The following is a 54,418-nucleotide window of genomic DNA, read 5'->3' as shown; positions in this document are numbered from 1 at the left end:
AGCCGCCACCACCGCCCCATCCACCGCCGCCACCCCTGCCGGAGCGGCCGCTTCCCAGCAGGGTGAACAGCAGCGTGACGACTCCCGCTCCTGCGGCGACGAGCAGACTGGCCGTCACCACATAGGCGGCAATGCCGGCGCCTGCCCCCGCCAGCACGGAGGCCAGCGGCCGGCCCAGTACCGAGCGCAGGATGGGACCGACCACGGCCACGCCGAAGAAGAAGAACAGCATCAGGTCTTCCATGTCGAAGCCCCTGTCCGGGCTTTTGGAAGACTGGGGGCTGGAGGAGGGCGCCGGCAATTGCTCGCCCGCAATGCGCGCTGCCACCTGGTCCAGCGCAGCGGTGATGCCGCCCGCATAGTCCCCCTGGCGAAAGCGCGGTGCCATCTGCTGGTCGATGATGCGCGCGGCTGCCAGGTCGGGGATCGCGCCTTCCAGCGCGCGGGCCACTTCCATGCGCATGCGTCTGTCGTTCTTGGCAATCACCACCAACAGGCCGTCGCCCACGTCGCGGCGGCCGATCTTCCAGTCACTGGCCACGCGCCAGGCATAGGCGGCAATGTCCTCGGGCGCGGTGGTGGCCACCATCAGCACGACGACCTGCGAGCCCGACTTCTGTTCGATGCCACGCAGCCTGTCTTCAATGGCGCGTGCCTCATCGGCCGACAGCGTGCCCGTCTGGTCGATGAGCCGCGCCGAGAGGGCCGGCACGGGCTGCGGCGCCTGCGCCAGCGTGCTCTCGGGCAGCAGCAGCATGGTCAGGGCAAGGGCGCAAAGCATGCGCCACAGTGGCACCAGGGACATGGTCACGGCTTACTTGTTGCCGAAGTCCACCGTGGGCGGACGGGAGATTTCGGCCTCGTTCTGCACGCTGAAGCTGGGCTTGGGTTCGTAGCTGAAGACCTTGGCCGTCAGATTGGTCGGAAAGCTGCGCGCCAGCACGTTGTAGGACTGCACGGCCTGGATGTACTGGTTGCGCGCCACGGTGATGCGGTTCTCCGTGCCCTCCAGCGTCACGCGCAGGTCGCGGAAGCCCTGGTTGGCCTGCAGCTGGGGATAGCGCTCGGCCACCACCATCAGCCGCGACAGGGCACTGGACAGCTCGCCCTGCGCCTGCTGGAACTTGTTGAAGGCCTCGGGGTTGTTGACCAGCTCGGGCGTGGCCTGGATGGAGGTGGCCTTCGCGCGTGCCTCCACTACCTTGGTCAGGGTTTCCTGCTCGAAATTGGCCTCGCCCTTGACCGAGGCCACGATGTTGGGCACCAGGTCGGCACGGCGCTGGTACTGGTTGAGCACCTCGCTCCAGGCCGACTTGGTCTGTTCGTCAAGACGCTGGAAGTCGTTGTAGCCGCAGCCGGTCAATGCCAGGACGGTGGCAAGCGTGGCGAGTAGACGTTTCATAAGATGGCAACCTGAAAGCGACAATGGAAAACAGTATCGCGCACGATGCATGCGCAATGCTGGCGATTGTGCTGCGCGCCCGGCCTGCTGCCCTGTAGGGCAAAGGCCATTGCGCAGCGGTGTGGCAAGGACTGCTAACAGGGCTTTTATGCACGAATTCACGGCGGCGCGCTGGTTGCCCGGGGGCCATGCCCAGACCATCTGGCCGGCACTGTTCGCGCGCCGCTGGCCGGCGGGCCAGGCGGCGCCCGCCTGGCGCTGGGAGCGCTGGGATACCCCGGATGGCGACTTCATCGATGTCGCCTTCGGCGGTGCTCCCACCCTGCCTGCCGATGCGCCATGGCTGGTGCTTTTCCATGGCCTTGAAGGCTCGGCGAACAGCCACTATGCCCAGGCCATGGCCTGGGTGGCCGCGCAGCGTGGCTGGCACATGGCCGTGCCGCACTTTCGCGGCTGCAGCGGCGAGGTCAACCGGGGCCCGCGCGCCTATCACTCGGGCGATGTGCAGGAGGTGGACTGGATACTGCGCCGCCTGCGCGCACGGTCTTCCCGCCCGCTCCATGTGGTGGGTGTTTCCCTGGGCGGCAATGCGCTTGCGCGCTGGGCCGGTCTGCAGGCAGACAAGGCCGCCGAGGTGGTCCAGGCCCTTGCGGCGGTGAGTGCGCCGCTGGATCTGGCGGCTGGCGGCATGGCGCTGGGGCAGGGTCTGAACCGCTGGATCTACACACGCATGTTCCTGCGCACGCTGGTGCCCAAGGCGCGGGTCAAATGGGCGCAATTTCCCGGGCTCTTCGACCGCGATGCCGCGGTGCGCGCGCGCGATCTGAAGGAGTTCGATGACGCGTTCACGGCACCCGTGCATGGCTTTCTCGATGCGCACGACTATTGGCGCCGGGCGGCAGCCAAGCCTGTGCTGGGCAGCATTGCCGTGCCTGCGCTGCTGCTCAATGCGCTGGACGATCCTTTTGTCCCTGCATGCAGCCTGCCAGGGCCAGGCGAGGTCGGCCCACGGGTTACGCTGTGGCAACCGCCGCATGGCGGTCATGTGGGTTTTGCACAGGGACATTGGCCAGGGCATGTACTGGGCATGCCGCAGGCCGTCACGCAGTGGCTGGCAGACAGCGAACAAGGATGAATGCAATGGACGATATCGTGAAGCAGGCCATGGCCAAATGGCCCCATGTGCCCGCCTGCAGCGGCTGGCTGGGGCTGGACGATCGCGGGCGCTGGTATCTGCGCGATGAAGAGGCTCAGGCCTGCGGCGCTTTCGACAGCGGCATCCCGGGAGCCAAGGGCGCGGAGGTGCGCAACGAAAAGCTGGCGGACTTCATCGCCCGCAACTATCTTGCCGAGCCTGATGGTCGGTGGTTTTTCCAGAATGGTCCCCAGCGCGTGTATGTGGAACTGGAAAGCACACCCTGGATATGGCGGCTGCGCTGGGATGGCGAGCGCCTGCAGGTGCACAGCCACACAGGGGCAGAGCTGCAGGCCGCAGACATCAAGGAGGTTTTGATGGATGAGACAGGGCGCCTGTATCTGGCCATGCCCTCCGGCCTGGGCCTGGTCCATACGCAGGACATGGTCGATGCCGCTGCCGCGCTGGACGCCGGCATGCTGCCTGCCTGTGAAGAGGTGCCGGCACAGACGTTGCCGCAACGCTACGGTTTTGTGCGCAGTCCGGCCCGGGCATGAAAAAACCGGCCGAAGCCGGTTGGTGCCAGGCATCCTGGGCCTTGCTCAGTTGGCGGGTGCCGCTGCAGCTTCTGCTGCAGCGCCTTCTGCGGCCGGGGCCTTGGGCTCTTCAAACTTGCCACCTGCGGCATTGGCCATGTAGACCACGCCACGGGCAATTTCGGTGTCGTTGAAATCGCCGCCGCCTTGAGGCGCCATCGCTCCCTTGCCCTTGAGGGCCGAGTGCACCAGACCTTCTAGACCTTGTGCCAGGCGCGGGCCCCAGGCCGCGGCATCCGCGAACTTGGGAGCACCTGCGGCACCTGTGGCATGGCAGGCCGCGCATTGGCCCTTGAAGACTTCTTCACCCGAGCGCAGCGGGCGATTGGCATCCCGGATTTCCACGAGGCCGATTTTCTGCAGCCGCTGGGCCTTGGCCATTTCGGTCTGGGAAGCGCCGGCGCCGGCCTTGTCGGCCGAGCTCACATATTGCACGAGGCCGATGATCACGAACACCGGAACCACGAACGAGAAAAACACCGCCATCAGCAGCTGCTTGGGGTTCTTGATCGGGCCCGTATGGGCTTCTTCGGTGTGGGTTGCGCTCATGAAGTCCTCTTGTGTTGTGGGGGCGTGAGTCAACAACAAATTATATCGACGGGCCTCTTGCAGACACTGCGCGCAGACCCGGGTTGACCTGGGGCGCACATATGCCATGAGATGGATCAAGCAAATGGCAAATGCTTTCCGCGCGCCATGAAAAAGAGGTGTTCACCTTGCGGAGAACACCTCTGTGCGGTTGGCGCGGCAGATACCGGCCTTGGGTCTTACTGCGCGGGCGCGGGAGCCGGCGTGGCTGCCGCTGCTGTCGCCGTCCTGTCGGTCCAGCCGCCGCCAAGCGCCTTGTACAGCTCGATCTGGTTGAGCAGCTGCGCCAGACGCACGCTCACGGTGGACTGCTCCAGCGCGAACAGGGTGCGCTGTGCATCCAGCAGGTCCAGGTAGCTGGCCACGCCGTTGCTGTATCGCAGGTCGGACAGCTTCAGGCGTGCCTGCTCGGCTTCGAGCTGGGCACGCTGGGCCATGATCTGGTCACGCAGCGTGCCCTGGCTGTCCAGTGCGTCGGAGACCTCGCGGAAGGCGCTCTGGATAGACTTCTCGTACTGGGCAATGGCCACTTCGCGCTCGACCTTGGCCGCAGCCAGATTGGCCGAATTGCGGCCCGCATCGAAGATGGGCAGGAGGGCAGATGGCGCGAGGGTGAAGCCCCAGCTGCCGCTCTTGAACAGGCCCGACAGCTCGTTGCTGGCCGTGCCGAACTGCCCTGTCAGCGTGATGCGCGGGAAGAAGGCGGCACGCGCGGCACCGATGTTGGCGTTGGTGCTGATCAGCTGCTGCTCGGCCTGGCGAATGTCGGGCCGCTGCGTCAGCAGATCCGACGGGAGGCCGGCAGGCACGGCGGGCAGGTCGGCCGTGTCGCGCAGTCCCTGGCTGGAGCCCAGGCTGGCGAGCACGTCCGCTGGCAGGGACTGGCCCAGCAGCAGCACCAGGGCGTTCTCGTCCAGGGCGCGCTGGCGCTGCTGCTGCGCCAGCGTGGCGCGCGCAGCCTCGGTCAGCGAGACGGCCTGGCGGTAGTCCAGCTCGGACGCCACGCCCGTGTCGAAGCGCAGCTTGGTCAGCTTGATCGACTCTTCACGGGTCTGCAGCGTGTCGCGCGAAATCTTCAGCAGTTGCTCGTCGGCCAGCAGCGTGTACCAGCCGCTGGCCACAGCGGCCACCAGGCTGGTCTGCGCGGCGCGGCGAGCTTCCTCGGTCGCCAGGTACTGTGCCAGGGCCGCTTCCTTCAGGCTGCCGATGCGGCCGAAGAAGTCCAGCTCCCAGGAAGTGACGGCCAGGCCGACCTGGTAGCTGTTGACGTACTTGGTGCCCGAGCCCGTGGTGTTCGGGGCGCGGCTGGCGTTGACGCCGGCACCCACCGTCGGGAACTGGTCCGCGCGCGTGATCCGGTACTGGGCCTGGGCACGCTCGATGTTGAGCGCGGCCACGCGCAGGTCACGGTTGTTGTCCAGCGCGGTGCGAACCAGCTGCTGCAGGCGTGCGTCCTGGAAGAAATCCTGCCAGGGCAGCTGCGCTGCAGCCGTGCCGCCTTCCGCCGCAGCGGTGGCGTTCGCGCGGGTGTACTGCGCCGCGACCGGAGCGGCAGGGCGCTCGTAGGTGGGGATGAGCGAGCATCCCGCCAGGAGCACGGCGGTGGCGATGGCCACCGGGGTACTGCGATTAATCATGGCTCAAGGCCTCCTTGCCGGCCGGTGTGGACGGCGGGTTGTGCGTTTTGATCTTGCCCTTGAACAGCTTGCGCACCACGACGAAGAAGGTGGGCACGAACAGCACGGCCAGCACGGTGCCGGTGATCATGCCGCCGAGCACGCCGGTGCCGATGGCACGCTGGCTGGCCGAGCTCGCGCCCGTGGCGATCACCAGAGGCACCACGCCCAGGCCGAAGGCCAGCGAGGTCATGATGATGGGGCGGAACCGCAGGTGGGCGGCTTCCAGCGCAGCCTCGATCAGTCCCTTGCCTTCGGCCTGCAGGTCCTTGGCGAACTCCACGATCAAGATCGCGTTCTTCGCCGACAGGCCGATCACCGTCACCAGTCCGATCTGGAAGTACACGTCGTTGGAGTAGTTGCGCAGCAAGGTGGCAAGCACCACGCCCAGCAGACCCAGCGGCACGACCAGAATCACCGACAGCGGAATCGACCAGCTCTCATACAGAGCAGCCAGGCACAGGAACACGGCCAGGATGGCGAAGGCGTACAGGAAGATGGCTTGCGAACCCGCCAGCTTTTCCTCACGCGACTGGCCGGTCCACTCGAAGCCGAAGCCTTCGGGCAGCTTGGCAGCCAGCTTTTCCATCTCGTCCATGGCATCGCCCGAGCTGAAGCCCGGTGCGGCCGAGCCTTCGATACGCACGGCTGGGTAGCCGTTGTAGCGCACCGTCTGCTGGGCGCCCTTGACCCACTTGGTGGTCGCGAACGTGGACAGCGGCACCGGATCGCCCTTGGCATTGCGCGCGTTCAGGCGCAGCAGGTCGTCGGGCTGCATGCGGGCCGGAGCATCGGCCTGCACGATCACGCGCTGCAGACGACCCTGGTTGGGGAAGTCATTGACGTAGGACGAGCCCAGCGCCGTGGACAGCGCGGCATTGATCGAGGTGAAGTCCACGCCCAGGGCGTTGGCCTTGTCGCGGTCGATCTCGATGCGCAGCTGGGGCGCGTCCTCCAGACCATCGGGACGCACGCCAGCCAGCACCTTGCTCTGCCCGGCCATGCCCAGCATCATGTTGCGGGCATTGATCAGCGCATCGTGTCCGTGGCCGGCACGGTCCTGCAGGCGGAACGAGAAGCCCACGGCGTTGCCCAGTTCGGGAATGGGCGGCGGGTTCACGGCGAACACGAAGGCATCGCGGATGCCCGACGTCATGCCCATGATGCGGCCCGTCATGGCGTCCACCGTGGAGTTCGCTCCCTTGCGCTCGGACCAGTCCTTGAGCGGCACGAAGGCGAGGGCGGCATTCTGGCCCTGGCCGGAGAAGCTGAAGCCCAGCACGCTGACCATGTTGGCCACTTCGGGCTGCGGCAGCACGGCTTCTTCCACCTGCTTCATCACCTCCAGCGTGCGCTCCTTGGCGGCGCCAGGGGGCAGTTGCACGTTGACGATGAAGTAGCCCTGGTCCTCGGTCGGCAGGAACGAGGTCGGCAGGCCACGGAACACCACCACGGCGCCCGCGATCACGGCCAGGTACACGCCGATCATCAGCACCGAGCGCTTGAGCAGTCGGGCCACCCAGCCTTCATAGGACTTGGCCGAGCGTGCGAACGTGCGGTTGAACCAGCCGAAGAAGCCTTTCTTCTCGTGGTGGTGACCGGCTTCCACGGGCTTGAGCAGCGTTGCGCACAGGGCCGGCGTCAGCGTCAGCGCCATGAAGGCCGAGAAGCTGATGGAGGCGACCATCACGATGGAGAACTGCCGGTAGATATTGCCGGTGGACCCCGCGAAGAAGGCCAGCGGTATGAACACCGCGATCAGCACCAGCGTAATGCCCACGATGGCGCCCGAGATCTGGCCCATGGCCTTGATCGCGGCTTCGCGCGGCGGCAGGCCTTCCTCGCTCATGATGCGCTCGACGTTCTCCACCACCACGATGGCGTCATCCACCACGATGCCGATGACCAGCACCATGCCGAACATGGCCAGCACGTTGATCGAGAAGCCCACGGCCTGCATGACCGCGAAGGTGCCCAGCAGTGCAATGGGCACCACGATGGTCGGGATCAGCGTGTAGCGCCAGTTCTGCAGGAACAGGTACATCACGAGGAACACCAGCACGATGGCTTCCAGCAGCGTGTGGGCGACCTTCTCGATGGAGATGCTCACGAACTTGGAGCTGTCGTAGGGAATGGAGTACTTCACGCCCTTGGGGAAGAACTTCTGCAGCTCTTCCATGCGCGCATGCACGGCCTTGGCCGTGGCCAGCGCATTGCCGCTGGGCGTCAGCTGGACGCCGATACCCACGGCATCCTTGCCGTTCAGGCGGGCGGAGGTCGCGTAGGCCTGGCCGCCGATCTCGATGGTGGCCACGTCCTTGAGGCGCACGGTGGAGCCATCGGGATTGGCGCGCAGCACGATGTTCTCGAACTGGCCGATCGAAGACAGCTGGCCCATCACCGTCACCGTGGCGGCGATCTTCTGGCCCGTGATGTTGGGCAGGTCGCCAATGGCGCCGCTGGCCACCTGGGCGTTCTGGCTGCGGATGGCGGCCGTCACGTCCTCGGCCGAGAGCTTGTAGCCCTGCAGCTTGGCGGGATCGAACCAGATGCGCATCGCCTTTTCGGTACCGAACAGCTGTGCCTGGCCCACGCCGGCCACACGCTGGATTTCGGGAACGATGTTGCGCGAGGCGTAGTCACCCAGGGCCACCGTGTCATAGGCCTTGGCGTCCTCGGACGACAGCATGATGAACAGCAGGAAGTTGGACGACGCCTTGTCCACGCGCACGCCCTGCTGCGTCACGGACGCAGGCAGGCGCGGTGTGGCGCGCGACAGGCGGTTTTGCACGTCCACCTGCGCCAGGTCCACGTTGGTGCCGGCCTCGAAGCTGATGGTGATGCTGCCCGTGCCATCGGCCTGGGCCACCGACTCCATGTAGACCAGACCGGGCGAGCCGTTCATCTCGCGCTCAATCACGGACAGCACGCTGTCTTCGAGCACCTTGGCGGACGCGCCTGGATAGGCGGTGTTGATGACGATGGCCGGAGGAGCCACCTTGGGGTATTGAGCGATCGGAAGCTTGGTCAGCGCGATACCACCGAGGACGATGATGAATAGCGCGACGACCCATGCAAAGATCGGTCTGTCAATAAAGAACTTGGCCATTGCTGAGCCCCTTGATTACTTCTTGTCTGCCTGGTCCGCAGGCTTGGCATCGGCTGCGGCTTGCGGGGCTGGCGCTGCCGCGCCGGCCGGCTTCTGGGCACCTGCGGCCTCGGGCTGCCAGGGCACGGGCTTGACCGGTGTGCCGGGCGGCAGCATCTGCAGCTTCTGGAAGCCGTCGACCATGACCTTCTCACCCGCCTGCAGGCCTTCGCTCACCAGCCACTGGTTGTTCTGGGCCGTGGTCACCTTCACCTGCCGCTTGGTGATCTTGCCGTCGTCGCTGACCACGCTCACGGTGTCGCCGGTCTCGGTGCGCGTCACCGCCTGCTGGGGCACGGCAATGGCGTTGGACGCCTGGGCCTGCTCCATGCGCACGCGCACATACATGCCGGGCAGCAGCAATCCCTTGGGATTGGGCACCTCGGCACGCAGCGTGACCTGGCCCGTGGAGCTGTCCACGGTCAGGTCGGTGAACAGCAGCTTGCCCTTGAGCTCATAGGCCGTGCCGTCGTCCAGGCGCACCTCGACGCTGGCAGCCTCGGCGCCATCGGCCTTCTTGAGCTTGCCCTGCTCCATCGCGCGGCGCAGCCGGAAGGCCTCGCTGGACGACTGGGTGAAGTTCACATAGACAGGATTGATCTGCTGGACCACGGCCAGCGGAGTCGCCTCGCCCTGGCCGACCAGCGCACCTTCGGTCACCAGCGACTGGCCGATGCGGCCGGAGATGGGGGCCGTGACGTTGGTGTAGCCCAGATTGATCTCGGCCGTGCGCACCGACGCCTTGCCGGCCGCCACATCGGCCTGGGCCTGCTTGTAGGCTGCCTCGGCGTTGACGAAATCCTGCTTGCTGATGGCGTTGGCGGCAACCAGCGGACGGTAGCGTTCCAGCTGCGCCAGTGCCTGCGCCTGGTTGGCTTCGGCGCGGGCCTGCGTGGCCTTGGCGCTTTGCAGCGTGGCCTGGTAGGGTGCGGGATCGATGCGGTACAGCACCTGGCCGGCCTTCACATCGCTGCCTTCCCGGAACAGTCGTTCCTGCACGATGCCGGCGCTGCGGGCGCGGATCTGGGCCACGCGGCGCGCATCCACGCGACCAGGGAGTTCGGTCACAAGGCCCACGTCGGCGGGGGTGGCGACCACCACGCCCACCGGCACGGCGGGCATCTGCTGCTGCGCGGCAGCTTGTTCTTCGGGCTTTTTCCCGCAGGCCGCCATGGCCATTGCGGCAGTGACGGCCAGGGCCACGGTGGTGAGGCGCAGACTGCTGTAAGGGGACGGAGCGGCTGACACATTGCTGCGTGTGCTGGGCATGATGGGTCCTTGTGCTGAATCAAATAACGATGTTGACGTTCCGGTCAGCGCTATCCGGAACGCCCGTGTCCACGGGCAAGTCGCGGATTATACATACATACATGAATGTATAATGACCGCTGTTGCTGCAAGGCGGCGCGAAGCATGGCGTAGCGTGGCATGGCCGGGCTCAACGATGGAAGGAAATACATCTTGGCACGACGAACGAAAGAAGATGCGTTTGCAACGCGCAACAGTCTGCTGGACGCTGCGGAGCAAGTGTTCTACGAACAGGGTGTCGCCCGGGCCTCGCTCAACGAGATTGCCCAGCGAGCCGGCGCCACGCGCGGTGCGGTCTACTGGCATTTCAAGGACAAGCTGGATCTCTTCTACGCCATGCTGGACCGCGTCACGCTCCCGCTGGAGCAGGCTGCTCAGGGCGACTGCGGAGATGACTCCGAATGCGATGCGCTGGAATATGTGCGGCGCCTGATGGCGGTGGTCTTCGGGCGCATCGCCGATGACGACAGCACGCGGCGCGTCTTCGAGATCCTGCTGCTCAAGGTGGAATACGTGGGCGAGCTCATGCCCGTGCAGGAGCGCAACCGTGCCGCACTGGACTCTTTTTCCGCGCAACTGGAGCTGGCGCTGCGCGCGGCTGCCGAAAGCCATGCGGTGACCATGTCCATGCCGGCTCCCCAGGCCTCGATCGCGCTGTGCGCCATGTTTGATGGCCTGTTGCAGAGCTGGCTGCTGGGAAGGGTCTTCGATCTCAAGCAGGTGGGCGCGCAGGCGGTGGATGTCTGCCTGCGGGGGTTGGGCTTCACGGTGCCGCAGGCGCAATAGCGTCGGGTCCTGGGGGGCTTGGACGTGCCGGGGCAAAGTCATGCGACAATGCTCGGCTTGTGCAGGGCAGCGATGCCCTGAGCGGCTGTAGCTCAGTGGATAGAGTATTGGCCTCCGAAGCCAAGGGTCGTGGGTTCGATCCCCGCCAGCCGCACCACAATTTTTCTTGGATCGCCCAGGTGGCCTGAGAAAAAAATGCACTGAAATTTTTCTGAAGAAAAAAACGGTGCTAGAATTCAAATCTCTTCGGAGGGGTGCCCGAGTGGCTAAAGGGGGCAGACTGTAAATCTGTTGGCTTACGCCTACACTGGTTCGAATCCAGTCCCCTCCACCAGTAATGGTGAAGAAGAGAAGTCATCTGAAAAGATGGCGACGTGCAGTCAATCTGTGCGGGAGTAGTTCAATGGTAGAACCCTAGCCTTCCAAGCTAATGACGCGGGTTCGATTCCCGTCTCCCGCTCCAGTTGGCGAGCAAAGTTTTTTGAGATTGCTTCGGCAGCCTCAAGGCCCATGTGGCTCAGTGGTAGAGCACTCCCTTGGTAAGGGAGAGGTCGGCAGTTCGATCCTGCCCATGGGCACCATTATCTCTGGTGCGCTCGCTAGATGGGGTTGCGCCAAATCCTGTTGTAGTGATTTAGATTTTTTTCGGAGTCGGAAAAATGGCTAAAGCAAAATTCGAGCGTACCAAGCCGCACGTCAACGTTGGCACCATCGGTCACGTGGACCACGGCAAGACGACCCTGACGGCTGCTATCGCTACCGTTCTGTCCAAGAAGTTCGGCGGCGAAGCCAAGGCTTACGACCAGATCGACGCAGCACCTGAAGAAAAGGCTCGCGGCATCACGATCAACACCGCCCACGTCGAGTACGAAACGGCCGGTCGCCACTACGCTCACGTTGACTGCCCCGGCCACGCCGACTACGTCAAGAACATGATCACCGGCGCTGCTCAAATGGACGGCGCCATCCTGGTGTGCTCGGCCGCTGACGGCCCCATGCCCCAGACCCGCGAGCACATCCTGCTGGCCCGTCAGGTGGGCGTGCCCTACATCATCGTGTTCCTGAACAAGTGCGACATGGTGGACGACGAAGAGCTGCTGGAACTGGTCGAAATGGAAGTGCGCGAGCTGCTTGCCAAGTACGACTTCCCCGGCGACGACACCCCCATCATCCGCGGCTCGGCCAAGCTGGCCCTGGAAGGCGACCAGTCCGACAAGGGCGAACCTGCCATCCTGCGCCTGGCTGAAGCACTGGACTCCTACATCCCCACGCCCGAGCGCGCTGTGGACGGTGCCTTCGCAATGCCCGTGGAAGACGTGTTCTCGATCTCTGGCCGTGGCACCGTGGTGACTGGCCGTATCGAGCGCGGCATCATCAAGGTCGGCGAAGAAATCGAAATCGTCGGTATCCGCGACACCCAGAAGACCATCGTCACCGGCGTGGAAATGTTCCGCAAGCTGCTGGACCAAGGTCAAGCTGGCGACAACGTGGGTCTGCTGCTGCGCGGCACCAAGCGTGAAGACGTGGAACGCGGCCAAGTGCTGTGCAAGCCCGGCTCCATCAAGCCCCACACCCACTTCACGGCTGAGGTGTACGTGCTGTCCAAGGACGAAGGTGGTCGCCACACTCCGTTCTTCAACAACTACCGTCCCCAGTTCTATTTCCGTACGACCGACGTGACCGGCTCCATCGAGCTGCCCGCCGACAAGGAAATGGTGATGCCTGGCGATAACGTGTCGATCACCGTCAAGCTGATCGCCCCCATCGCCATGGAAGAAGGTCTGCGCTTCGCTATCCGCGAAGGTGGCCGTACCGTGGGCGCTGGCGTGGTTGCCAAGATCATTGCCTAATTGATTCGTAGGGGTATAGCTCAATTGGCAGAGCGTCGGTCTCCAAAACCGAAGGTTGTAGGTTCGATTCCTACTGCCCCTGCCACCTGATGGTGGAATCGCAACGAGCCCGCCCCAAAGCGGGCTTCGGTGTCTTGGCGTTGCGCAAAAGATGCGCATTAGAAATGGATTATGGCCACTACTCAGGTTGAAACGGTCAGCTCCGGAGCTGACAAAGCCAAGCTTGCCGCAGTCGCGGCTTTAGTCGTTGCTGCGATCGCAGGTTTCTATCTGCTGAGCAAGCAAGGCCCCATCGTCCAGTGGCTGGTGCTGCTGGTCGGCCTGGCTGCAGCTGCTGGCACGTTCCTTGTTTCCGAGCCCGGAAAGCGTTTCGTGAGCTTTGCCCAGGATGCCTGGCGCGAAGTCAAGAAGGTCGTCTGGCCGACGCGCAAGGAAACCATGCAGATGACCTTGTACGTCTTCGGCTTTGTCGTCATCATGGCCTTGTTCCTGTGGTTCACGGACAAGACGCTTGAGTGGGTCTTGTACGACCTGATTTTGGGCTGGAGGAAGTAATGGATGCTGTCGAAACGGGTGTGAACGACGGAGGGGCAGCGCCTGCCAATCCGGATCTGCGCTGGTACATCGTCCATGCCTACTCCGGCATGGAAAAGGCTGTTGAGCGCAACATCATCGAGCGCATCGCGCGCTCTGACATGCAGTCCAAGTTCGGTCGCATTCTTGTCCCTACTGAAGAAGTGGTGGAAATGAAGAATGGCCAGCGCCGCACTACCGAGCGCCGTCTGTTCCCTGGCTACGTGTTCGTCGAGATGGTCATGGACGACGATACCTGGCACTTGGTCAAGCACACCAGCAAGGTGACGGGTTTCGTGGGCGGTGCCAAGAACCGTCCTGCGCCCATTTCCGAAGAGGAAGTGCGCAAGATCGTCAGCCAGATGCAGGAAGGCACGGAAAAGCCGCGCCACAAGGTCGAGTTCATGCCCGGCGAGCTGGTGCGTGTCAAGGAAGGTCCGTTCACGGACTTCAACGGCTCTGTCGAAGAGGTCAACTACGAGAAGAGCCGTCTGCGCGTCTCCGTGATGATCTTCGGTCGCTCCACGCCGGTCGAGCTTGAATTTGCCCAGGTTGAAAAAACCTGAGTTACCGCTTACAATCTCTGGCTCTGCATTTTTAGGCTTGGTGCAGGGCGTTCTCACAAGAGTCTTTTAACCCCCGGGGAGCTGTCGGCTGCAACTGTTGTTGGTTGGGCCGGCGGCGCTATACCCGCAAGGAGCATTCAATGGCGAAGAAAATCGTCGGCTTCATCAAGCTGCAAGTGCCAGCTGGTAAGGCCAATCCCTCTCCCCCGATCGGTCCTGCGCTGGGTCAGCGCGGCCTCAACATCATGGAATTCTGCAAGGCGTTCAACGCCCAGACCCAAGGTGTCGAGCCCGGACTGCCCCTGCCCGTGGTCATCACGGCCTTCGCGGACAAGAGCTTCACCTTCATCATCAAGACGCCTCCGGCGACTGTGCTGATCAAGAAGGCCATCAAGCTGGACAAGGGTTCTTCCAACCCCCTGAAGAACAAGGTCGGCAAGATCACCCGCGCTCAGCTGGAAGAGATCGCCAACACCAAGCTGAAGGACATGAACGCTGCTGACGTGGACGCCGCCGTGCGTACGCTGGCTGGTTCGGCTCGCTCGATGGGCGTGATTGTGGAGGGCGTGTAAATGGCCAAGTTGACCAAGAAGCAAAAGGCTCTCCAGGGCAAGGTGGAGTCCACCAAGCTGTACGCTTTCGCTGACGCAGTTGCGCTGGTGAAGGATGCTGCCACCGCCAAGTTCGATGAATCCATCGACGTGGCCGTGCAACTGGGCGTGGACGCCAAGAAGTCTGACCAAGTGGTTCGCGGCGCTGTCGTGCTGCCCCATGGCACCGGCAAGATCGCCCGCGTGGCTGTGTTCGCCCAAGGCGCCAAGGCTGAAGAAGCCAAGGCTGCCGGCGCCGACGTGGTCGGCATGGACGACCTGGCTGCCCGCGTGAAGGCTGGCGACATGCCCTTCGACGTGGTCATCGCTGCCCCCGACGCCATGCGCGTCGTCGGTACGCTGGGCCAGATCCTGGGCCCGCGCGGCCTGATGCCCAACCCCAAGGTTGGCACGGTGACTCCCGATGTGGCCACGGCTGTGAAGAACGCCAAGGCTGGTCAGGTGCAATACCGCGTCGACAAGGCCGGCATCATCCACGCCACCATCGGCCGCCGCTCGTTCGACAACGAGAAGCTGCAAGGCAACCTGGCTGCGCTGATCGACGCCCTGAACAAGTCCAAGCCCGCTTCGAGCAAGGGCCTGTACCTGCGCAAGGTCGCTGTTTCGTCGACCATGGGTGTGGGCGTTCGCGTCGACACGCAAACCATCTCGGCCTGATAGCCAAGAAATCTTGAGACACCTTTCGGGGTGCCTCAGTGGTGGGCCGGTGCAGCGATGCGCCGGGTCATCCAAGACCGTTGGTGTGCCTTGCGGCACTTAAACCCCCGGGGCCAACGCAGATGGCGATCCCGCTGCAGATGGATGCATTTCCAAAACAGTTGGTCGCTGCAACAAGAGCGCGCATGAGGGGCTTGCCCCGAGTGCGCATTTGAAGGAGTAGACCTTGAGTCTTAATCGCAGTGAGAAAGAAGCGGTCATCAATGAAGTGACCAGCCTCGCCGCAAAAGCTCAAACGCTTGTGATCGCGGAATACCGCGGCATCACGGTCGCCGACATGACCAAACTGCGTTCTGATGCTCGCAGCAAGGGTGTGAGCCTGAGCGTGTTGAAGAACACGCTGGCCCGCCGTGCTGTGGCTGGCAGCCAGTTTGACGTTGTCGCCGACCAGATGACCGGCCCTCTGATCTATGGCTTCTCTGAAGACGCAGTGGCCGCCGCCAAGGTGGTGGCCGACTTCGCGAAAACCAACGACAAGCTGGTGATCCGCGGTGGTGCGTTTGCAGGCAAGGCCCTGGACGTGAACGGTGTGAAGCAACTGGCGAACATCCCCTCGAAGGAAGTTCTGCTGGCACAACTGTGTGGCTTGCTGATGTCGCCTATCTCGCGTACGGCCGTTGTGCTGGGCGCCCTGGCGGCAAAGAAGAGCGAAGGCTCTGCCGAAGAACCGGCAGCCGAAGCAGTCGCAGCCTGAGCGCGCGGCAGTTAACCAATATTGTTAGGAAATCAAAATGGCATTCGATAAAGACGCATTTCTGACCGCGCTCGACGGCATGACGGTCCTGGAACTCAATGACCTGGTGAAGGCCATTGAAGAGAAGTTTGGCGTGAGCGCTGCCGCTATGGCTGCTCCCGCTGCTGGCGGCGCTGCTGGCGGCGCTGCTGCTGCAGAAGAAAAGACCGAGTTCAACGTTGTGCTGACCGAAGCCGGCGCGAACAAGGTTTCCGTCATCAAGGCCGTGCGTGAAATCACCGGCCTGGGTCTGAAGGAAGCCAAGGACCTGGTCGACGGCGCTCCCAAGAACGTCAAGGAAGGCGTTGCCAAGGCTGACGCTGAAGCCGCTGTGAAGAAGCTGGTGGAAGCCGGTGCCAAGGCTGAACTGAAGTAATTCAGTCCCCTCAAGGGCTGGAGGCTCCGAAAAAGGGCCTCCAGCCTTTGGCGCTTGTGGAGCGCTGATCCATAGAGCACACTAAAAAGCAGTCAGCACAGTCTGTTTTTTAGTGTCTTCTGACAACCCGACAGCAGAAGATGCCTTGGTTCGGGCGATGTGCAACGCATCGCCGTCAGCCATGGTTGGTAGTGGCCAACCGCCAAGCCCGCAGGGAGCTTTCCATGTGGGGCAGTCGTCGCAGACCCAGGACTCATGTCTTTGCCCGGAGATCTCATGGCCTATTCTTACACCGAACGCAAGCGAATCCGCAAAAGCTTCGGGAGCCGCGACAGCGTGCTCGAAGTGCCTTACCTGCTGCAGATGCAAAAAGATGCATATACCGCATTCTTGCAGTCAGATGTAGCCCCCAAAAAACGCACCATCGAAGGCCTGCAAGCGGCCTTCAACTCCGCCTTCCCCATCGTCTCCCACAACGGTTTTGTGGAGATGAAGTTCGTCGAGTACAACCTCGCCAAGCCTGCTTTCGATGTGCGCGAGTGCCAGACCCGTGGTCTGACGTTCGCCTCCGCCGTGCGCGCCAAGGTCCAGTTGATCATCTATGACCGTGAGTCTTCGACCTCGCAGTCCAAGGTGGTCAAGGAAGTCAAGGAGCAAGAGGTCTACATGGGCGAAGTGCCCCTGATGACCGAAAAGGGCTCGTTCATCATCAACGGCACCGAGCGTGTCATCGTCTCGCAGCTGCACCGCTCGCCTGGCGTGTTCTTCGAGCACGACAAGGGCAAGACCCACAGCTCGGGCAAGCTGCTGTTCTCGGCACGCATCATTCCTTACCGCGGCTCGTGGCTGGACTTCGAGTTCGACCCCAAGGACCTGCTGTTCTTCCGCGTCGACCGTCGCCGCAAGATGCCCGTGTCCATTCTGCTGAAGGCCATCGGCCTGACGCCGGAATCGATCCTGGCCAACTTCTTCGTCAACGACAACTTCCGCCTCATGGATTCGGGCGCGCAGATGGAGTTCGTCTCCGAGCGCCTGCGCGGCGAAGTCGCGCGCTTCGACATCACCGACAAGTCGGGCAAGGTCGTGGTCGCCAAGGACAAGCGCGTCACCGCTCGCCACACCCGCGAGCTGGAGCAGTCGGGCACCAAGTTCATCAGCGTCCCCGAAGATTTCCTGATCGGCCGCGTGGTCGCCAAGAACATCGTCGATCCGGACACGGGCGAGATCATCGCCAAGGCCAATGAAGAGCTGACCGAGTCCCTGCTCAAGAAGCTGCGCAGCGCCGGCATCCAGGATCTGCAGTGCATCTACACGAATGAGCTGGACCAGGGCGCCTACATCTCGCAGACCCTGCGCACCGACGAAACCGTCGATGAGTTCGCTGCACGCGTGGCCATCTACCGCATGATGCGCCCCGGCGAGCCGCCGACCGAAGACGCCGTGCAGGCCCTGTTCCAGCGCTTGTTCTACAACGCCGACACCTACGATCTGTCGCGCGTGGGCCGCATGAAGTTCAACGCCAAGGTCGGCCGCGATGGCGCCACCGGCCCCATGGTGCTGTCCAACGAGGACATCCTGGCCGTGGTCAAGATCCTGGTGGATCTGCGCAATGGCAAGGGCGAAGTCGACGATATCGACCACCTGGGCAACCGCCGCGTGCGTTGCGTGGGCGAACTGGCCGAGAACCAGTACCGCACGGGCCTGGCACGTATCGAGAAGGCTGTGAAGGAACGTCTGGGTCAGGCCGAGCAAGAGCCGCTGATGCCCCATGACCTGATCAACAGCAAGCCGATTTCGGCCGCCCTGAAGGAATTCTTCGGTGCGTCGCAGCTGTCGCAGTTCATGGACCAGACCAACCCTCTGGCCGAAATCACGCACAAGCGTCGCGTCTCGGCCCTGGGCCCGGGCGGTCTGACCCGCGAGCGTGCAGGCTTCGAAGTGCGCGACGTGCACGTGACCCACTACGGCCGCGTCTGCCCTATCGAAACGCCTGAAGGCCCGAACATCGGCCTGATCAACTCGCTGGCCCTGTACGCCCGCCTGAACGAGTACGGCTTCATCGAGACGCCTTACCGTCGCGTGGCCGACGGCAAGGTCACGATGGAGATCGACTACCTGTCGGCCATCGAGGAAGGCAAGTACATCATCGCCCAGGCCAACGCCGAGCTGGATGCCGAAGGCCGCCTGATCGGCGACCTGGTGTCGGCGCGCGAAAAGGGTGATTCGACCCTGGTGTCGGCCGAGCGCGTTCAGTACATGGACGTGTCGCCCGCACAGATCGTGTCGGTGGCTGCCTCGCTGATTCCGTTCCTGGAACACGATGACGCGAACCGCGCATTGATGGGCGCCAACATGTCGCGTCAGGCCGTGCCTGTGCTGCGTCCCGAAAAGCCCATGGTGGGCACGGGCATCGAGCGCGTGGCGGCAGTGGACTCCGGCACCGTGGTGACGGCAACCCGCGGCGGTATCGTGGACTATGTCGATGCAACGCGCATCGTGGTCCGCGTGAACGATGCGGAAGCCGTGGCCGGCGAAGTCGGCGTGGACATCTACAACCTCATCAAGTACCAGCGTTCCAACCAGAACACCAACATCCACCAGCGTCCCATCGTCAAGCGTGGCGACAAGCTGGCCAAGGGTGACGTGGTGGCCGACGGCGCATCGACCGACCTGGGCGAAATCGCCATCGGTCAGAACATGCTGATCGCCTTCATGCCCTGGAACGGCTACAACTTCGAGGATTCGATCCTGATCAACGAGCGCGTGGTGGCCGAAGACCGCTACACCTCGATCCACATCGAAGAACTCGTGGTGATGGCCCGCGACACCAAGCTCGGTGCCGAGGAAATCACGCGCGACATCCCGAACCTGTCCGAGCAGCAGCTCAACCGCCTGGACGAGTCCGGCATCATCTACGTGGGTGCGGAAGTGCAGCCCGGCGATGTGCTGGTCGGCAAGGTCACGCCCAAGGGCGAGACCACGCTGACGCCTGAAGAGAAGCTGCTGCGCGCCATCTTCGGCGAGAAGGCTTCCGACGTGAAGGACACCTCGCTGCGCGTGGACCAGGGCTCGCAAGGCACCGTGATCGACGTGCAGGTCTTCACCCGTGAAGGCATCCAGCGTGACAAGCGCGCCCAGCAGATCATCGACGATGAACTCAAGCGCTACCGCCTGGACCTGAACGACCAGCTGCGCATCGTCGAGGCCGACGCCTTCGACCGTATCGAGAAGCTGCTCAATGGCCGCGTGGCCAACGGCGGCCCGCAGAAGCTGGCCAAGGGCGCCAAGATCGACAAGGCCTACCTGGATGGCGTGGAGAAGTTCCACTGGTTCGACATCCGTCCTGCAGAGGACGAAGTCGCCACCCAGCTCGAGTCCATCAAGAACTCGCTGGAGCAGACGCGCCACAGCTTCGACCTGGCTTTTGAAGAAAAGCGCAAGAAGCTCACCCAGGGCGACGAGCTGCCCGCTGGCGTGCTCAAGATGGTCAAGGTCTACCTGGCCGTCAAGCGCCGCCTGCAACCCGGCGACAAGATGGCCGGCCGCCACGGCAACAAGGGTGTGGTCTCCAAGATCGTTCCGGTCGAGGACATGCCCTACATGGCCGACGGCTCCACTGCCGACATCGTGCTGAACCCGCTGGGCGTGCCTTCGCGTATGAACATCGGCCAGGTGCTGGAAGTGCATCTGGGCTGGGCCGGCAAGGGCCTGGGCCAGCGCATCGGCGACATGCTGCAGCAGGAAGCCCGCGCTGCCGAGATCCGTACCTTCATGGAAGAGATCTACAACTCGCGCGGCCGCAAGGAAGACCTGACGCAGCTCGACGACAAGGAGATCGTGTCCATGGCGCAGGCGCTGACCACGGGCGTGCCGTTTGCCACGCCGGTGTTCGATGGTGCGTCCGAGCAGGAAATCCAGGACATGCTGCATCTGGCATATCCGGAGGAACTGGCCCAGCGCAAGGGACTGACCGAGTCGCGCACGCAGGCCTACCTGTATGACGGCCGCACCGGTGACCGCTTCGAGCGTCCGACCACCATCGGCTACATGCACTACCTGAAGCTGCACCACTTGGTCGACGACAAGATGCACGCCCGCTCCACGGGTCCGTACTCTCTGGTGACGCAGCAGCCGCTGGGCGGCAAGGCCCAGTTCGGTGGCCAGCGTTTCGGGGAAATGGAAGTGTGGGCGCTGGAAGCTTACGGCGCCGCCTATGTGCTGCAGGAAATGCTGACCGTGAAGTCCGACGACGTGGTGGGCCGTACCAAGGTGTACGAATCCATCGTCAAGGGCGAGCACGCCATCGAGGCAGGCATGCCCGAGTCGTTCAACGTGCTGGTCAAGGAAATCCGCTCCCTGGGCCTCGACATCGAGCTTGAGCGTTCTTAAATATTGAAAAGGGAAAGAGTCTTATGAAATCTCTACTCGACCTGTTCAAGCAATTCACGCCTGATGAGCATTTCGATGCCATCAAGATCGGTCTGGCTTCTCCCGAGAAGATCCGCTCCTGGTCCTTCGGCGAGGTGAAGAAGCCCGAGACCATCAACTACCGCACGTTCAAGCCCGAGCGCGATGGTCTGTTCTGCGCCAAGATCTTTGGCCCCATCAAGGACTACGAGTGCCTGTGCGGCAAGTACAAGCGCCTCAAGCACCGCGGTGTGATCTGCGAGAAGTGCGGCGTCGAAGTGACCCAGACCAAGGTGCGCCGCGAGCGCATGGGCCACATCGACCTGGCTGCGCCCTGCGCCCACATCTGGTTCCTGAAGTCGCTGCCGTCGCGTCTGGGCCTGGTGCTCGACATGACGCTGCGCGACATCGAGCGCGTGCTGTACTTCGAAGCCTACGTGGTGACCGACCCCGGCATGACCCCGCTGAAGAAGTTCAGCATCATGACCGAGGACGATTACGAGGCCAAGCGCACCGAATACGGTGACGAGTTCGAAGCCAAGATGGGCGCCGAAGGCATCAAGGATCTGCTCGAAGGCATCGACATCGATGTCGAGACCGAGCGTCTGCGCGGCGATCTGACCGGCTCCGAAGTCAAGGTCAAGAAGAACGCCAAGCGCCTGAAGCTGCTGGAAGCGTTCAAGAAGTCCGGCATCAAGCCGGGCTGGATGGTCATGGAAGTGCTGCCCGTGCTGCCCCCGGACCTGCGTCCGCTGGTGCCGCTGGACGGCGGCCGCTTCGCGACGTCCGACCTGAACGACCTGTATCGCCGCGTCATCAACCGCAACTCGCGTCTGCGCCGCCTGCTGGAGCTGAAGGCTCCGGAAATCATCGCGCGCAACGAAAAGCGCATGCTGCAGGAAGCGGTGGACTCGCTGCTGGACAACGGCCGCCGTGGCAAGGCCATGACGGGCGCCAACAAGCGTGCCCTGAAGTCGCTGGCCGACATGATCAAGGGCAAGAGCGGTCGTTTCCGCCAGAACTTGCTGGGCAAGCGCGTGGACTATTCGGGCCGTTCCGTGATCACGGTGGGTCCGTACCTCAAGCTGCACCAGTGCGGTCTGCCCAAGCTGATGGCGCTGGAACTGTTCAAGCCCTTCATCTTCGCGCAGCTCGAGCAGCGCGGCATCGCCACCACCATCAAGGCGGCGAAGAAGGAAGTCGAATCCGGCACGCCCGTGGTGTGGGACATCCTCGAAGAGGTCATCAAGGAGCACCCGGTCATGCTGAACCGTGCTCCCACGCTGCACCGACTGGGCATCCAGGCCTTCGAGCCCATCCTGATCGAAGGCAAGGCCATCCAGCTGCACCCGCTCGTCTGCGCGGCCTTCAACGCCGACTTCGACGGTGACCAGATGGCTGTCCACGTTCCGCTGTCGGTGGAAGCACAGATGGAAGCCCGCACGCTGATGCTGGCCTCCAACAACGTGCTGTTCCCCGCATCGGGCGAGCCCTCCATCGTTCCTTCGCAGGACGTGGTGCTTGGTCTGTACCACGCAACGCGCGAGCGCATCAACGGCAAGGGCGAAGGCATGATCTTCGCCGACATCGGTGAAGTGCAGCGCGCGCTGGACTCCGACCAGGTCGAACTGGCCGCCAAGATCAGCGTGCGTCTGACCGAGTGGACCAAGAACAAGGACTCCGGCGAGTTCGAGCCTTCGACCAGCCTGGTGGAAACCACCGTGGGCCGCGCCCTGATGTCCGAGATCCTTCCCAAGGGCCTGCCGTTCAGCCACATGAACAAGGCGCTCAAGAAGAAGGAAATCTCCAAGCTCATCAACGCCTCGTTCCGCAAGTGCGGTCTCAAGGCCACGGTGGTGTTTGCCGACAAGCTGCTGCAAAACGGCTTCCGCCTGTCCACGCACGCCGGTATCTCGATCGCCATCGGCGACATGCTGGTGCCGCCGCAAAAGGCCGAGATCATCGGCCGTGCCGAAGCCGAGGTGAAGGAGATCGAACAGCAGTACGTCTCCGGTCTCGTGACCGCTGGCGAGCGCTACAACAAGGTGGTGGACATCTGGGGCAAGGCCGGCGACGAAGTCTCCAAGGTCATGATGGCCCAGCTTGCCAAGGAAAAGGTCATCGACCGCCACGGCAACGAAGTCGAGCAGGAATCGTTCAACGCCATTTACATGATGGCCGACTCCGGCGCCCGCGGCTCGGCCGCGCAGATCCGCCAGCTGGCCGGCATGCGTGGCCTGATGGCCAAGCCTGACGGCTCCATCATCGAGACGCCCATTACGGCGAACTTCCGTGAAGGCCTGAACGTTCTGCAGTACTTCATCTCCACCCACGGCGCCCGAAAGGGTCTGGCCGACACGGCGTTGAAGACGGCCAACTCCGGCTACCTGACGCGTCGTCTGGTGGACGTGACGCAGGATCTGGTGGTCAACGAGGACGATTGCGGCACGACCAATGGCGCACTGATGCGCGCCATCGTCGAAGGCGGTGAAGTGATCGAATCGCTGCGCGACCGCGTGCTGGGCCGTACCACGGCCGAGGACGTCGTGCATCCCGAGACGCTGGCCGTCCTGCTGCCCGCAGGCACGCTGCTCAACGAAGACGGGATCGATGAACTCGAGTTGCAAGGCGTGGACGAGATCAAGGTCCGCACCGCGCTGAACTGCGAAACCCGCTACGGCCTGTGCGCCAAGTGCTACGGCCGCGACCTGGGCCGCGGCGGCCAGATCAACCTCGGCGAAGCCGTGGGTGTGATCGCCGCCCAGTCCATCGGCGAGCCCGGCACGCAGCTGACCATGCGTACCTTCCACATCGGTGGTGCCGCTTCGCGCGCTGCCATCGCATCGAGCGTGGAAGCCAAGTCCAACGGCGCCATCAGCTTCAACAGCACGATGCGTTACGTCAGCAACACCAAGGGTGAGCTGGTCGTGATTTCGCGTTCGGGCGAAATCGTCATCAGCGACAACGGCCGCGAGCGTGAGCGCCACAAGGTGCCTTACGGTGCCGTGCTGACCGTCAGGCCCGACCAGCAGGTCAAGGCCGGTCTGATCCTGGCCAACTGGGATCCGCTGACCCGACCCATCATTACCGAGTACGCCGGCCAGGTGCGCTTCGAGAATGTGGAAGAGGGCCTGACCGTGGCCAAGCAGGTCGATGAAGTGACCGGCCTGTCCACGCTGGTGGTGATCGATCCCAAGCGCCGTGGTTCTGCCAAGGTCGTGCGTCCTCAGGTCAAGCTGATCGATGCCAACAACCAGGAAGTCAAGATCCCCGGCACCGACCACTCGGTGACGATCGGCTTCCAGGTCGGCGCTCTGATCCAGGTGCGTGACGGCCAGGACGTGGGCCCCGGCGAAGTGCTGGCCCGTATCCCTGTCGAAGGCCAGAAGACCCGCGACATTACCGGCGGTCTGCCCCGCGTGGCCGAGCTGTTCGAAGCCCGTACGCCCAAGGACAAGGGCACGCTGGCCGAGATGACCGGCACCATCTCCTTCGGCAAGGAAACCAAGGGCAAGGTGCGCATGCAGATCACCGATCTGGATGGCAAGGTCTGGGAAGAGCTCGTGCCCAAGGAAAAGAACATCCTGGTGCACGAAGGCCAGGTGGTCAACAAGGGCGAGTCCATCGTTGACGGCCCGGCCGATCCGCAGGACATCCTGCGCCTGCTGGGCATCGAGGAGCTGTCGCGCTACATCGTTGATGAAGTGCAGGACGTCTACCGTCTGCAGGGTGTGAAGATCAATGACAAGCACATCGAGGTGATCGTTCGCCAGATGCTGCGCCGCGTCGTGGTCGAGAACACCGGCGATTCGACCTACATCGCTGGCGAGCAGGTCGAGCGTTCGGAAATCCTCAATACCAACGAGGCCCTGCAGCGCGAAGGCAAGATCCCCGCCACGTACTCCAACGTGCTGCTGGGTATTACCAAGGCTTCGCTGTCGACCGACTCCTTCATCTCCGCCGCGTCGTTCCAGGAAACGACCCGCGTGCTCACCGAGGCTGCCATCATGGGCAAGCGCGACGAGCTGCGTGGCCTGAAGGAAAACGTCATTGTGGGTCGCCTGATCCCCGCCGGTACGGGTCTGGCCTACCACCAGGCACGCAAGGCCAAGGACGCCATGGACGACGCAGAGCGCCGCGCCATCGCCGACGCCGAAGCGGCCGAACTGGCCGGTGTGATGGCTGACGACGACGCTGGCGTGGCTGCCGTCGCCGGTGACGCTTCCGCTGACTGAGACACTCGGGCGAGCGCAAGCGAGCCCTTGAAGTGACGTGACGCTCCCGGCCTGCCCTGCGCAGGCGGGAGCGTTTTTCTTTGGGAATAACCAGAGTTCGGCCGGACCAGCTTCCGGCCGGGCCATTGCAGACGATGTGGTCCTTGTCTCTTGAATGGATGCTGCTGGCACTGCTGGTGTTCTGGGCCGTTGGCGCATACAACCGGCTGGCTCGGCTGCGCAGCGGCTGCGTGCAGCAGTTCGGAGCGCTCGATGCGCACCTGGGCCAGTGGCATGCCATGCTGCAGGCCTTCGAGGCCCAGCCCAAGGCCGAAGGCCAAAGCCCCGCCCTTGTGCATGCCCAGGCCGCACTGCACCAGACCGCCGCACAGCTGCAGGCGGCCCTGGTCGATGCCCGTGGCCGGCCGCTGCGCGAGACCGCGCTGGCCTCGCTGGAGCACGCCTGTTCGGCGCTGGACGTGGCCTGGCAGGCCATGACCAAGGTCGCCGTTGACACCGGCGCCGGCGCCGCTGGCACTGGCGCTGCGCCACCAGATGCCCCATCGCCGGACCCCGATCCGCTGCAGCCCTGGCAGCAGCGCTGGACCGAGCATCAGGTGCGCAACCGCCTGGGACTGCAGCAATTCAACGCCGCGGCCGAGCGCTACAACGCCGCCATTGCGCAATATCCGGCCAGGCTGCTGGCCTGGCTGCTGGGCTTTCGCCCGGTGCGCAGCTTGCTGGTCGAGCCTGTCGCCAGCAAGGCACAGGAAAGTGGAACATGAACCAACGCACGCATTCTTCCCCGCGCCGCGCTGCGGCGCCCTCGCAGGCACCTGCCGCACCGCCTCTTTGGCAGCAGCTCGACGCCGTCGCCCAATGCCTGCAGTCCGTGCTTGAAGGCCAGTCCAGCCGCAGCGTGCTGGCGCGCGTGGCGCAGCCGCTGCGCCCCGGCGTCCAGGCGCTGCTGTTCCAGGTGCTGCGCCAGTTGGGCCGTGCCCAGGCGCTGCAAAAGCAGCTGGCCTCGCGCAACCCGCCGCCGCGCGTCAGCGCATTGCTGAACACGGCCCTGGCCCTGGCCTGGGATGAGTCCCGGGCACCGTACCCGCCATTCACCCTGGTCAACCAGACGGTGGAGGCTGCCAAGCAGGGGCCGACGCGCGCCCAGTCCGGCTTCATCAATGCCTGCCTGCGCCGCTTCCTGCGCGAGCGCGATGCCCTGGTCGCCGCCACCGACGACCAGCCGCAGGCCGTCTGGAACCACCCGGCCTGGTGGATCGCCCGTTTGCGCAAGGACCATCCCGATCATTGGCAAGCCATCCTGCAGGCCAACAATGAACAGCCGCCGATGACGCTGCGCGTCAACCGCCAACAAACGGACCGCCAGTCCTACCAGGCAGCGCTGCAGGCCATGGACGTGCCTTCCCTGGCCGTGGCCGACAGCGGCCTGCAACTGCAGCAGGCCCTGCCGGTGCAATCCCTGCCGGGCTTCGACGAAGGCCTGGCCTCGGTGCAGGATGCGGCCGCGCAACTGGCCGCGCCGCTGCTGCTGCAGGGGCTGGAGCAGCCCGCCGGCCGCGCGCTGCGTGTGCTCGATGCCTGCGCCGCCCCGGGCGGCAAGACGGCCCACCTGCTGGAATACGCAGCCCCGCAGACGCTGGAGGTCACGGCGCTGGAGATAGATGCCGAGCGCGCCGCGCGCATTGCGGACACGCTGGGGCGGCTGCGCCTGCAGGCCCGCGTGGTGGTGGCCGATGCATCCCGGCCCGACCAGTGGTTCGATGCGCAATGCGGCGGCCAGCGGTTCGACGCCATCTTGCTGGACGCACCCTGCACGGCCTCGGGCATCGTGCGGCGCCAGCCCGACGTGCGCTGGCTGCGCCGCGAGAGCGATGTGCGCCAGCTGGCCGAGATCCAGGCGCGCCTGCTCGACACCCTGTGGCCCCTGCTGCAGCCCGGCGGGCGCCTGCTCTACTGCACCTGCTCGGTCTTCAGGGAAGAAGGCGAGGCACAGGTTCAAGCGTTTGTTACACGCAACAGTGAGGCGCGAACCCTGGCGGCACCGGGGCATTTAATCCCGGGCAAAGCCGACAAAGCCGGCATGCTGGCTGACAATGCTTTGGGTGACCACGACGGTTTCTTCTACGCCTTGCTGCAAAAGACGCGCTGACCCCCCCCATCGGGCCTGGTCGCCAGCCTGGCTGCGCCTGCTGGCGCGGCTGGCCGGGGCGCTTTTGCTGGCCGGCGTGCTGGCGGGCCTGGGCCTGCAGGCCAGGGCCGATGCCCTGACGGCCGAGATCGGCCCCATGCAGCTCGATCGCTCCGAAGACGGCCTGCTGCTGTCGGCCAACCTCCATTTCGAGCTGCCCTACCAGATCGACGATGCGCTGCGCCAGGGCATCCCCATGTACTTCGTGGCCGATGCCCAGATCCAGCGCGAGCGCTGGTACTGGTCCGATCAGCAACTGGCCACCGCCAGCCGCCACTACCGCCTCAGCCACCAGCCGCTGACGCGCCGCTGGCGCCTGCACATCTCCAGCACCCCGTTCTCCAGCAGCGGCCTGGGGCTGGCGCTGGGCCAGACCTTCGAAAGCCTGGACGATGCGCTGGCCTCCATGCAGCGCATCTCGCGCTGGAAGATCATGGACACGGCGCCCACGCAATCGGGCGTATCGGTGCAACTGCGCTTTCGCATCGACCTGTCCCAGCTGCCCAGGCCGCTGCAGATCGGCGCGCTGGGCCGCTCGGGCTGGAACCTGCAGCTGTCGCGCACCCAGATGCTGGAAGACGCCCCATGAGCAGGGCCTCAGCCGACGACGAACGCGTGGCCCTGCCGGCCTCGGCCGGCCTGTCGCGCGGCACGCGCTGGGCCGTGGGCGTGGGCGCCGGCCTCATGGGCCTGGTCGGCGTGCTGCTGCTGTTCCTGCTCACCCTGGCCACCAACAACCGCCTGGACTACGAGCGCAACTACAACTGGCTGTTCGCCGCCAACGTGGTCGTGGCCGGCCTGCTGCTGGCCATCCTGGCCTGGGGCGGCATCCGCCTGGCCATCCGGCTGCAGCGCGGGCGCTTCGGCAGCCGCCTCCTGCTCAAGCTGGCCGGCATCTTCACGCTGGTGGGCCTGGTGCCGGGCCTGCTGATCTACATCGTCTCCTACCAGTTCGTCTCGCGCTCCATCGAAAGCTGGTTCGATGTGCAGGTCGAGGGCGCGCTGTCGGCCGGCGTCAGCCTGGCCAGTGCCACGCTGGAGACCGTGGCCAATGACATGGCCAACAACACGCGCACCGCAGGCGCCCAGCTGTCCCAGGTCTCCGATGCCGGCGCCGCGCTGATCCTGGAGCGCGTGCGCGACCAGTTGGGTGCCACCGATGTCGTGCTGTGGAGCGCATCGGAGCTTGCCGTCATGGGCCCGACGCAGACCACCCGCGGCGGCGACCTTGCGGGCCTGCGTGCCATCGCCAGCGTGGGCCAGTCGCGCTTCAACCTGCAGCCCGAACGCCCCAGCGCGCAAATGCTGCGCTCGCTGCGCGAGCAGCGCGCCGTGGCCAGCATCGAAGGCCTGGACGACGACGGCATGGCCCAGCCCGGCGCCACCGCGCCCGGGGCCCAGGTCCGCACCCTGGCCCTGGTGCCCAACCCGAGCGTGGGCCTGCTGACCGAGCCGCGCTACCTGCAGGCCACCATTGCACTGCCGCAGGCCCTGGTGACCAATGCCCTGGCCGTGCAGGCAGCCAACCGCGAATACCAGGAGCGCGCGCTGGCACGCGGTGGCCTGCAGCGCATGTACATAGGCACGCTCACGCTCAGCCTGTTCCTGGCCGTCTTCGGCGCCGTGGTGCTGGCCATCGTGCTGGGCAACCAGCTGGCCAGGCCGCTGCTGCTGCTGGCCCAGGGCATGCGCGACGTGGCGCGCGGCGACCTGCGGCCCAAGCCCGCGCTGCAGACGCGCGACGAGATCGGCGGGCTCACGCGCTCATTTGCGCTCATGACCCAGCAACTGGCCGACGCCCGCGCCGAAGCCAACCGCAGCATGGGCCAGCTCGATGCCGCACGCGGCAACCTGCAGACCATCCTCGACAACCTCACCTCGGGCGTCATCGTGCTGGACGCGCGCGGCGCCATCGTGCTGAGCAATCCCGGCGCCACGCGCATATTGCGCGCGCCCATGGCCGTCCATGAAGGCCGGCTGCTGTCCCAGGTGCCGGGGCTGGAGCAGTTCGGCGAAGTCGTGCAGGAGCAGTTCGCGCTCTTCCTGGGCGAGCAGGGGCGCGATCGCTGGCAACTGGTGCATGAGCTGCATGCCTCCACCGACGGCGGCGTCATCCAGCACACCACCACACTGGTCATGCGCGGTGCGGAACTGCCCGATGCGCAGCGCCTGCTGGTCTTCGACGACATCTCGGAAATCGTCTCGGCCCAGCGTGCCCAGGCCTGGGGCGAGGTGGCGCGCCGCGTGGCCCACGAGATCAAGAACCCGCTCACGCCCATCCAGCTGTCGGCCGAGCGCATGGCCATGCGGCTGACCGACAAGCTGCAGCCGGCTGACCAGGCGCTGCTGGCCAAGTCCGTCAAGACCATCGTCGATCAGGTCGGCGCCATGAAGCGCCTGGTCGATGAATTCCGCGACTACGCGCGCCTTCCCGCCGCCAACCTGCAGTCGCTGGACCTCAACGCGCTGGTCACCGATGTGCTCCAGCTGTATGGGGAAGAGAACGCCGAAGTGCGCGTGGACTGCGTGCTGGACCCGCAATGCCCGCCGATTTCCGGCGATGGCCAGCAGCTGCGCCAGGTCATTCACAATCTTTTGCAGAATGCCCAGGACGCCACGGCCCAGCGCGCGCAGGAAAGCGGCCAGCCCCCCGGCCCCGTGACCATAGAGACGCGCTGGAACGAGTCCGCGCGCCGCGTGCGCCTGAGCATCAGTGACAGCGGCACGGGCTTCGCCGCCAACATCCTTCAACGGGCCTTCGAGCCCTACGTCACGACCAAGGTGCGAGGCACCGGCCTGGGCCTGGCCGTGGTCAAGAAAATCGCAGACGAGCATGGCGCCCGCATCGACCTGGGCAACAGGGAAGACGACGGGGTGATTCAAGGTGCGCAAGTGTCGCTATCATTTGCGCCTGAGCGTACGGGATAGGCCTGACGCCCCCCGCGCCTCAGCACATAGGCTTAAGACACATGGCAAACATACTGGTGGTCGACGACGAACTGGGGATCCGGGATTTGTTGTCGGAAATCCTCAACGACGAAGGTCATAGTGTGGACGTGGCCGAGAACGCCGGTCAGGCACGCTCGGCGCGCGCCTCCAACACCTACGACCTCGTGCTTCTCGACATCTGGATGCCCGACACCGATGGCGTATCGCTGCTCAAGGAATGGGCCTCGGCAGGTCTGCTGACCATGCCCGTGATCATGATGAGCGGTCACGCCACCATCGAGACGGCCGTTGAGGCCACGCGCATCGGTGCGCTGTCCTTCCTCGAAAAACCCATCACCATGCAAAAGCTGCTCAAGGCCGTGGAGCAGGGCCTGGCGCGCAACGCCGCCAGCCAGGCACCGGCTGCAGCGCCCGTGGCGGTGATCGAGCCGGACACTGCGGCCGTGGTCACGCCTGCGGCCAGCCGCGTGCCGGTGGACAACAACGTGCCGCATGCACACCAGGGGTTCGACCTGGACCGCCCGCTGCGCGAGGCGCGCGACGGCTTCGAGAAGGCCTACTTCGAATTCCACCTGGCACGCGAAGGCGGCTCCATGACACGCGTGGCCGAGAAGACCGGCCTGGAGCGCACCCACCTGTACCGCAAGCTGCGCCAGCTGGGCGTGGACCTGGGCCGCAACAAGCGCGGATAGACTTTTTGAAGGAATTTTGGCTTTTTCGTTTTTGGGTCAAAAAATCCTGCATATAATCTAGTTCTCGGCCCGGTAGCTCAGTCGGTAGAGCAGAGGATTGAAAATCCTTGTGTCGGCGGTTCGATTCCGTCCCAGGCCACCAAATTCAGTAAAAAATTACGGACTGCTTCGCAAGAAGTGGTCCGTTTTTCTTTGTGCTGCTGAAAAGCCTGCCGTTGTTCAGCACGCCCAGGCCACACGCTTCAGTCACTCAGGCGGGGGGCGGCTGCATTGTCACGGTCACCAGCAGCACGCAGCCCTGTTCGCCCCGGGCGTGCACGTCATGGGGTTCGCCCGCCGGCACCAGCACTACCGAGCCGGCCACCAGCCGCAGGCTGGCCACGCGCGTGGCGATGCCGGCTTCGCCCGCCAGGCAGTGAATGGTGGCCTCGCCGGGCACCTGGTGGCGCGGCAGTGCATGGCCGGGCGGCAGCACCAGCCTAAGCAGCTGCAGCTGGGGCGTTCTGATCAGGCTGGTGCTGATGTGCATGCCGTCACGGGCGTGCAGGGCGATGACATCCAGTGGCTTTGCGTGTTCGAGTGCCATGCTTGGCTCCTGCTTGATGTGGGTCAGAAGGTGGTGCCGCAGCGGCCCCGCCCGCGCGCCTGAAGATGTACGCTGAATACATCTTATGCAGGCGCACGGCGGGCCGGAAGGAGTGGACATCATGGCGCAATGGCTGGAACTGGAGGAACCCCTGCGAACCCGGGAGCCGGCACCGCAATGGAAGGCCTTCCTGGAGCTGGGGTTCCGGCCGCTGTACCTGCTGGGCTGCCTTTGGGCTGCACTGTCGGTGGCGCTGTGGGTCTATGCGCCGCAGTGGATCGCGGGGCGCATGCCCGGTGTGTTCTGGCATGCGCACGAGATGCTGTGGGCCTTCGTGGCCACCATTGCCGTGGGCTTTCTGTTCACGGCAGGCAGCAACTGGACAGGGCGCAACCCCCTGCAGGGCCGGGCATTGGGCGCGCTGTGCCTGCTGTGGCTGGTGGCCCGCGCAGGCTTCTTGCTGCCGGGGCCGCAGGCCTTTGTGGTCGCCGCGCTGTGCGAGGCGGCCTTCTTCTGCTGGGCCGCGCTGGCGCTGGGCCGTGCCATTCAGGTGGCGCGCAGCCGGCGCAACTACGGGCTGCCCCTGCTGCTGGCGGGCCTGGGCGTGGCCGATGCGCTGTACCTGTGGTCCATCTGGCAAGGCGACTACGGCGCGCTCATGCAGCGCTTCAACGCTGGCCTGCTGTGCATGGCCGTGATTGCGCTGCTGATCGCGCGGCGCGTGATCCCCTTCTTCGCCATGCGCGCCGTGTCCGGCCTGCAGATCCCCATGCACACGGCCAGCGGCCAGTGGCAACTGGGCGCGGGCGTGGTGGCCATCGCCTGCCTGCTGGCGGGCTGGTGGCCGGGCCTGGCCGCCGGCCTGGCCGTGGCGGGCCTGATCGCCCTGTGGCAGGTGCTGGCCTGGAAGCCCCAGGCCGTGCGCCGCGTGCCGCTGCTGTGGATTCTCTACCTGGGCCACGCGGCGCTGGGTGCGGGCCTGCTGGTGGCCGGCGCGCATGCGGCCGGATGGGTGCTGCGCCCCGCCTGGCCCGTGCATGTGATCGGTGCGGGTGGCTTTGCCCTGCTCATCATCGGCATGTGCACACGGACGTCGATGGGCCACCTGGGCCTGCCGCTGCGCACCGACCGCAGCATGGTCGCCGCCTATGCCCTGGTCATTGCCGCTGCCGTGCTGCGCCTGGCGGCCCTGCTGCCCACGGCGCTGTCGCTGGCGGCGCTGCATGCCTCGGCCGCTGCCTGGGTATTGGCCTTTGCGCTGTACCTGTGGCGTTTCGCCCCGCTGCTGGTGCGCCCGCGTGCCGACCGGCAGGCATGATCGCAGGCCTGCCATGCGCCTGACCCTGATGACCGACTACGCGCTGCGCCTGCTCATGCATGTGGCGCGCCACCCCGGGCGGCTGTGCACGATTGCCGAGATCGCCCAGGCCCATGCCATCTCCGAAGCCCACCTCATGAAGGTCACACACCAGTTGGCGCTGCGCGGCTGGATCGTCACCGTGCGCGGCAAGGGCGGCGGCATGCGCCTGGCCCATGCGCCGGCCGACATCGGCCTGGGCGACGTGGTGCGCGGCATGGAGCCGGACCTTGCCATCGTCGAATGCTTCACGGGCACCAGCCCGCCGGCCTGCACGCTTGCGCAGGACTGCCGGCTGGCCGGCGTGCTGGGCGGGGCGCTGGACAGCTTCATGGCCCATCTGGACGGCTTCACGCTGGCCGATCTGCTGCCGGCTCCCGCATCCCTGCCGCTGCCCCTGCCCCTGCCTCTGCCTCTGCCTCTGCCTCTGACGCAAAGGAGCCGCGCATGAGCTACGGACTGCTGCTGACCCTGCACCTGCTGGCGGCCATTGCCTTTGCAGGCACGGTGTTCTTCGAAGTCGTGCTGCTGGCCGGGGCGCGCCGCCACCTGCCCGCTGCCGTGGCGCGCGCCACCGAGCAGGCGCTGGGCGACCGCGCGGTCGCCGTCATGCCCTGGGTTCTGATGGTGCTGTACGGCGCGGGGCTGGGGCTGGCCTGGCAGCACCGCGCGGCATTGGCTGCCGCCTTTGCCGCTCCGCTGGCCAGCAGCTTCGGCCTGCTGCTGGCGCTCAAGATCGTGCTGGCGCTCAGCGTGTTCGGGCATTTCCTGGCGGCCATGTGGTGGCGCCGGCGCGGTGTGCTGGGCGGGCGCCGCTCGCACCGCCTGCACCTGAGCGTGTTCTGCCACGTGCTGGCCATCGTGCTGCTGGCCAAGGCCATGTTCTACCTGCACTGGTAAACAGCCTGCAGGCAGGCCCTGCCCGCGTTAAGCTCGCTGCTCGCATGGCTTGGAGCACGGGGGCGCAGAGGTGGCATCGCATTGGCAGCCGGGCTTGATCGCCCTGCACGGGAATCAGACGGAGGTGCTGGCCGACACGGTGCTGGCATGGCTGGCTGCGCACCCGCTGGATGTGCTGGAGCCCGAGGTGGTGCTGGTGCAGAGCAACGGCATGGCCGAGTGGTTCAAGATGCGCATGGCCGAGCAGCTGGGCGTGTGCGCCGCCGCGCGCGTGGAACTGCCCGCGCGCTTTGTCTGGCGCAGCTACCGCCAGGTGCTGGGCCGCCAGGCCGTGCCGCGCGAATCGCCGCTGGACAAGACGCCCATGACCTGGCGGCTCATGCGCCTGCTGCCGCAGTGCCTGCATGACCCGGCCTTCGCCCCCATTGCAGGCTTTCTGCGCCCCGGCGAGCCCGAGCGGCTGCTGCAGCTGGCCCAGCGCCTGGCCGACCTTTTCGACCAATACCAGATCTACCGCGCCGACTGGCTGGACGCCTGGGAGGCCGGGCATGACGTGCTGCCCATGCCCTTGCGCCCTGGTGTGGCGGACGCCCCGGTGCCCGAAGGCCAGCAGTGGCAGCCGCGCCTGTGGCGCGCCGTGCTGGCCGAGCTGGACGAGGACCAGCGCGGCGCCACGCGCGCGCGCCTGCAGGGCCGGGTGCTGGCCGCGCTGCAGTCCGGCGAGGCGCCGGCCGCGCCGCTGGCGCGCCGCGTGGTGGTGTTCGGCATCAGCCAGTTGCCGCTGAGCCTGCTGGAATTCCTGGCCGCCATTGCCCGCCACAGCCAGGTGCTGCTGGCCGTGCCCAATCCCTGCCGCTTCCATTGGGCCGACGCCATCGACGGGCGCGAGCTGCTGCGCATGGCGCGGCGCCGCCAGCCGCTGCGCGGCGGGCGCGATCTGGCGCAGCTGCCGCTGGAGGCCATGCACGCCCACGCCCATCCGCTGCTGGCCGCCTGGGGCCGGCAAAGCCGCGACTATGTGCGCCAGCTCGACGCCTTCGACACCACGGGTGCCGCCGCGCAGCTGCAGATGCCGCGCGTGGACCTGTTCGACGAAACCGATGCCGAGGACCTGCGCACCGCGCCGCTGCTGGCCCAGGTGCAGCAGCGCATCCGCGACCTGGTGCCGCTGGCCGAGCACCCGCCGCTGGAGGTGGCGCGGGCCGACCGTTCCATCGTCTTTCACAGCGCCCACAGCGTGGTGCGCGAGCTGGAGGTGCTGCACGACCAGCTGCTGCAGATGCTGGCCCGGCCAACGGATCCCGCCCAGCCAGGGCAAGCGCCACTGGCCCCGCGTGACGTGGTGGTCATGCTGCCGTCCATAGAGACGGCAGCGCCCTCGATACGCGCGGTCTTCGGCCAGTACGGCCGCCATGACCCGCGCCACATTCCCTTCGACATCGCCGACCTGGGTGCGCGCGCCAGCAGCCCGCTGGCCGTGGCCCTGCAATGGCTGCTGCGCCTGCCCCAGCAGCGCTGCCGGCTCAGCGAGCTGTGCGATCTGCTGGACGTGCCCGCGATTGCCGCGCGCATGGGGCTGGCGGCCGACGACCTGCCCCAGCTCACGCGCTGGATGGCCGGGGCCGGCATCCGCTGGGGACTCAATGCGCCGCAGCGCGGCGCCCTGGGCCTGCAGGCCTGTGGCGAGCACAACAGCGCCTGGTTCGGCCTGCAGCGCATGCTGCTGGGCTATGCCGGCGGCGTGGCGCAGGACGGCCAGGCCTTTGGCGGCATCGAGCCCTATGACGAAGTGGGCGGCCTGTCGGCCGAGCTGGCCGGCGTGCTGGCCGCGCTGCTGGAGCGCATGCTGGCTTGGTGGCGCGAGGCCGGGCGGCCCGCCACGACCGAGGTCTGGGCGCAGCGCTTTCGCGCACTGCTGCAGGACTTCTTCAAGGCGCAGGACGATGAGGACGAGGCCATGCTGGCCGCGCTGGACGCCGCCCTCACGGACTGGCAGCGCGCCTGCGAGCAGGCCGGCTATGCGGACGCCGTGGAACTGGGCGTGGCTCAGGAGGCCTGGATGCAGGCGCTGGAGCAGCCCTCGCTGTCGCAGCGCTTTCGCGCCGGTGGCGTGACCTTTTGCACGCTGATGCCCATGCGGGCCATTCCCTTCGAGGTGGTCTGCCTGCTGGGCATGAACGATGGCGACTATCCGCGCCGCGCCATGCGCAGCGACTTCGACCTGATGGCGCTGCCCGGCCAGCAGCGCCCCGGCGACCGCGCGCGCCGCGACGATGACCGCCAGCTCATGCTCGAAGCCCTGCTGTCCGCGCGCCGCGCGCTCTACATCAGCTGGACCGGCCACCATGTGCGCGACAACAGCGAGCAGCCGCCCTCGGTCCTGGTCTCCCAGCTGCGCGACTACCTGGAGACAGGCTGGCGCGGCGAAGGCGGCAAGCCGCTGCTGGCGCAGCGCACGCAGCAGCATCCGCTGCAGCCCTTCAGCCGCCGCTATTTCGAAGAAGGCTCGCCGTGGTCCACCTATGCGCGCGAATGGCGGGCCGCGCATGCGCAGTCGGACGGCACGGACGCGTTGCCTGCGCTGCCCGCGCAGCCGCGCCCGCCCTTTGTCCCCGACGCCTCGGCGCCGCTGACGCTGGCCCGGCTCACCGATTTCCTGCGCCACCCGGCGCGCGCCTACCTGCGCCAGCGCCTGCAGGTGCGCTTCGAGCAGGAGGACAACCCCGTGGTGGACGAGGAGCTGTTCCAGCTCGACGGCCTGACCGAATACCTTCTGGTGCAGCAGTTGCAGCAGCAGGTGGCGGCCGGCTTGGACGAGCCCGGGCAGGCGCCCCAGGCCATGGAAGACAGCGTGCGTGCGGCCGTGGCGCGCCTCACGCGCTCGGGGCGGCTGCCGCTGGCGGGGCTGGGCGAGCGCGGCGCGCGGGCGCTGCAGTCCTCGGTCACGCCTTCGCTGCGGGCCTGGCGCCAGCAACTGGATCGGTATGCCCATCCCGCGCCACGCAGGCGGCTGCTGATCGAGGACGATGGCCTGGTGTTCGACGACTGGATCGACGGGCTGCGCCAGTCCTGCGAAACCGAAGAGTCCCCCGATGCGGACGACGCACAGTGCTGGCTGCTGCTGGACCCGCGCAACCTGCTCAATGCCAAGGGCAGGCCCCATGCCGACAAGCTCATGCCGGTCTACCTGCGCAGCCTGGCGCTGGCCGCCAGCGGCTCGCAGGCCGAGTTGCGCGTGGTGGCGCGCGACGGCCTGGTGCAGGTGCTGCCCATGGACCCCTCCGACGCGCTGGCACGGCTGCGTGAATTGATGGCCCTGTGGCGCGAAGGCCAGAACGGCCCGCTGCCCCTGCCGCTGCGCAGCGGCCTGGCCATGGCCGAAGGCTTTCCCGCTGCGGCACAGCAGGCCTATGAGGGCGGTCATCTGGTCGGCGGCGAAGGCGAGGACCCGTCCTGGGCCCGCTGCTACCCGGACTTCGAACGGCTGAGCGCCGATGGCCGTTTCGAGGCCCTGGCCCATGCCGCCCACGCGCCGCTGCTCGACTGGGTGGCCGCGCAGGTGCAGGTCCTGCCGTACCAGGGGGATGCGCAATGAGCGCGAGCGAAATGATCGGCGCCGCGTCTGGCGATGTGGACGGCGACGTGACCAGCCATGTGCTCGACGCACAGCGCTTCCCGCTGTGGGGCAGCCGCCTGATCGAGGCCAGCGCCGGCACCGGCAAGACCTGGACCATCGCCGCGCTCTACCTGCGACTGGTGCTGGGGCATGGCGAGGGCAGCCTGGACGGCATCAGCAGCACGGCCTTCGAGCGCCCGCTGATGCCACCCGACATCCTCGTCATGACCTTCACGCGCGCGGCCACGCGCGAGCTGTCCGACCGCATACGCAAGCGCCTGATCGAGGCCGTGCAGTGCTTTCGCGGCGAGGCCGAGCCCGCGCCCCACGACGGCTTCCTGCACGCGCTGCGCGAGGCCTACCCCGAAGGCGCGGCCCGTGAACGCGCGGCCTGGCGCCTGGCCATGGCGGCCGAATGCATGGACGACGCGGCCATTCACACCATCGACGCCTGGTGCCAGCGCATGCTGCGCGAGCATGCCTTCGACAGCGGCAACCTCTTCGACGAAACGCTGGAGCCCGACGAAAGCCAGCGCCAGACCGAGGCCGCGCAGGACTACTGGCGCCAGCAGTGCTACCCGCTGTCCGACGAGCTGCTGGACGAGGTCCTGAAGATCTGGCCCCACGTCGGCGCCCTGGTCGATGACATGCGCGCCCTGCTGCGCGAGCCCCCCGTGCCCGGCGCGGGCGAGGGCAGCCTGGCCGACTGCCTGCAGCGCGCCATGGAGCAGCGCCGCAGCCGCCTGCTGGCCCTGGCGGCCGGCTGGGACGACAAGGCACAGCGCCTGCAGCTGTGGCTGGATGGACAGCTCGACGGCCATGGCGCGCTGTGGGACAAGCGCAAGCTGCAGCCCGCGCGCTACACCGGCTGGCTGGCCGCGCTGGCCGACTGGTCGCGCGCGCCGCTGGACGGCCCGCTGGCGCTGACCGAGGCCGCGCGCCACCGCCTCAGCCCCGAGGGCCTGGCCGAGGCCTTCAAGGGATCGGCCGGCGATGTGCTCATGCCGCTGGAGCTGGACGAGCTGCAGGCGCTGCTGGTGCAGCTGGAGCAACTGCCGCCCGTCAGCGTGGCCGTGCGCCTGCATGCGGCCGCGCGCGTGGCGCAGCGGCTGGCCCACCTCAAGCGCCAGGCCGGCAGCTTCGGCTTTGCCGACATGCTGCAGCGCCTGGACACGGCCCTGGCCGGCGACAACGGCGCCGTGCTGCGCGAGCGCATCCTGGCCCAGTACCCGGTGGCGTTGATCGATGAATTCCAGGACACCTCGCCGCTGCAGTACCGCCTGTTCGACCAGATCTACCGCACGGCGGCCAACGACCCGCACAGCGCCCTGCTGCTGATCGGCGACCCCAAGCAGTCCATATACGGCTTTCGCGGCGCCGACATCCACAGCTACCTGCAGGCGCGCCGCGCCACCGAGGGCCGCCACTACGTGCTGGGCACCAACTACCGCTCCACCCAGGCGCTGGTGGGCGCCGTCAACCATTGGTTCGCGCAGGCCGAGCAGCGGCCGGGCGAGGGCGCCTTCATGTTCCGGCGCGGCAGCCACAACCCGCTGCCGTTCGAGCCCGTGGCCGCCCAGGGGCGCAGCGAGCAATTGCACACGCGCGACGGCGCCATGCCCGCCCTCACCGTGGCCTGGAGTGCGGGCCGCGACGAGGACACCGGCATTCCCCTGCCTTTGTCGGCCGACGAGGTGCGGCGCCGCTTTGCGGCCCATTGCGCCGAGCAGATCGTGCAGTGGCTGGCCGACCCGCAGGCCGGCTTTGTGCAGCCCGATGGCCGCCTTGTGCGCCTGCGGCCTGCCGACATCGCCGTGCTGGTGCGCACGGGCCGAGAGGCGGCCGCCGTGCGCCGAGAACTGCAGGCGCGCGCCGTGGCCTCGGTCTACCTGTCGGACCAGGATTCGGTGTTCGCCAGCGACGAGGCCCATGACCTGCTGTACTGGCTGCGCGCCGTCGCCGCGCCGCTGGATGCCCAGGCCGTGCGCGCGGGCCTGGCCACGCGGCTCATCGGCCTGTCGCTGGACGAGCTGGCCTGGCTGGCCGCCGACGAGGAAGCCTTTGACGTGCGCAGCGAGCAGCTGCGCGAACTGCACAGCATCTGGCTGCGCCTGGGCGTGCTGGCCATGCTGCGCCAGACCCTGTACCGGCTGGACCTGCCCGTGCGCTGGCTGCAGGACCCGGCCATGGGCGGCGAGCGGCGCCTGACCAACTACCTGCACCTGGCCGAGCTGCTGCAGACCGCCAGCGCCCAGCTGGAGGGCGAGCAGGCCCTGATCCGCTGGCTGGCCACCCAGATCGAGACGCCGGGCAGCGGCAGCGAGGAGCAGGTGGTGCGCCTGGAAAGCGATGCCGACCTGGTCAAGCTCGTCACCGTGCACAAGAGCAAGGGCCTGGAGTACCCGCTGGTCTGCCTGCCGTTTGCGGGCAGCTTCCGCCCCATGGAACGGGCCAGAACGCCATTCCTGACCCTGTCCGCGCAGGACGAGTCGCAAGACGACGCGGCTCCGGCCCGCCGATTGCTGCTGGACTTCAGCGACGAGGAGCTTGCCCAGGCCGACCGCGAGCGGCTGCGCGAGGACCTGCGCCTGTTCTACGTGGCGCTCACCCGCCCGCGCCATGCGCTGTGGCTGGGCCTGGCCCCGCTCAAGCGTGGCAACGGCAAGGCCTGCGTGAACGAGCAGGGCGCAGCGGGCTACCTGCTGGGCGGCACCGAGCCGCGCTCTGCCCAGGGCTGGCGCGACGGCCTGCAGCAGCTGTGCGGCGAAGACCCGCACATGGCCTGGCGCGACCTGGATGCCGGGCCACTGCAGCGCACGCGCTGGCAGCCCCCGGCCGGCGCCACCCCGCTGCACGATGCCCCGGCCTACGACGCGCGCTTCGACACCCGCTGGGGCATCGGCAGCTTCTCGGCCCTGGTGCGTGCCATGGCCGCGCCCAGCCTGCCCGTGCTGCCCGTGGCCGTGCAGCGCCCGGCCGAGGATGAGCAGGCGCTGGAGCCGCCGCCATCGCCGGAACTGGCGGACATTGCCGGCCTGGCGGGCCTGCAGCCCCTGCAGGATGGACCGGCCGCTGGGCCTGCGGTCTGGCACCGCTTTCTGCGCGGCCCCGTGGTCGGCAACTTCGTGCATGACCAGCTGGAATGGCTGGGCGGCGAAGACTTTGCCCTGCCCGTGGACGGCCAGGGTGCGCTCGCTGATCGCCTGGTGCGCCGCTGCGAGCGCGCGGGCCGGGGCGAGCAGGCGCGCGACCTGCTGGCCTGGCTCACGGCCGTGGTCCACCAGCCGCTGGCGCCGCTCGATGTCACGCTGGCCACGCTGGGGCCGCAACTGTCCGAGATGGAGTTCTGGCTGCCCGCGCGCCAGCTGCCGGCCGAGCGCATCGACCAGCTGTGCCGGCGCTTCATCCTGCCGGGGCAGGAGCGGCCCGCGCTGCCCCAGCGCTCGCTGCACGGCATGCTCATGGGCTTTGCCGACCTGGTGTTCTGCCACGAGGGCCGCTACTGGGTGCTCGACTACAAGAGCAACCACCTGGGTCCGGACTGCGCCGCATACGGCCAGGAGGCCCTGGCCCGCGCCATGCTTCACCACCGCTACGACGTGCAGGCCGCGCTCTACCTGCTGGCCCTGCACCGGCTGCTGCGCAGCCGGCTGGGCACGGCCTACGAGCCGCAGCGCCAGCTGGGCGGCGCGCTGTACTACTTTCTGCGCGGCATCGATGGCCCGGCCGGTGGCATGCATGCCATGGCGCCCGAGCTGCCCTTGCTTGATGCGCTCGATGAACTGCTCGGTCCCGGCCGCGCCGATATGCAGGAGCCGCCATGAGCCCGCGCCCCCGTTCGCGGACCGTCGATACGGCCACGCTGGACCTGTTCGACGAACGGCCGGGCGGCGAACCGCCGGGCGACGCATCGCTGGGCGGCAAACCGCTGGGCGCCGTGCCGCCAGACACCAATGAAGTGCTGGCCCTGCTGCGCCGCTGGGCCGATGCCGGCCTGCTGCGGCGCCTGGATGCGGCGCTGGCCTCCTTCGTCGCCGGGCAGGATGCGCAGGCCGGGCCCGCCTTGCTGGTGGCCGCCGCGCTGCTGGCGCAGATGGAGGGGCGCGGCCACAGCTGCCTGCCCCTGGCGCCGCTGGCCGGCAACCCCAACGACGTGCTGGCCTGGCCCGCCGAGGCGCTGCCCGCGCAGCAGGCCCTGTGGCAGATGCTGCCCGCGCGCCTGTCCGGCTGGGTGGCGGCGCTGGGTGCTAGCCCCGTGGTGCGCGTGGTCGGCGACGCGGGCCAGGATGGCGGCGAGGACCGTGGCCAGCCCCTGGTGCTGGCCGGTGCCGACGGCCCCGCGCCGCTGCTGTACCTGCGCCGCTACTGGGACTACGAGCGCGCCGTGGCCACCCATGTCATCCAGCGCACGGCGGCGCAGGCCGTGGCCGGCCAGCCGCTGGACGAAGCCCTGGCCCGCCACTGGCTGGACCGCCTGTTCCCGCCTGCGGCGGAAGGCAGCCCCGTGGACTGGCAGAAGCTGGCCTGCGCGCTGGCGCTGCGTGGCCGGCTGTCGGTGATCACGGGCGGCCCCGGCACCGGCAAGACCTATACCGCCGCGCGGCTGCTGGCCCTGCTGTTTGCCACGGCGCCCGACGCCGGCCAGCTGCGCGTGGCCCTGGCCGCGCCCACGGGCAAGGCGGCTGCGCGCCTGAAGCAATCGATCGACGGGGCCTTGCTGCAATTGCAGGGCAGCATGGGCGGCGAGATCGACCTGGCGGGCCTGGTGCAGCGCATGGGCGCGGCGCGCACCCTGCACTCCATGCTGGGCGCGCGGCCCGATACGCGGCACTGGGGATTCCATGCAGGCCGGCAGCTGGACGTGGACGTGCTCATCGTCGATGAGGCCTCCATGGTCCACCTGGAGATGATGGCGGCGCTGCTGGAGGCACTGCCGGCCGGCGCCCGCCTGGTGCTGCTGGGCGACAAGGACCAACTGGCCTCGGTGGAGGCGGGCGCCGTGCTGGGCGACCTGTGCCGCGATGCCCAGGCCGGACGCTACCTGCCGGACACGCTGGACTATGCGCTGCGCGTGGCCGGCCAGGCGGTGCCGCCGCAGTTCGCGGCGCCGGCAGGCGACCGGCCTCCGGCTCTTGCGCAACACACCGTCATGCTGCGCGAAAGCCGGCGCTTCGGTGGTCCCATCGGCCAGTTGGCGCGCGCCGTGAATGCCGGCCACGCCGCGCAGGCCCAGGCCTTGCTCGATGCCGGCACGCAAGGCGGTACGCACTCCGAACTCTGGGAGCGCCAGGGCGGCGGCGTGCAGGCCGTGACCGAACTGGCCGTGCGCGGGCGTGGCGGCCTGGCCAGCTATGCGCTGTATGCCAGGGCGCTGCAAAACAGGCCGGCTGCGGACGGCGGCTACGAGGCCGCGCACCGGGCCTGGGTGGTCGATGTGCTGCAGGCCTTCGAGCGCTTCCGGCTGCTGTGCGCCGTGCGTGAGGGGGACTGGGGCGTGTCCGGCCTCAACCGGGCGGTGGAGCAGGCCCTGGAAACGCAGGGCGCGATCCGCCGCAGCGGCGAATGGTATGCGGGCCGGCCCGTCATGGTCACGCGCAACGATGCGCAGCTGGGCGTGTTCAACGGTGACATCGGCATTGCGCTGCCGGGTGGGTCGCAGGGCGGGTCGCATGGCGGGTCACAGGGGGGCTCGCAGGGTGCGCCCGGGCAGCCGCTGCGCGTGTACTTCCTGCAGGGTGATGAGCTGCGCTCGGTCGGTGTCAGCCGCCTGGCCCATGTGGAGACTGCCTTCGCCATGACGGTGCACAAAAGCCAGGGCTCGGAGTTCGAGCACACGGCCCTGGTGCTGCCCTCGCGCGGCGGCAGCGTGCTGGGGCGCGAGCTGGTCTACACCGGCATCACGCGCGCCCGCCAGGCCTTCTCGCTGTTCTCCGAGGTGCCGGGCCTGCTGGCCTCGGCCGTTGGCAGCCCCACGCAGCGCGCCAGCGGGCTGCTGCGCTGGCTGCAGGACTGAGGCGGGCAGGGCGGCGGCTCAGGCCGGGGTCTTGTCGCTGGCGTAGCGGGACATCATCAGCGCCGTATTGGTCTTGCGGTCGGCATTGACCTGCTGCACCGTGGGCCGCTCGGCCATGCGCGCCAGGTACTCGCGCACGGGCAGGTCGGCCAGCACGTCGCGCCCGCCAACGATCTTGCTGGCCGCGCTGACCAGGGGCAGGTGGACGATGGCGCAGCAGTCGGCCAGCGTGAAGCTGTCGCCCGCCACGAAGGGTGAGAAACGCGCGAGTTTGGCGAAGGCCGCCACGTTCTTGTCGAGCTGGGCCAGCGTGCGCTCCCGGGTGGAGTCGCTGACCTGGCCGCCGAAGAAGGCCTGCGGGTAGAGGATGCGCGCCACCAGCTCCAAGTGCAGGTCCAGGTACACGCACAGCTCGCGCACCTTGGCCGCCTCGAAGGCGTCGGCCGGCAGCAGGGCCGGCGAGGGCGACAGCGTCTCCACGTACTCGACCATGGCGGCCGACTCGCACAGGCCACGGCCGTCGTCGATGCGCAGGTACGGCACCTTGCCCAGCGGCGACAGTGCCATGTCGGTCTCGCCCAGCCAGTCCAGTTCCTCGTTGAAGGGCAGCTGCTTTTCCAGCAGGGCCAGCTTGACCTTGTTGTAGTAGTTGCTGGCCGCGAATCCGCACAGGGTGAGCATGGGTGTCTCCTTGGGTTGTTTGTGGTGAAGGCGAGGGTGCGCGCCTGTGATGGTAGGGGCGGGCAGGGCATGGCGCGGTCCCGGAGATGACGACTGGGGCAGACCCCTAGAATGGCGCCATGCCGCTTCGCCTGCCCTCCACCTTGGCTGCCTGCGCCCGCTGGGCGCTGGGGCTGTGGCTGTGCGTGGCGCTGGCATCGGCGTTTGCGCCGCTGGCGCGTGCCTCGGGCTGGGAGCGCCTGTGCTCGGCCGCTGGCGAATCGGTCTGGGTGCCATCGCCGGCCGGTCAGGACAATGCCCTTGCCGGAAGCCACGGCATCGACTGCCCGCTGTGCCTGCCCCCGCTGGCGCCGCCGCCCGCCCGGTGCAGTGCGGCCCCGGCACCGCTGATGGCAGATGCGCAGCCACGGGCGCACCCGGCCTCCGTCCACAGCGTGGCCATGCCGGCCTTGCCGCAGGCCCGCGCCCCGCCCCGGTGACTCCCCATTTCAATCCCTGCCTCTTTCGCTTGGCTTTTGTTTTTGCAAGGCACACAGACCGTGCTGCAACGTATTGAATTTTCTGGAGAAACCGTGATGACACTGCGTCAATGGACCGCCCCTTTCCTGATCGCCGCCTCCCTGTCCATGGGCCTGGCCCATGCCCATGCCGATGCCGCCCACGTCAAGGCCGACGCCGCCTGGGCGCGTGCCAGCGTGCCGGGCCAGCAGGCCACGGGCGCCTTCATGCGCCTGACGGCCGAGGAGCCGCTGCGCCTGGTGGGCGTGGAGTCGCCCGCCGCCGGCGTGGCCGAGGTGCATGAAATGAAGATGGAAGGCGATGTGATGCGCATGCGCGCCATCGACGGCCTGGACCTGCCCAAGGGCGTGGCCGTGGACCTGAAGCCCGGCGGCTACCACGTCATGCTGCAGCAGCTCAAGAGCCCGCTGCTCAAGGACAGCCAGGTGCCCATCACCCTGGTGTTCAAGGATGCCAAGGGCGAAACCTCGCGCCTGAGCCTGCAGGTCCCCGTGCGCGCGATGGCGCCCGGCGCGGCGGCTGCCCCGGCAGCGGGCCACGGCGGCGGCCACGCAGGCCATTCGCACTGAGCCAGCGCCATTGCACCGGGTTTGTGCGCAGCCGCATGCGCATGACTTGCCGTGGACTTGGCGTGTGCCTGGGTTAAGCTGGGAGCATGGCCGGCATCCTTCTCCGGCATGCTCTTCCAACCCAGTCCTAGCGAGTGCTGCCATGAGTGACGCGTCCTCCTTCGGTTTCGGCAAGTTCATCCCCGGTTTCGACTTCCTGCAGGGCCTGGCCCAGAGCGCGGGATCGGCCACCGCCCGGCCCCTGGGGCGCCTGCCCGAATGGGTGGCGCCCACGGTGAGCATCGAGGAGGTGGACAAGCGCATCACCGAACTCAAGGCCGTGCAGTTCTGGCTGGACCAAAATGGCAAGGCGCTGGCCGCCACCATCCAGGCCCTGGAAGTGCAGCGCATGACGCTGTCCACCCTGCAGGGCATGAACGTCAGCATGGGCGAACTGGCGCAGGCCTTCCAGTTCCCCGCCGCTGCAGCCGCCACCGCTGCTGCAGCCACTGCGGGCAAGGGTGCCGCCAGCGCGGGGCAGTCCGACCACTCGGACTGGCCCATGTCCTCCGCCGGCAAGGCCGGCAAGCAGGAAAAGCCACAGGCCGCGCCCGCACAGCCCCCTGCCGAGCCGCCTGCAGCTGCTGCGGCCGCTGCATCCGCGGATGCCGGCAGCAAGGCCTCAGGCCCTGAAGCTTCTGCGCCCAAGGACGAGACTGCCCAGGCCGCCGCCATGGGCCAGGCCATGCAATGGTGGGGCGCACTGACCCAGCAATTCCAGCAGATCGCCGCCAAGGCCATGGCCGAGCCCATGGCCCCCGAGGCCGTGGCTGCCGCACAGCGCGCCACCGGCATGGCCGGCGACATCGCCAAGGCCGCCATGGACCGCATGACGGCCCAGGCTGGCGCCTTCGCCGCGCAGGCAGGCAAGGCGGCTGCACCGGCGGCCAAGGCCCCGGCCGGAGCCGCCAAGGCGGCTGCGAAAGCCCCACCGAAAGCTCCGGCCAAAGCGCCAGCCAAGGCAGCGGCCAGGAAGACGGCGGCAAAGACCACCGCAAAGACAACAGCCAAGGCACCGGCCGCAGGCAAGGCGCCGGCCAAGAGCCGGCCACCGCGCTGAGCGGCACGGCGGCACCCATGGATGGTCTAGAGCCCTCCGCAAGCCGGGCGCTGGCAGGGCTAGAAAGAAGGTTGGAATGTCGTTGTTTCCTGTAGGCCATGCCAGCCATTCCGACTGGCGCGCCGCGGCCGATGCGGTGCTGCTGCAACTGCGCTCGCAGATGGCCGATCCGGGCCACGCGCAGCGGCCCCGACTGGGCCTGGTGTACCTGTCCCACGCGCATGCCGCCCATGCAAGACCGCTGCTGCAGCATCTGGCCAGGGCCTTGCCCCATGTGGCGGACTGGGCTGGCTGCTCGGCCGGTGGCGTGCTGGCCATGTCCCATGAATACCTGTCCGGCTCCGCGCTCGCGGTGATGCTGCTCGATGTGCCGGCGGCGCACTACCGCCTGTATTCGGGCCTGGCGCCCTTGCATGCGCCGGGCGGCGAGGCCGGGTTCACTGCCCATTCGGCCCTGGTCCATGCCGGAGGCGGCCAGCCCGAGCTGGCCGAGTTGCTGTACGAGCTGTCCGAGCGCACCGAGTCCGGCCTGCTGTTCGGCGGCGTGGGCGATGACGGGGACGATGGCGTGGAGGGCGTGCAGATCGCCTGCCGCACCGAGGACCTGCATGCGCAGCATGCGGATGCGCGCGGCATTTTCAGCGGAGGCTTCTCGGGCGTGGCCTTCGGTGCGGGCGTGCCCTGCATCACGGGCATGGCCCAGGGCTGCGTGCCGCTGGGCGAGGGCCTGGAGATCACCGAGGCGCGCGGCGCCCTGGTCACCGGGCTCAATGGCGATCCGGCCTTGCAGCGCCTGCTGCAACTGCTGGGCGTGGAGCTGGAAGGCAGCGACTGGCAGCCCGCGCTGACCACGGTGCGCAGCACGCTGGCGGCCATTGCGCCGCCGGGCCGGGGCATGGCCCACGGCGTGCTCACCGAAGAGGCCCAGGTGCTGACCCTGGTCGGGCTGGACCCGCTGCGCCAGGGCGTGGCCCTGTCATCGGCCGTGGAGGCCGGGCATTCGGTGATCTTCTGCCGCCGCCAGGCCCAGGTCGCGCGCCAGGAACTGCTGCAACTGGGCGCTGCGCTGCGCGATGCGGCGGAGCCCGAGGAGGCGGCGCCCGAAGGCGAGGCACAGCCCCGCATCCGTGGCGCCATCTACATCAGTTGCCGGGGCCGCGGCGGCGGCCTGTTCGGCGGCCCCGATGCCGAGCTGCGCACCCTGCGCCACGCACTGGGCGATGTGCCATTGATCGGCTTCGTCGCCGAAGCCGAGATCATGGACGCCCGCCTGCACCGCTTCGCCGGGGTGTTGACGGTGTTCACTGCCTAGGCGTCGTACACGCCGTACACGCCGTATCGGTACACACCGTCTGAACCTCAGACCGCGCGCGGGCGCACCGTGCCTGCGCTGCGATCCGGGTCCATGGCTGCAGCTCCCAGAAAATCGAAATCCACGGCCGGCTGCCTGCCGCTGACCAGGTCGGCCAGCGCCATGCCGGAGCCGCAGGCATGGGTCCAGCCCAGCGTGCCGTGGCCGGTGTTCAGGAACAGGTTGGCGATGGGCGAGCGTCCGATCAGCGGCACATTGCTGGGCGTGGCGGGGCGCAGGCCGCTCCAAAATTGCGCGCGTTCGGTATCGCCGGCGCCGGGGAACAGCTGCTGCACGCGCCGCACGATGGCCTCGCAGCGCACGGGGTCCAGGTTGCGGTCGTAGCCGTTGAACTCGGCCGTGCCGGCAATGCGCAGGCGGTCGCCCTGCGCGCCGGTGTAGCGCGAGAACACCAGCTTGAACTCATCGTCCGTGAGGCTGACCTGGTAGGCCTTGGCGGGGTCCAGCACCGGCAGGGTCACGGAGTAGCCCTTGGCCGGGTAGATGGGCAGGCGCAACCCCAGCGGCTGGGCCAGCAGCGGGCTGAACGAGCCCATGGCCAGCACATAGGCGTCGCCCTGGATGCGTTCGTAGCGGCCGTCGGCATTGGTCACCTCCACATGGTCGATATGGCGGCTGGCGCCCGCACCCGTGGTGCGCAGCGCCATGACGTGGTGGCCGTGGCGGAACTGCACGCCCGTGGTGGTGGCAATGCGTGCCAGCTCGCGCGTGAAGAGGTTGGCGTCGCCCGATTCATCCTCGGCCGTATAGGTGGCGCCCGCTATCTGCCCGCGCACATGGGCCAGGGCCGGCTCCAGGCGCACGGCTTCGTCGGCGTCGATCAGGCGGCGGTCGCAGCCCAGGGCCTGCATCTGCTCGGTGGGCTTGAGCGCGCCCTCGAACTCGCGGGCGTTCGTGTAGAAGTGCAGGATGCCCTGCATGCGCTGCTCGTACTGGATGCCGGTGTCCGACCGCAGCTGCTGCAGGGCCTCGCGGCTGTAGGTGCCCAGGCGAACGATCTGCTGGATGTTGTGGCGCGTGCGCGCGGGCGTGCAGTTGCGCAGGAAGGACAGGCCCCAGAGCCACTGGCGCATGTCGGCGCGCAGGCGGAACAGCAGGGGGGCATCCTGCCGGCCCAGCCAGCCCAGCAACTTCAGCGGTGCGCCGGGGTTGGCCCAGGGTTCGGCATGGCTGACCGAGATCTGCCCGCCGTTGGCAAAGCTGGTTTCGGCGCCGGGCGCAGCCTGGCGGTCGATGACGGTCACTTCATGACCGAGAGATTGCAGATAGTAGGCCGAGGCGGTGCCGATCAGGCCGGCTCCGAGAACGATGACGCGCATGACAATGCCCTTTCAAAGGCATGTGCCGGTCACGCGGAAGCTGATAGCTATGGATTCAATAGCAAGCAGCCGGCGTCCGTCGTGACGCAGCTGCCGCTCCCCCTGTCCTTGGTACCTGAGAGATTCACCGCCGTCCATGGGAACGGGGCTTGCTCCTTCGGTGCGCCGCATATTGCGTGCGGCGGCTCTCCAGACGGCATGTTGTGTTTGCAGTACGGAACCTGAGCGTGTATGGGAGTTTGCGCCTTCGGTGAGGCTCGGCACCGTGGTGCCCGCCTGCTCTCCTGCAGGGGCGATTCTATGTGGCTTGCGCAGCCGGTTCCAGTCGTACTCGGGATACCACCAGTTACTACCTGTATGTGGTGTGGCCGATTCAGGGTATTCCCTAGATCGCTCAAGCGCCTCCCTCGTAGCGCTGGCACGAGTCTCCGACTGCATGTAAAAAAACTATTGAAATAGAAAAAAACATGATTTAGCCTATCGATGTGTGCGGTGGTTTGTCAGTGCATGTTCTGGTCGATTGGACCTGCATGGGTTAACCATGAGTTGTGTATATGTCTGATAGGCGACTTACCGTTGCACAGGTGCAGGTCCATGGAAACTGGTCCGGCACTGAAAAAATACAAGCACGGTGAATATGTGGAGGGAGGAATGATTTGCGTCGCAAACCCGACTGAAGGTGTGTCCGGCTCAATGGGCAGCGGAGCAGCTCGCAAACGTTGATGGAAATCCGCCTTTTCTGATTGACGCGCAGGATCTGCGCGAAACATTTTGCTTCCAACCTCACCGGCTGCAAGGTGAGTTGTGAGCTCGTGATTCAAATAGAACTATTCGAGGTACGGCGATGCAAATGCGCTGGGTACAACTGTTGGCCATTGCCATTGGGAAAATCATTTTCCTGTCATATCTCCTTGAGAAAACGGGGAATATCATGCATGTTCTCAATCGCCTGCCTGGTTCGGCATTTTTTCGCAAGTGGCGTGCAGCGAAATACCTGTTCTCTTTGCTGCTGCTCTCATGCGCGGGTATCTCATCCACGGCACTGGCGGCGACCATCGTCTTCACGGTCACCGACAACAGCGACGCTCCAAATGCCAATGCAACGACACCAACCACCTGTGTCAGCACGTTGGGGGGCACCTTTGCTGGCGCATGCACGCTGCGAGCGGCCATTCAGGCAGCCAACTACACGCTGCAAACGCTGGATCCGAGTGCCGATGTTTCCATCGTCTTTGCGCCGACACTGACTACGTCGGTACGAACCATACAGAGTGGGACATCCAAGGATGCGGCCGGAAACCTCCATCCGTATGTCGACAATCAGACGGTTTACGTGCGCTGTGCCAATACATTCGTCAGCGGAGCCCAGTCCGGCGCCGTGACGGGAGCCACCAATGCCTGTGGTCAAACCCAGATGATCAGCGGTGGCGATACGGGCACCACCACTGGTGCCGGTGGCGCCTGGTACTGGATCAAAGGCACCGTTCCAGCCGGCACGGGCTCATTGACCATCGATTTCGGGGGAGTCATACAAGTCCAGAACTGGGCGGACTCCGCCTGGGAAACCTTTTATCTTGGTGGGAAGAATATCACTCTCACCAATTCGCCCAACATGACCTGTGGCGAAGCGGTATTCGTCGTTGGCTCCTCGGCAAACAATGTCATCATTGATCGCGTCGGTCTGGTGAATGTGGCGCCAACCCCTGCGGGAGAGGGGACGCCGTTCAACTGCGAGCTGTACGCGGAGATTCATCAAGGCGCACAAAACGTATTCTTTGCCAATAGCACAATCAACTCCGCGATATGGAATGGAAATTACGGCAATAACAAGGGCTCGGCCATTTCCGTTGCCGCAAGCAACGGTGCAGGCACGGTTTCCAACATCGTTGTCGATAATTTCACGGTAACGAATCTGCCCAACCCTATCGGGGGAATGCAGCTCGAGCAGTTTTTCCAGGTCATGTCGAACATGACCGTCAACGGATTGACGATCAAAAATTCGAATATCGCACTGAGCCCGACTGGTGGAAATGCGCCCAGGGCCGTGGTGTCGGTTGATGGAACGATCAGCCTGGCCAATGGAATTGGTCTGGCCGTGACGGGTAATACCTTCTCGCTGCCTATCGCCGCCTATACCGGGTCATCGCCAACGCATGTGTCGGCACCAACGGTGAATACGGCAGCCTCAGGCACGACGCAGGTAGTGACGGTGACCGATAACAACTTCACTGGCGGCGGGGACGGGGTGAATATCGGTGGTACGGGTACGGCACCAGGATTGATTGGCAACAACAAGATGACAAGCCAGTCGAGAAGTGCCATTCGTATCACTACGCGTGATTTCTTCAAGATTTCTCAGAACACGCTGTTTTCCGTGCCTGTGGCTGCAAACTCGGGCATCAGTTTGCTGACGACGGGCAATGGACAAACCGGATGGACCCCCACCCTTGGCGTTGGCGCCAGTGACACCGCCGCCTGCACCTGGACATTCAATATCACGGCAAATGCCAATGCGAGCGAGCCGGCACCGTATACGGTGGAAGCCTTTTGGTCGCCGACCGGCGCGGGCGTCAACGATGCGCAGGTCTATCTGGGCTCCGAAACCATGGCCGGAGCCTCGGGAACGCTGACCGTTCCTTCGTATCTCAGCGGCCAGGTGCGAGTCACAGTGACGGACAGCAATTCCGGCGGAGCCCAGACCTCGCAGCTTTCAACGGCGGCAAGCGTCACCGGTTTTCCCTGTGCCCTGAAATCCGGCGTTCTGGCGACGACCAACAATCAACCTGTTGGCAGCAGCGACTTGCTGGAGGTCTACATTGTTGACGGCCAAGGCAATGCCTGGACAGGGGGCAGTGACACCGTCACCTTCGCAGCGCCGCCTGCAGGTGTCACGTTCAATGGCAGCTCCGCCGCAGTCAGCTGCACGACCAACTCCAGCGGAAAATGCGCGTCTCCCATCAATGCCAGCAGCAGTGTCGCCGGAACATTCACCACACCCGTGACCTTGTCGTCGTCAGTCGCTGGTGCCACGTTCTCCAATCTTCCATTGGGTGGAAGCCCGGTATCTGGCGCAGTGACCTATCAGCCTTCGCCGGTTGCTTACAGCTTCACCGGGCTGCCGGCCAGCACGAGCGGGTCTGAAATCGCCGCGAGTCCGCCATCGATTACGGCCAACGGCGTCTCCACCAGCACCTTGGCCGTGCAGTTGAAGGATGCTTTAGGCAACCTTGTCACCACCTGTACCGATACGGTGGCCTTCACCCTCAATGCGGGGACGCAAGGCGTTCCTGCCGTCAGCGTCACGGGCTGCAGTGCCGGCATGTACACGGGGACGGTGACATCGCCGGTGCTGGTCGGCAGCGGAACCTTCGGGTTCACCATCAACGGGTCTGCGGCTGTTGCCACCGCAACGGTCTCCTATGTGGCCGCAACGCCGAGCACGAGTGCATCCACGATAGTCGCCACACCGACATCGATCGTGGCCAACGGCAGCTCCACCAGCGTGCTGCGCGTGCAACTGGTCGATGCCAGCAGCAATCCGATCAACACCTGCACGAACACGGTGGCATTCACCCTGAACGGCGGAACGCAGGGAACGCCGAGTGTGGGCGCGGCCTCATGTACTGCCGGCATCTATACGGGCACCGTCACATCGCCCACGGCGGTCGGCAGCGGGATCTTCGGATTCACCATCAACGGCTCTGCCGCAGTTGCTACGGCTTCAGTGAGCTACACGGCGGGTCCGCCAAGTACCAGTGCCTCGACCATCGTTGCGAGTCCGACCTCCATCATTGCCAATGGCACCGCAACCAGCACATTGACGGCGCAGCTCAAGGATGCGTCAGGCAATTCGATTGCGACCTGTGCCAATACGGTGGCCTTCACGCTGAACAGCGGAACACAGGGCTCGCCTGCGGTCGGCGCGGGTTCGTGCAGCGCAGGGGTGTACACGGCAACCGTCACGGCACCTACCGCAGTCGGCAGTGGCACCTTTGGTTTCACCATCAATGGCTCGGCCGCCACGGCTACGGCTGTGGTGAACTACACGGCCGGCTCGCCCAGCAATGGCGCGAATGGAAACCTGATCAGTGCCAGTCCGCTCAGCGTTGTCGCAGACAACACTGCCACGAGCTCGATCAGCGTGGCCCTGCGCGATGCCAATGGCAATCCCGCCACGGATACGGTGGCGCACACGATTGTCTTCACCAAAACGGGCGTGGGCACGACCACGCCGGCCGCACCCACGTGCACGATCGCGGCCAACGCCAATCCGGCCACCTGCTCCGTGACGGTGAAATCGGCCACGGTCGGCACCGCAAGTTTCACGGCAACGGACAACGGAACGGCCGTGAGCAATGGCAGCCCGGTATCGGTCACCTTCATTGCCGGGCCGCCCAGCAATACAGCCAGTGGCAATCTGCTCAGTGCCACGCCGCTCTCGGTGATGGCCGACGGTACGAGCACCGGCACGGTGACCGTCGCACTGCAGGACGCCAATGGCAATGCAACCGTCGATACGGTCGCCCACACCATCGGCTTTGTCCATACCGGCGCCGGCACGCCGTCGGCAACTTCCTGCACGATTGCGGCCAATGCGAATCCAGCGCGCTGCTCCATCACGGTGACATCCACCGTGGCGGGCGCGGCGAGCTTCACAGCCACGGACAACAACGGCACCACCACCCAGAGCGTGGCAAACGGCAGTCCGGCCGTGATCAACTTCACGGCCAATGCCGCCGACCCCACCAAGTCGGGGGTGCGTACCGTCAGCAGTCCGGTCACGGCCAATGGCTCGGCGACAGATGTGCTTGAAGCGTTTGTGGGAGATGTCAACGGCAATCCGGTGGCCGGAAGCGTTGTCACGTTCTCTCCCACCGCAAACATCACCTTCAGCGGTACCTGCACCACCAATGCGGCCGGTACCTGCCAGGTCACCGCCAAGACAACCGTCGCGGGTTCCTACACTTCCGGCGCAAGCATCGCGAGCGGCGCATTGAGCGGCAGCGGCGTCAGCGCCGGTGGCAATACGTACGGTGCGACGGCTGCCTATGTCTTTACGGCAGGTGCCGTCGATCCCGCCAATTCGACCATGTCGGTCGATGTGAACAACCAGGCAGCCGGTGGCGGTCAGGACGTCGTTTCCGTGGTCACCAAGGATGCGTTCGGCAATCCGGTCACCGGCGTTGCCGTGAACTTCAGCGTGACGCCTGCCGGAGCGGCACCTGCCACCGCCAGTTGCACGACTGCCGGTGCGGCGGCGACCTGCTCGGTGTCGTTCACCAGCGTGACCGCATCGACTTACTCGGCTGCCGCCACGGTGGGTGCAGCTGCCATCGGCAACAGCCCGCAATCGATGGCCTTTGTCGCCGGCAATGCCTCGGCAAGCAATTCGGGCCTGCGTGTCGTGAGCGACAACGCGGCCGCAAATGGCACGGCAACCGATGTGGTGGAAGCGTATGTGCGCGATGCCGGTGGCAATCCCAAGGGCGGCGAGGTCGTCACCTTTGCCGGTACTGCCGGCGTGAAGCTGAACGGTGGTGCGGCAGGTGCGTCGGCCACTTGCACCACTGGAACAAGCGGCGCAACTCTGGGCATCTGCTCGATCACTGCCACCAGCACAGCGAGTGGTACCTACAGCATCGCCACCAGCATTCCTGCAGGAACCCTGGGTGGCACGTTCACCGTGGGAGCAAACGCGTATTCGCCAAGCGCCGCACAAATTCATTTTGTGAGCGTGGTGAACCTCAGTGTCACCAAGGCCAACCCTGGCAGCCTGACTGTGGGCACGCCCTTCAACTATGCGTTCTCCGTGTCCAACGCTGCCAGTGCCTTCGGTCCCGCCACCAGCGTG

At 66.3% G+C, this 54,418-nt stretch carries 36 protein-coding genes, 6 tRNA genes, 1 pseudogene and 1 riboswitch; of the genes and pseudogenes, 34 read left to right on the top strand and 9 right to left on the bottom strand.

The window, feature by feature from the left end; translation table 11 throughout:
- The coding region (locus IAE24_RS24035) for a TPM domain-containing protein (protein ID WP_442778814.1) at positions 1-805 on the bottom strand (805 nt) is incomplete at its 3' end.
- A gap of 9 nt (positions 806-814) precedes the next feature.
- On the bottom strand, positions 815-1,402 hold the full coding sequence (locus IAE24_RS24030; RefSeq protein ID WP_012202362.1) for a LemA family protein: 588 nt from the start codon (positions 1,400-1,402) through the stop codon (positions 815-817).
- Positions 1,403-1,550: 148 nt separating this feature from the next.
- Here IAE24_RS24030 and IAE24_RS24025 point away from each other — a divergent pair, with 148 nt between their 5' ends.
- Complete coding sequence (locus IAE24_RS24025) at positions 1,551-2,537, top strand: YheT family hydrolase (RefSeq protein ID WP_199961881.1); 987 nt, start codon at positions 1,551-1,553, stop codon at positions 2,535-2,537.
- 5 nt (positions 2,538-2,542) lie between these two features.
- Complete coding sequence (locus IAE24_RS24020; RefSeq protein WP_199961882.1) at positions 2,543-3,094, top strand: DUF2946 family protein; 552 nt, start codon at positions 2,543-2,545, stop codon at positions 3,092-3,094.
- 51 nt (positions 3,095-3,145) lie between these two features.
- Here the strand turns inward: IAE24_RS24020 and IAE24_RS24015 are convergent.
- The 4 genes and pseudogenes from IAE24_RS24015 to IAE24_RS24000 all read right to left on the bottom strand — a co-directional run.
- Positions 3,146-3,682: pseudogene (locus IAE24_RS24015) on the bottom strand (c-type cytochrome); the annotation flags it as partial.
- 218 nt (positions 3,683-3,900) lie between these two features.
- Positions 3,901-5,358, bottom strand: a complete 1,458-nt coding sequence (locus IAE24_RS24010; protein ID WP_099732454.1) for an efflux transporter outer membrane subunit — start codon at positions 5,356-5,358, stop codon at positions 3,901-3,903.
- Positions 5,351-8,506, bottom strand: a complete 3,156-nt coding sequence (locus IAE24_RS24005) for an efflux RND transporter permease subunit (RefSeq protein ID WP_065346887.1) — start codon at positions 8,504-8,506, stop codon at positions 5,351-5,353. Before IAE24_RS24005 ends, IAE24_RS24010 begins: the two co-directional genes overlap by 8 nt.
- A gap of 15 nt (positions 8,507-8,521) precedes the next feature.
- Positions 8,522-9,814: an efflux RND transporter periplasmic adaptor subunit gene (locus IAE24_RS24000; RefSeq protein WP_043825886.1), complete on the bottom strand. Its 1,293-nt coding sequence runs from the start codon at positions 9,812-9,814 to the stop codon at positions 8,522-8,524.
- Between the two features lie 192 nt (positions 9,815-10,006).
- Between IAE24_RS24000 and IAE24_RS23995 the strand changes: the two genes are divergently transcribed.
- The 21 genes from IAE24_RS23995 to IAE24_RS23895 all read left to right on the top strand — a co-directional run bounded on the left by IAE24_RS23995 (position 10,007) and on the right by IAE24_RS23895 (position 30,678).
- Positions 10,007-10,639: a TetR family transcriptional regulator gene (locus tag IAE24_RS23995; protein WP_199961884.1), complete on the top strand. Its 633-nt coding sequence runs from the start codon at positions 10,007-10,009 to the stop codon at positions 10,637-10,639.
- Positions 10,640-10,720: 81 nt separating this feature from the next.
- Positions 10,721-10,796: transfer RNA gene (locus tag IAE24_RS23990), tRNA-Arg, on the top strand.
- Positions 10,797-10,887: 91 nt separating this feature from the next.
- A tRNA-Tyr gene (locus IAE24_RS23985) sits at positions 10,888-10,973 on the top strand.
- 55 nt (positions 10,974-11,028) lie between these two features.
- Positions 11,029-11,102: transfer RNA gene (locus IAE24_RS23980), tRNA-Gly, on the top strand.
- 43 nt (positions 11,103-11,145) lie between these two features.
- Positions 11,146-11,220, top strand: a tRNA-Thr gene (locus tag IAE24_RS23975).
- Between the two features lie 78 nt (positions 11,221-11,298).
- Positions 11,299-12,489: an elongation factor Tu gene (gene tuf / locus IAE24_RS23970; RefSeq protein ID WP_013800270.1), complete on the top strand. Its 1,191-nt coding sequence runs from the start codon at positions 11,299-11,301 to the stop codon at positions 12,487-12,489.
- A gap of 9 nt (positions 12,490-12,498) precedes the next feature.
- Positions 12,499-12,574 (top strand) — tRNA-Trp (locus IAE24_RS23965).
- 86 nt (positions 12,575-12,660) lie between these two features.
- Positions 12,661-13,044: a preprotein translocase subunit SecE gene (gene secE / locus IAE24_RS23960; RefSeq protein ID WP_012202436.1), complete on the top strand. Its 384-nt coding sequence runs from the start codon at positions 12,661-12,663 to the stop codon at positions 13,042-13,044.
- Positions 13,044-13,628 (top strand): transcription termination/antitermination protein NusG, encoded by a 585-nt coding sequence (gene nusG / locus IAE24_RS23955; protein WP_012202437.1) that lies wholly within the window; start codon positions 13,044-13,046, stop codon positions 13,626-13,628. The genes secE and nusG overlap by 1 nt, the downstream gene beginning before the upstream one ends.
- Before the next feature lie 140 nt (positions 13,629-13,768).
- Positions 13,769-14,200, top strand: coding sequence for a 50S ribosomal protein L11 (gene rplK / locus IAE24_RS23950; protein WP_012202438.1), 432 nt, complete (start codon positions 13,769-13,771; stop codon positions 14,198-14,200).
- Positions 14,201-14,896, top strand: coding sequence for a 50S ribosomal protein L1 (gene rplA, locus IAE24_RS23945; RefSeq protein ID WP_013800271.1), 696 nt, complete (start codon positions 14,201-14,203; stop codon positions 14,894-14,896).
- A 226-nt stretch (positions 14,897-15,122) separates the two neighbouring features.
- Positions 15,123-15,650 (top strand): 50S ribosomal protein L10, encoded by a 528-nt coding sequence (gene rplJ, locus IAE24_RS23940; RefSeq protein WP_012202440.1) that lies wholly within the window; start codon positions 15,123-15,125, stop codon positions 15,648-15,650.
- Between the two features lie 37 nt (positions 15,651-15,687).
- Entirely contained in the window at positions 15,688-16,065 is a 378-nt protein-coding gene (gene rplL / locus IAE24_RS23935; RefSeq protein WP_012202441.1) for a 50S ribosomal protein L7/L12, read from the top strand.
- A 276-nt stretch (positions 16,066-16,341) separates the two neighbouring features.
- Positions 16,342-20,454, top strand: a complete 4,113-nt coding sequence (gene rpoB, locus IAE24_RS23930; RefSeq protein ID WP_013800272.1) for a DNA-directed RNA polymerase subunit beta — start codon at positions 16,342-16,344, stop codon at positions 20,452-20,454.
- Positions 20,455-20,477: 23 nt separating this feature from the next.
- Positions 20,478-24,707, top strand: a complete 4,230-nt coding sequence (rpoC, locus tag IAE24_RS23925; protein ID WP_013800273.1) for a DNA-directed RNA polymerase subunit beta' — start codon at positions 20,478-20,480, stop codon at positions 24,705-24,707.
- Between the two features lie 134 nt (positions 24,708-24,841).
- The gene (locus IAE24_RS23920; protein WP_013800274.1) at positions 24,842-25,471 is read left to right on the top strand and encodes a hypothetical protein; all 630 of its coding nucleotides are present in this window, start codon (positions 24,842-24,844) and stop codon (positions 25,469-25,471) included.
- Positions 25,468-26,856 (top strand): 16S rRNA (cytosine(967)-C(5))-methyltransferase RsmB, encoded by a 1,389-nt coding sequence (gene rsmB / locus IAE24_RS23915; protein WP_012202445.1) that lies wholly within the window; start codon positions 25,468-25,470, stop codon positions 26,854-26,856. The genes IAE24_RS23920 and rsmB overlap by 4 nt, the downstream gene beginning before the upstream one ends.
- The gene (locus IAE24_RS23910) at positions 26,801-27,484 is read left to right on the top strand and encodes a DUF4390 domain-containing protein (protein WP_375708229.1); all 684 of its coding nucleotides are present in this window, start codon (positions 26,801-26,803) and stop codon (positions 27,482-27,484) included. Before rsmB ends, IAE24_RS23910 begins: the two co-directional genes overlap by 56 nt.
- Positions 27,481-29,823, top strand: coding sequence for a sensor histidine kinase (locus IAE24_RS23905; RefSeq protein WP_099752205.1), 2,343 nt, complete (start codon positions 27,481-27,483; stop codon positions 29,821-29,823). The genes IAE24_RS23910 and IAE24_RS23905 overlap by 4 nt, the downstream gene beginning before the upstream one ends.
- Positions 29,824-29,864: 41 nt before the next feature.
- Positions 29,865-30,536: a response regulator gene (locus IAE24_RS23900; RefSeq protein ID WP_013800278.1), complete on the top strand. Its 672-nt coding sequence runs from the start codon at positions 29,865-29,867 to the stop codon at positions 30,534-30,536.
- Positions 30,537-30,602: 66 nt separating this feature from the next.
- Positions 30,603-30,678: transfer RNA gene (locus IAE24_RS23895), tRNA-Phe, on the top strand.
- Positions 30,679-30,786: 108 nt separating this feature from the next.
- On the opposite strand, the gene IAE24_RS23890 is transcribed toward IAE24_RS23895, so the two are convergent.
- Entirely contained in the window at positions 30,787-31,122 is a 336-nt protein-coding gene (locus tag IAE24_RS23890; protein ID WP_065346883.1) for a cupin domain-containing protein, read from the bottom strand.
- 121 nt (positions 31,123-31,243) lie between these two features.
- Between IAE24_RS23890 and IAE24_RS23885 the strand changes: the two genes are divergently transcribed.
- The 6 genes from IAE24_RS23885 (at position 31,244) to recD (ending at position 43,008) form a co-directional block, all read left to right on the top strand.
- On the top strand, positions 31,244-32,440 hold the full coding sequence (locus tag IAE24_RS23885; protein WP_043824549.1) for an NnrS family protein: 1,197 nt from the start codon (positions 31,244-31,246) through the stop codon (positions 32,438-32,440).
- Positions 32,441-32,453: 13 nt separating this feature from the next.
- Positions 32,454-32,930 carry an RrF2 family transcriptional regulator gene (locus IAE24_RS23880; RefSeq protein WP_199961885.1) on the top strand — a complete coding sequence of 159 codons (477 nt, stop codon included), beginning with the start codon at positions 32,454-32,456 and terminating at the stop codon, positions 32,928-32,930.
- Positions 32,927-33,379, top strand: coding sequence for a CopD family copper resistance protein (locus IAE24_RS23875; protein WP_013800282.1), 453 nt, complete (start codon positions 32,927-32,929; stop codon positions 33,377-33,379). Before IAE24_RS23880 ends, IAE24_RS23875 begins: the two co-directional genes overlap by 4 nt.
- Before the next feature lie 70 nt (positions 33,380-33,449).
- Positions 33,450-36,974: an exodeoxyribonuclease V subunit gamma gene (gene recC / locus IAE24_RS23870; RefSeq protein WP_199961886.1), complete on the top strand. Its 3,525-nt coding sequence runs from the start codon at positions 33,450-33,452 to the stop codon at positions 36,972-36,974.
- A complete protein-coding gene (recB, locus tag IAE24_RS23865) occupies positions 36,971-40,819 on the top strand; it encodes an exodeoxyribonuclease V subunit beta (RefSeq protein ID WP_199961887.1) in 3,849 nt (1,282 codons plus the stop codon). The genes recC and recB overlap by 4 nt, the downstream gene beginning before the upstream one ends.
- The gene (gene recD / locus IAE24_RS23860; protein ID WP_199961888.1) at positions 40,816-43,008 is read left to right on the top strand and encodes an exodeoxyribonuclease V subunit alpha; all 2,193 of its coding nucleotides are present in this window, start codon (positions 40,816-40,818) and stop codon (positions 43,006-43,008) included. Before recB ends, recD begins: the two co-directional genes overlap by 4 nt.
- Positions 43,009-43,026: 18 nt before the next feature.
- Here recD and IAE24_RS23855 read toward each other — a convergent pair whose 3' ends face one another.
- Entirely contained in the window at positions 43,027-43,689 is a 663-nt protein-coding gene (locus IAE24_RS23855) for a glutathione S-transferase family protein (RefSeq protein WP_012202455.1), read from the bottom strand.
- A 119-nt stretch (positions 43,690-43,808) separates the two neighbouring features.
- Between IAE24_RS23855 and IAE24_RS23850 the strand changes: the two genes are divergently transcribed.
- The 4 genes from IAE24_RS23850 (at position 43,809) to IAE24_RS23835 (ending at position 47,188) form a co-directional block, all read left to right on the top strand.
- Positions 43,809-44,168 (top strand): hypothetical protein, encoded by a 360-nt coding sequence (locus IAE24_RS23850; RefSeq protein ID WP_199961889.1) that lies wholly within the window; start codon positions 43,809-43,811, stop codon positions 44,166-44,168.
- A 96-nt stretch (positions 44,169-44,264) separates the two neighbouring features.
- Positions 44,265-44,777: a copper chaperone PCu(A)C gene (locus tag IAE24_RS23845; RefSeq protein ID WP_199961890.1), complete on the top strand. Its 513-nt coding sequence runs from the start codon at positions 44,265-44,267 to the stop codon at positions 44,775-44,777.
- Positions 44,778-44,919: 142 nt separating this feature from the next.
- On the top strand, positions 44,920-45,876 hold the full coding sequence (locus IAE24_RS23840) for a PhaM family polyhydroxyalkanoate granule multifunctional regulatory protein (RefSeq protein ID WP_199961891.1): 957 nt from the start codon (positions 44,920-44,922) through the stop codon (positions 45,874-45,876).
- Between the two features lie 76 nt (positions 45,877-45,952).
- Entirely contained in the window at positions 45,953-47,188 is a 1,236-nt protein-coding gene (locus IAE24_RS23835; protein ID WP_034397936.1) for an FIST signal transduction protein, read from the top strand.
- A 47-nt stretch (positions 47,189-47,235) separates the two neighbouring features.
- Here the strand turns inward: IAE24_RS23835 and IAE24_RS23830 are convergent, their stop codons facing one another.
- Positions 47,236-48,567, bottom strand: a complete 1,332-nt coding sequence (locus IAE24_RS23830) for a D-amino acid dehydrogenase (protein ID WP_034397938.1) — start codon at positions 48,565-48,567, stop codon at positions 47,236-47,238.
- 92 nt (positions 48,568-48,659) lie between these two features.
- Positions 48,660-48,770, bottom strand: a riboswitch (glycine riboswitch).
- A 641-nt stretch (positions 48,771-49,411) separates the two neighbouring features.
- Here IAE24_RS23830 and IAE24_RS23825 point away from each other — a divergent pair.
- Positions 49,412-54,418 (top strand): beta strand repeat-containing protein (locus IAE24_RS23825; protein WP_199961892.1); only part of this gene is annotated, 5,007 nt, incomplete at its 3' end.

It is taken from the genome of Delftia sp. S65 (assembly GCF_016516495.1).
Lineage (GTDB): Bacteria > Pseudomonadota > Gammaproteobacteria > Burkholderiales > Burkholderiaceae_C > Comamonas > Comamonas acidovorans.
The sequence above is the reverse complement of the archived record's forward strand: the minus strand, read 5'-3'. Positions and strand labels throughout refer to the sequence as shown.

Bases quoted from the DNA above. Each gene is read 5' to 3' on its own strand.
- IAE24_RS24030 (WP_012202362.1), bottom strand. From the start codon at position 1,402: ATGAAACGTCTACTCGCCACGCTTGCCACCGTCCTGGCATTGACCGGC.
- IAE24_RS24025 (WP_199961881.1), top strand. From the start codon at position 1,551: ATGCACGAATTCACGGCGGCGCGCTGGTTGCCCGGGGGCCATGCCCAG.
- IAE24_RS24020 (WP_199961882.1), top strand. From the start codon at position 2,543: ATGGACGATATCGTGAAGCAGGCCATGGCCAAATGGCCCCATGTGCCC.
- IAE24_RS24010 (WP_099732454.1), bottom strand. From the start codon at position 5,358: ATGATTAATCGCAGTACCCCGGTGGCCATCGCCACCGCCGTGCTCCTG.
- IAE24_RS24005 (WP_065346887.1), bottom strand. From the start codon at position 8,506: ATGGCCAAGTTCTTTATTGACAGACCGATCTTTGCATGGGTCGTCGCG.
- IAE24_RS24000 (WP_043825886.1), bottom strand. From the start codon at position 9,814: ATGCCCAGCACACGCAGCAATGTGTCAGCCGCTCCGTCCCCTTACAGC.
- tuf (WP_013800270.1), top strand. From the start codon at position 11,299: ATGGCTAAAGCAAAATTCGAGCGTACCAAGCCGCACGTCAACGTTGGC.
- secE (WP_012202436.1), top strand. From the start codon at position 12,661: ATGGCCACTACTCAGGTTGAAACGGTCAGCTCCGGAGCTGACAAAGCC.
- nusG (WP_012202437.1), top strand. From the start codon at position 13,044: ATGGATGCTGTCGAAACGGGTGTGAACGACGGAGGGGCAGCGCCTGCC.
- rplK (WP_012202438.1), top strand. From the start codon at position 13,769: ATGGCGAAGAAAATCGTCGGCTTCATCAAGCTGCAAGTGCCAGCTGGT.
- rplA (WP_013800271.1), top strand. From the start codon at position 14,201: ATGGCCAAGTTGACCAAGAAGCAAAAGGCTCTCCAGGGCAAGGTGGAG.
- rplL (WP_012202441.1), top strand. From the start codon at position 15,688: ATGGCATTCGATAAAGACGCATTTCTGACCGCGCTCGACGGCATGACG.
- rpoB (WP_013800272.1), top strand. From the start codon at position 16,342: ATGGCCTATTCTTACACCGAACGCAAGCGAATCCGCAAAAGCTTCGGG.
- rpoC (WP_013800273.1), top strand. From the start codon at position 20,478: ATGAAATCTCTACTCGACCTGTTCAAGCAATTCACGCCTGATGAGCAT.
- IAE24_RS23920 (WP_013800274.1), top strand. From the start codon at position 24,842: ATGTGGTCCTTGTCTCTTGAATGGATGCTGCTGGCACTGCTGGTGTTC.
- rsmB (WP_012202445.1), top strand. From the start codon at position 25,468: ATGAACCAACGCACGCATTCTTCCCCGCGCCGCGCTGCGGCGCCCTCG.
- IAE24_RS23910 (WP_375708229.1), top strand. From the start codon at position 26,801: ATGCTTTGGGTGACCACGACGGTTTCTTCTACGCCTTGCTGCAAAAGA.
- IAE24_RS23905 (WP_099752205.1), top strand. From the start codon at position 27,481: ATGAGCAGGGCCTCAGCCGACGACGAACGCGTGGCCCTGCCGGCCTCG.
- IAE24_RS23900 (WP_013800278.1), top strand. From the start codon at position 29,865: ATGGCAAACATACTGGTGGTCGACGACGAACTGGGGATCCGGGATTTG.
- IAE24_RS23890 (WP_065346883.1), bottom strand. From the start codon at position 31,122: ATGGCACTCGAACACGCAAAGCCACTGGATGTCATCGCCCTGCACGCC.
- IAE24_RS23885 (WP_043824549.1), top strand. From the start codon at position 31,244: ATGGCGCAATGGCTGGAACTGGAGGAACCCCTGCGAACCCGGGAGCCG.
- IAE24_RS23880 (WP_199961885.1), top strand. From the start codon at position 32,454: ATGCGCCTGACCCTGATGACCGACTACGCGCTGCGCCTGCTCATGCAT.
- IAE24_RS23875 (WP_013800282.1), top strand. From the start codon at position 32,927: ATGAGCTACGGACTGCTGCTGACCCTGCACCTGCTGGCGGCCATTGCC.
- recB (WP_199961887.1), top strand. From the start codon at position 36,971: ATGAGCGCGAGCGAAATGATCGGCGCCGCGTCTGGCGATGTGGACGGC.
- recD (WP_199961888.1), top strand. From the start codon at position 40,816: ATGAGCCCGCGCCCCCGTTCGCGGACCGTCGATACGGCCACGCTGGAC.
- IAE24_RS23855 (WP_012202455.1), bottom strand. From the start codon at position 43,689: ATGCTCACCCTGTGCGGATTCGCGGCCAGCAACTACTACAACAAGGTC.
- IAE24_RS23850 (WP_199961889.1), top strand. From the start codon at position 43,809: ATGCCGCTTCGCCTGCCCTCCACCTTGGCTGCCTGCGCCCGCTGGGCG.
- IAE24_RS23845 (WP_199961890.1), top strand. From the start codon at position 44,265: ATGACACTGCGTCAATGGACCGCCCCTTTCCTGATCGCCGCCTCCCTG.
- IAE24_RS23840 (WP_199961891.1), top strand. From the start codon at position 44,920: ATGAGTGACGCGTCCTCCTTCGGTTTCGGCAAGTTCATCCCCGGTTTC.
- IAE24_RS23835 (WP_034397936.1), top strand. From the start codon at position 45,953: ATGTCGTTGTTTCCTGTAGGCCATGCCAGCCATTCCGACTGGCGCGCC.
- IAE24_RS23830 (WP_034397938.1), bottom strand. From the start codon at position 48,567: ATGCGCGTCATCGTTCTCGGAGCCGGCCTGATCGGCACCGCCTCGGCC.